Consider the following 57316-nt stretch of genomic DNA (forward strand, 5'->3'; position numbering starts at 1 on the left):
CGGACAACAAGGGCCATGCGCGTACTATTGGTTGAGGACGAGCGCGAGATGGCCGCCTGGCTTGAACGCGCGCTCGCCCAGAGCGGTTTCGTGCCCGAGCATGCCCCCGACGCACAGACGGCCGAACATCTGCTGTCCACATCCGACTACGACGCGGTCATCATGGATCTGCGCCTGCCCGACAAGCACGGGCTGGTTCTCCTGCGCGAAATGCGCAATCGGGGCGACGTGACGCCGGTGCTCATCCTGACCGCCCAGGGCGCCTTGCAGGACAGGGTGCGCGGCCTGAACCTGGGGGCCGACGATTTCGTGACCAAGCCTTTTGCGCTGGAAGAGCTCGAAGCCAGGCTGACGGCGCTCGTGCGCCGCAGCCGCGGCCGGCAGGCGCCCCGCATGCAGTGCGGCTCGCTGATCTACGACAGCGAAAGCCGCGCCTTCTCCCTGGACGGCGCCATATTGCACCTGACGCCGCGCGAACATGCGGCGCTGGCCGTGCTGGTCACACGCAGCGGCCTGCCGGTGGAAAAGAACCAGCTCTACAGCAGGGTGTTCGATCACGACAGCGAGGCAAGCCTGGATGCCATCGAGGTCGTGCTGCACCGCCTGCGCAAGAAGCTGGCCGGCAGCGACGTGCGCATCGTCACGGTGCGGGGCCTGGGCTATATGCTCGAAAGCATCAACGAAGATGGCTGACGCATGGTCTGGGTGACACAGAAACCGCGGGGCAGCATCCGCTTCTGGCTGCTTGCGCTGCTTATTCCGGGCATCATCACACTGCTGCTCATCGATAGCTGGAACGACTACGACGCCCTGAAGGCCGTCACTGAAGAGGTCTACGACAGCGCCTTGCTGGAACCGGCCAAGGTGCTGGAGACCAGCGTGGAGTTCAATCCCGACGGCACGCTGCGCATCGATCCCCCGTTCTATGCGCAGGTCATGCTGGAGTCGCGCGCCGGAAATCGGAAATACTTCAGGGTGGAAGAGGTCGCGCCCTTGGCGCTCAGCCTGGCCGGGGCGCCCGCCAGGCAGCTCAAGGGCAATACCCTGCTGGGCATGCATGGCCTGCCACGGCCCGAGGCGCTGGCCGACAATGAAGGCATGCCCGTGTTCTACAACGCCATGTACCGCAACGATGAGGTGCGTATGGTGGCGTTATGGCGCGACCTGCATTACGAGGGGGTGCATCGGCAGGTAATCGTGCTGGTGGGTGAAAGCATAGACATGCGCCTGCGCACCCAGCAGGAGGCCTGGCGGCTGGGCCTGTTCCGCGACGGGCGCATGCTGATCCTGGCCGTTCTGCTGGTGTGGTTCAGCGTCGAATGGGCCTTGCGGCCGCTCAGCGAATTGCGGCGCGAAATCAAGGCGCGGGCGGTGGACAACCTGATGCCGCTCGACGCCGACCAGGTTCCGCACGAAGTGGTGCCCCTGGTCAAGGCGGTCAATCATCACATCGACCTGTACCGGCGGGTGCTGGACAAGCAGGCGCAGTTCCTGGCCGATGCATCGCATCAGTTGCGCACGCCGCTGGCCATCATGCGGACTCAGGCGCAGTATGCCAAGCGCGAGCCGGACATCGACCGCATGCGGGAAACGCTGGGGGCCATCATCGCCCAGCTGGGCCGGACCTCCCGGCTGACCGAGCAGCTGCTGTCGCTGGCGCATGCCAGCCGCAACGATATGGCGCCGCAGGCCCGGGTGGATCTGAATGCCCTGGCGCGCGAAGTCGTGCTGCAGTACTTGCCCCTGGCGCGCGAAAGGCATCAGGACCTGGGATGGGTCGATGACGGCGGCGATGCCGACGGACAGGACGGCGCGCAGGCCTGGGTCCTGGGCAGCGATGCGGAACTCCACGAGTCCATCGCCAACCTGGTCCACAATGCGATCAATCATGCGGGGGAAGGCTGCACCATCACGGTGTCGGCGGGGGTTGCGCAAGATCAGGCCTGGGTCAGCGTCTGCGACAACGGGGTGGGGCTGGACCCGTCATTGCGCGAAAGCGTATTCATGCGCTTCGATCGCGGCGGGTCGGCCCGCAAGGGCATGCGCGGGGGCGGGTCGGGCCTGGGGCTGGCCATTGCCCTGGCCTATGCCGAACGCAATCGCGGCACCATCGTGCTTCAGGATGGCGACCCCTGTCCCGGCGGGGGGGTGGGCTTGTGCGCCACCCTGAAGCTGCCCAGGTATACGGGCTGAGCCGCGATCCCCGCTAGTCGCGCAGGCGCTTGATCAGGCTGGAGGTGTCCCAGCGATTGCCGCCCATTTTCTGGACATCGGCATAGAACTGATCGACCAGGGCCGTTACCGGCACGCGGGCGCCATTGCGGCGCGCCTCGGACAGGACCAGGCCCAGGTCCTTGCGCATCCAGTCGACGGCGAAGCCGAAATCGAACTTGTCGTCGACCATGGTGGCGCCGCGGTTTTCCATCTGCCAGCTTTGGGCCGCGCCCTTGCTGATCACATCCAGCACCTGCTTCATGTCCAGCTTGGCGGCCTGGCCGAAGGCAATGGCCTCGGACAGCCCCTGCACCAGGCCCGCGATGCAGATCTGGTTGACCATCTTGGCCAGTTGACCCGCTCCGGGCTCGCCCAGCAAAGTGACGGCTTGCGCGAAGTTGTAGGCCAGAGGCTGAATAGCGTCGAAATGCGCCTGCTCTCCACCGCACATGACGGTCAGCTTGCCGTTGACGGCGCCGGCCTGGCCGCCCGACACCGGTGCGTCGACGAAACCGACCCCTTTCTGTTTGGCCAGGCCGTAGAGCTCGCGTGCCACTTCAGCGGACGCCGTCGTGTGATCCACCAGCAGCGTGCCGGCCTCCATGCCCGCCAGCGCGCCGTTTTCCCCCAGCATCACGCTGCGCAGGTCCTCGTCGTTGCCGACGCAGCTGAAGACGATGCGCGCATTCTGGGCGGCTTCTTTGGGCGTGCGCGCCGCGGTGCCGCCGAATTCCTTGACCCAGGCCTCGGCCTTGGCGAAGGTCCGGTTGTAGACCGTGACTTTGTGTCCCGCCTTGGCCAGGTGGCCCGCCATGGGGTAGCCCATGACGCCCAGGCCCAGGAAGGCGACTTCGGTTGCGGACTGGGACTCGTAGGGCCTGGTATTGATGGATGACATCTCTTTATTCTCCGTTGGTTGGTGTTTGCGTGGTGCTCCGCCCATAAGATTACATCATTACGGAGCTTGCAAAAAAAGCCCCCACGCTGCGCCTTCGGCTTGCTGCCCCCCGAGGGGGCGCTTTTTGCCTTGGGGCGGCCCGGCGGAAAAAAAGCCCCCACGCTGCGCCGTCGGCTCGCTGTCCACCTCGCGGCTTGCATGCCCCTCGGATTCGCCAGGCACAGGATAGTCCATTGGGACTCTCCTGTGTCCGGGCTCATCCCCCGAGGGGGGCGCTTTTGCCTTGGGGCGGCCCGGCGAAAAAAAACCCACCGCGTAGCGGTGGGTTCTGTTTGCCTTTGAGGCGTCGTGGCAGCGAAGGATCAGCCTTCTTCGACGAATGCTTCTTCGCGCTTCTTCTTGATGGAGGGCAGCGCCACGATCACGACCAGAAGGGCCGCCGCGATCAGCAGGGACATGGACAGCGGCCGCGTCACGAAGGTGGTGTAGTCGCCGCGGGCCAGCAGCAGCGCGCGCCGGAAGTTCTCTTCCATCATGGGGCCCAGCACCAGGCCCAGCAGCAGCGGGGCGCCTTCGCACTTGAGCTTGGCCCAGATGTAGCCCACCAGGCCGAAGGCCGCCGTCATCCAGATGTCGAACACGTTGTAGTTCAGCGAGTACACACCGATGGTGCAGAACACCAGGATGGCCGGGAACAGGATGCGGTAGGGCACCTTCAGCAGCTTGATCCACAAGCCGACCAGCGGCAGGTTCAGCACGACCAGCATCAGGTTGCCGATCCACATGGAGACGATCAGGCCCCAGAACAGGTCCGGGTGGCTGGTCATGACCTGCGGTCCGGGCTGGATGTTGTGGATGGTCATCGCGCCGATCATCAGGGCCGTCACGGCGTTACCCGGGATGCCCAGGGTCAGCAGCGGGATGAAGGAGGTCTGCGCGGCGGCGTTGTTGGCCGATTCCGGGCCGGCCAGGCCGGCGGGGTGGCCCTTGCCGAAGCGCTCGGGGTTCTTGGACAGCTTCTTTTCCAGCGTATAGGACGCGAAGGAAGAAAGCGTTGCGCCGCCGCCGGGCAGGATGCCCAGCGATGAGCCCAGGGCGGTGCCGCGCACGCTGGCCGGCCAGGCTTCCTTGAACTCCTGCTTGTTGGGATACAGCGAACCCACCTTGCCGGTGATGTCCACGCGCTGGTCCTTCAGTTCCAGGTTGGTCATGATTTCGGCGAAGCCGAACACGCCCATGGCGACCACGGCAAAGTCGATGCCGTCCTGCAATTCGGGAATGCCGAAGTCGTAGCGGGCCACGCCCGAGTTCACGTCGGTGCCCACCATGCCCAGCAGCAGGCCCAGCAGGATCATGCAGATGGCCTTGGGCAGGGAGCCCGAAGCCAGCACGACGGCGCCGATCAGGCCCAATACCATCAGAGAGAAGTACTCGGCGGGACCGAACTTGAAGGCCACTTCGGCCAGGGGCGGCGCAAAGCCGGCCAGCAGAATCGTGGCGAAGCAGCCGGCAAAGAACGAGCCCATGGCGGCGATGGCCAGGGCCGCGCCGGCCCGGCCGTTGCGGGCCATCTGGTGTCCGTCCAGGACGGTCACCACAGCGGAGGTCTCGCCGGGCAGGGCCACCAGGATGGCGGTGGTCGAGCCGCCGTACTGGGCGCCGTAGTAGATGCCGGCCAGCATGATCAGGCCGGCCACGGGCGGCAGCACGTAGGTGATGGGCAGCAGCATGGCGATGGTGGGCACCGGCCCGATGCCCGGCAGCACGCCGATCAGGGTGCCAAGCAGACAGCCCAGCAGGCAGTACGCGACGTTCTCGACCGACAAGGCAACCGAGAAGCCCAATGCAAGGTGTTCAAACAATTCCATTTCCGGGTTTCCTTTAATTGCCTAGAAAGCTGGGCCACAGGGGGAAGATCAGTCCCAAGCCCTTAACGAATGCGAGCCAGGTGAAGAGAACCAGCGCTATGCCTGTAGCGGCGGCCACTCTCCAATCGAATATATGGCTGGCCATGCTGCTGATGAAGACCAGCAGGAAGACCGAGATGTACACGCCAAGGAAATCGAAAACGATGCCGCAGCCGACCACCGATCCGATGATGATGAGGGCGATCTTCCAGTCGAATTTTTCCATTTCGACTTCTTCGGCTTTTGACGACATGGCGCCAAGGGCGACAGTGGCTCCCAGGAGCGCAAGCAATACGCCCAGCCAGAATGGAAAGTAGCCTGGGCCCATGCGCGCGGCGGTGCCCATTGAGTAGTTGGTTGCGCCCAACGCAAATCCGACGCCCAGAGCGACGAACATAATACCGGACCAGAAGTCCTGTTTATTTCTGAGCTGCATGTTGACGAAATCTCCCTGACAGCATGATGGAACCGGTAATTGAAAGAGGCCATGAATGGCGTGGCGTAAGCCTGTCCAGCCATGGCATTTGCTTTATTACCAAAAGGTGAGGAATGGTAATGGACGAGGGATAAGCTGAAAACCCCGATTTCCCCTCAGTCGTCTAGGGTTTACCCGCGAACTATCCGTTTATTACATATTGCGGAGACATGACAGCGCGACGACGGGCCGGATTGAAAGAATACTGAAAGGAAATGGAAAGAGCGGTGAAAGGTTATCATCGCTTTTTACTTTCCCCTATCCACGTCATGGCTTGATGGTTTACGATAACGCCCATGTTGCAAGATCTCGACTCTCTCGCTGCCCGCATCGGGCAAATGGTGCAGTTCACTCGCCAGTTGCAAAGCGAGCGTACCGCGTTGCTGGCTCGCCTCAAGAACCTGGAGCAGGAACGCGACGCATTGCGCGACCAGGTGCAGCGCCGCGAAGCCGAATATTCATCCGCGGCCGAACGCGCAGCCGCCCACGAGGCGCAGATACATTCCTATCAGGCTGAAGCGCAGGCCGCCCAGGCCACCTTGCAAGTCGATGTGGCCCGCTACCGCGCCGAGTCGGAATCGTTCAAACAGCGCCTGGCCGCCAGCCAGGCCGACACGCTTCATCTGCGCCAGGTTGCCGACAAGGCCAAGGAGCAGATCGATTCAATATTAATGCGCCTGCCCGGCGCACCTCGGGAGTAGAACGACATGGAACGCGTCGACGTGTCCATCTTGGGACGCGATTATTCCCTGGCCTGCCTGCCCGCTGAAAGAGAATCCTTGCTTGCCGCCGTCCGCCACGTGGATCAGCGCATGCTTGGCGTCAAGGGGTCGGGAAAAGTTTCCAGCAATGAACGCATCGCCGTCATGGCCGCAATACAGATCGCCGCCGAGCTTCTTTCCCTGCGCGCGCCGGATGGTCCACTCAGCAATGTTGCGCTTGGCGATTTCAAGCGTAAAATTGATGACATGAACGATTTGCTTGATCAGGTCGTCGGGCCTGCCGCTCAAAACCAAAGGTAGGTGCATCAAACAGGTTTTCTGAATGCGCAATGCGCGCGTTCATCAGTTAGTCCCTGCCGTGTTCGTGACTTGGCCATACATTCCTTGAACCAATGCTTATGGCATACAGGTTGCTGGATTGACAAGTGGGTGTGATTTCCATTTATGGAAAACCCGAAGCTTGACTGAAGGCGACCACCTTGAACCCTCGGTTCCAGGATGCCGGCCTAGACGGCACAGGCGGGGCAATTTTAAAAAGCTCGTCCTCGGACGAGCTTTTCCTTTATGAGGATGAAATATGTATCTATCCAAGCAGAATGGTAAATGGTTGTTGGCGCTGACCTTGTGCGCCGCGTCGGCCGGCTTTGCCGCTACGGCGGGCGCGCATGACGCCGGCGGGGACCGGCATGAGGGGAAATGGCCGCAGGCGCAGCTTCAGGCCGAAGCCGTGGCCGAGGTCGCGCAGGACACGGTCACCATTACCCTGGCTTCCGAAATCAGCGACGACTCGCAAGCCGCCGTGGCCAGCGCCTTGAGCAAGACGCTCGACGAGGTCATGAAGCAGGCCAAAGGCCATGAGAACATCAAGGCGACCAGCGGCAACTATCGCATCTGGCCCATGAACGACAAGGACGGGAAAATTTCCAACTGGCGCGGCCGGGGCGAGATTTTCCTGGAGTCCACCGATTTCGCCGCGGCGTCGAAGCTTGCATCCAGCCTGAGCGATCGCATGCCCATCGCCAATCTCAGATTTTCAGTGTCGCCGGCCTTGCGGGCCAAGCAGGAAGAGGCCTTGCTGGAAAAGGCGGGCCAGGCATTCCGCGGTCGCGCCCAAGCACTGGCCGACGCGTTCGGCTATGCCGGCTACGACCTCAAGGAAATCAACCTGGGCGGCTCCGGAGCGCGCTACGAGGCGGCGCCGCGCATGATGGCCATGGCCGCCGACAAGTCCGCGCGCGTGCCGCTGGAGGCCGGCACGGAAATGGTCAGCGTGTCGATCCAGGGTTCGATCTTCTTGCGCTCCAGGAAAAAATAACCGCGCCGGCCAGGATCATGGGCAGCGACAAAAGCTGGCCCATCGATAAGCCGCCCGCGAGCAGGCCAAGGTAGTTGTCCGGCTCGCGGGTGAATTCGACCAGAAAGCGGAACGCGCCGTAACCCATCAGGAACACCGCGCTGACCTGGCCGCTGGGGCGCGGCTTGGCGGCAAACCACCACACCAGCGCGAACAGCACGAAACCTTCCAGGCCCATTTCATAGAGTTGCGACGGATGCCGCGCCAGGCCGTCGCCGGCCTGCGGAAACACCATGCCCCAGGGAACCGTCGTCGGGCGTCCCCATAGTTCGCCGTTTATGAAGTTGCCCAGCCGGCCGGCGGCCAGGCCCAGCGGGATCATGGGCGCGATGAAGTCCGCGATCTCGAACAGCGTCTTTCCGCGCTTGCGGGCGAACAGCAGCAGCACCGCAATAACGCCGATCAGGCCGCCATGGAAGGACATGCCGCCTTGCCAGAGGAAGAAGATTTCCAGCGGATTGGCCAGGTAATCCCCGGGCTTGTAGAACAGCACATAACCCAGCCGCCCGCCGATCACCACCCCGAGCACGCAATAGAAGATCAGGTCTTCCAGGTCGCGCATGGACAGATCGGTCTTGCCTTGCCGAATGCGCCAGCGGCCCAGCAGCCAGACAAGGCCGAAACCGATCAGGTACATCAGGCCGTACCAGTGGACGGCCACGGGCCCCAACTGTATGGCGACGGGGTCTATTTGCGGATACTGAAGCATGGATGATGTCGTGGTGATGGAATATCGTCGATAATACCCCGATACGCGCATCGGCAAACCGGTACCCAGGCCGCTGCTTTCTCATTTACATGCAGATCCGATTTATGTATTCAAGATTTCTTCCCGCCTTGTTCTGCCTGGCGGGCCTGTTGTGGACGTCGATGGCTTCCGGGCAAGTCGCGGGCGTCGATCTGGCCAAGGCCAACAACTGCCTGGCCTGTCATCAAGTCGACAAGAAGCGGGTCGGCCCGGCGTTCAATGTCATTGCCCAGCGTTTTACCGGGCAGGAAGGCGCCGAAGCCTATCTGGCCGGTGCCATACGCAATGGCGGGCGCGGCCGCTGGGGCGCTGTGCCCATGCCGGCGCAGCCGCAGGTCAGCTCCGCCGACGCCAGGCTGCTTGCGGCATGGATACTGTCCTTGGCCGGCGGCAAGCCCGCCGCCAATCAATAAGGAGTCAGCATGTCTGAAACGGCAATTCTAGGAGGCGGTTGTTTCTGGTGCACCGAATCGGTGTTCCAGTCCTTGCGCGGCGTTGCCAGCGTCGAGCCGGGATACAGCGGCGGCCATGTGGAAAATCCCAGCTACGAGCAGGTGTGCACCAAGACCACCGGCCATATCGAAGTCGTGCGCGTCCGGTTCGACCCGGAGGTCATCGATTTCGAAACCATTTTGCAGGTGTTCTTCGCCACCCACGATCCGACCACGCTCGATCGCCAGGGCGCCGATGTGGGCCCGCAATATGCGTCGGCCATTTTTTGCCAGGACGAGCGGCAGAAGGACATCGCCCAAAAAGTGATTGCCCAGTTCGAGGCGGAAACCGGCGAGCGCGTGGTCACCCGCCTGCTGGGCGCGGAGCGCTTCTGGCCGGCTGAAAGCTACCATCGCGATTATTATCTGCGCAACCCCAACCAAGGCTACTGCCAGGCGGTGATTTCGCCCAAGCTGGCGAAATTCCGCAAGCGCTACGCGGCTCTGCTTGCGGCATAGCCTTGGGCCGGCTTCGGTCTTTGGCGCCGATGGCCTCAGGGCGTCTGCCCGCTTGCGGCGACTGCGCGCCAGTCGCCGCGGTCGGTAAGCCTGGCCAGGATCGCCACGATGGTCAGCGTGATCGCCACGCGGCCGACCAGGATGATCCAGATGTCCGCGCCCAGCGCCAGCAGAATCAAGGTGTCTTCGATCAGCGAGTGCGACAACGACAGCCATGCCAGGGCCAGAAACCGGGTTCGCGCCGAGAAATTCTGTTTTTCCGCCTCCTCGATGATCAGCGCGCCGCCATAAGTCAGCCCAAGCAATACGCCCACGGTCGTGACCGGCGCCACTTGGGCATTGAGCCCCGATACTTTCAGCAACGGCGTCATCGCGGCCGTTATGCGCCGGGTGATGCCCAGGCGATCCATGCCGTCCAGAATCATGACCAGGCCGGCAATGATCAGGAAGGTCAGGAGCAGCGAAAACGCCGTGGCCTGTATCCAGCCCATATAGCCGGCCGTTTGCCCTTCGGGCAGGAAGGACGATCCGCGCAGCCATTCGAAGGACAAGGGTTCGGACAGCGTGCCCGTCAGATGGCAGGCCCAGGACACCGCGGCGCCGTATACGATGGCGGTTCCTATGCGCAGGGCGGCGGTCACGCCGAAGCCGGCTCCCGCGCGGCGGACGATGGATTGTTCGACGGGTATGGCATGCGCGATCAGCATCATGGCCGAGAGGGCGCTTAGCTGCGCCGTCGTCATGTCCAGCGCATGCGCCAGGCCGGCCAGGGTGGCAAGGCCGCCGTAGATGCCGACAAACAAGGTGGTGACCCAGATGATGCCGGCCTCGGGCGGCATATGCAGCAGCGCCATGGCGGGCGCGATCAGCCGCCCGATCAGGTCCACCAGCCCGAAGTACTCCGCCACTTGCACGGCAATCATGACCGGCAGCATGACTTTGGTCACGGTGGCGAACATTCGCCAGCTGCGCTTCAGTAGCGCAATAATGTACGCCTGCATCGATGTATTCCTTCCGCCGACCTGTTCCGGTGTGAAAGAAGGAATTCTATCTGTTTACGGGCCGTCTGTCGGTCAGGCGGCCCGTGGCGCCTTTATTCCACGCTTTTCAGCACCCCGCGGCGCATCTGGTCCAGCTCGATCGACTCGAACAAGGCCTTGAAGTTGCCTTCGCCGAAGCCTTCGTTTCCTTTGCGCTGGATGATCTCGAAGAAGATCGGCCCGATCTGGTTCTCGGTGAAAATCTGCAGCAGCAAGCCGCCTTCCGCCGCGCCGTCCAGCAGTATCTTGTTCTTCTGCAGCCTGTCCACGTCCTCGCCGTGGTTGGGCAAGCGGCGGTCGAGCAGCTCGTAATAGGTGTCGGGCGTGTCCAGGAATTGCAGGCCGGATGCGCGCAGCTGTTCGACCGTGCGGTAGATGTCGTCGGTGGCCAGCGCGATGTGCTGGATGCCTTCGCCGCGATACAGATCCAGATATTCCTGGATCTGGCCTTTTTCCTCGGTGCCTTCCTCGTTGATCGGAATGCGGATATTGCCGCAGGGCGACGTCATGGCCTTGGACTTCACGCCGGTGACCTTGCCTTCGATGTCGAAGTAGCGTACCTCGCGGAAGTTGAACAGGCGTTCGTAGAACTCGGCCCATTCCGCCATGCGGCCCTTGTGGACGTTATGGGTAAGGTGGTCGACGATGGCCAGGCCGGCGCCTTGGTGGTCCAGGTCGGCCTGGGCCGTCTCGGTATCGATAGGCTCGAAATCCACATCGTAGATGCTGATGTCGCCGATGCCGCCGTGGCCCGCCTTGCCGTGCCAGCGGTCCACCAGGTAAATCAGGGAATCGCCTATTCCCTTGATGGCGGGGATGTTCAGTTCCATGGGGCCGCTGCCCGAGTCGAAGCCCCAGGCGCCCAGTTCGATGGCGCGCTTGTAGGCCTTGGCGGCATCGTCCACCCGGAAGGCAATCGCACAGATCGACGGGCCGTGCAGCCGGGCAAAGCGCTGGGCGAAGGAATCCGGTTCCGCATTGATCAGGAAGTTGATGCCGCCCTGGCGGTAAAGGGTCACGTTCTTGTTGCGGTGGCGGGCAATGGCCTTGAAGCCCAGGGTCTCGAATACTTTGCCCAGCGCAACGGGATCGGGTGCGGTGTATTCAATGAATTCGAAGCCGGCGGTTCCCATGGGGTTGTCCCAGGGTTGGAAGGAGGTGCTCATGTCTTTGCTCCGGAGTTTCCTGATGTGAGTCAATATAGATGTCGATGCCGAAATTGTAGAAAATAAGTGCTGGCAGGCGATTGCGAATATGGCTTGAAATAACTGCTTCAAAGCAATTTAATACCCATATTCATGGAAATACGGGTGTTTTATGGCTCAAAATGATCTGGACAGGATAGACCGGCAAATATTGATGGAATTGCAGCGCAACGGGCGCCTGAGCAATCAGGAGCTGGCCGACCGCGTTTCGCTTTCGCCCAGCCCCTGTCTGCGGCGGGTTCGGCGCCTGGAGGACGAGGGCTATATCCAGAACTATGTCGCACTGGTCGATCCCGATAAAGTCGGGCTGAAGCTGCTGGCCTACGTGACCATACGGCTCAACAAGGTGTTCCGGGCCAGCCATTCGCCGGTGTCGGATTTCGCCCGCGACGTGCAGACCTGGCCCGAGGTGGTGGAATGCTATGCCATGTCGGGCGATATGGATTACTTGCTGCGGGTGCAGGTGACGGACCTGACCGAATTCTCGCGCTTCGCCATGGACAAGCTGATGCAGCATCCAGCGGTGGTCGATATGCGGTCCAGCTTTACCTTGCAGCATATCAAAGAGACGACGGTTATCTCGGTCTAGCCATTGCGGCGGGCTGGTTCGGCACTGTGGTGACCGACCGCCATGCATCCGCGGTGCTGCGGCCTGTCCTCCTTACCCGGGGCCGGACCGTGGAAGCAGTATGGCCAGGTCGGGGCGGCACTCCGCTTGGCCCGGGCCAGTGTATGGGCCGGCGGCCGCTGCTCTTGGGCTCAGTTCCCGGGCTTACATCCACTATATATATAGAGCAAGTTGCTTCGACGGCGGGCTTGAACGGTGGACGACCGTGAGCAAGCTGTGTATGGAAGAGGTTCCTCCTATAGAAAGAGGTCTCTCCTATATATAGAGAGTCTGGAGCGGATGTGTAGAGATAGAGCGGAATCGATATGCGGCGATCTATATAGAGATAAGGGTCTACAGATAGAGGGCCGCCAATTTGATGTGAAAGCACACCGGGCTTTGGACGCGCTGGCTTAGGGCTTATATGAATACGCCGTACCGATATGCGGCCAAGCGTGTGAATGCGCGTTTTTTCGTACGGAAGGCCAGGCGGAATCATTCTTTCGACGCTCGTGCTTCAAAAAGCAGGACGAAAACCGGTCTGCCGATATCCAATTCAGACTGTTGCCAGGCTTTTTCCGCAACAATTGCCCTGGTCGCCAAAATTATTTCCATTTTCTTAAAAAAAGATTGCACTGGTATTTCAAGGGCTTGGCGCAGGGGTGCGGGTGGGGGCGGGGATTTTGAGGGAATTTGGCCGGTTTCGATTTGCATGGGCTCAAAAAGCTGTGCTATAGTTCTGTTCTTCGCAGCACACGCACTAGGGTTTTCCCTAGCGACGCAGACGATCCAAGTCCTTGGAGTTACGGGCTTTTTTGTGGGCGGTGCGCGGCGAAGCGCAGGGATGCGGCGCATCGAACTGTGGTAAGCTTACGGGCTTGGCCGCAGTGACCCAAACGGGTTCGGAGGCGCGGCACGAGTGCGAGGCAGTAGCTGTCCCACGTGGCGGTTTGGCGGTTTAGGCTTTGAGGCCAACGCGACGAACCCCGACTTGACAAGCTTAAAAAACTGCTTCATAATCTCGTTTCTCTGCTGCTGACACAGCAACGCACCGGTCGCAAACACCGGGTGCGGTGCGGGTCAGGGTAGTACGGAATTTAGCGGTAACGGTCACCTGTCAATGGGCGGGGCCGGGCAGTAAACGCTCTTTAACAATTTAACAGCCGATAAGTGTGGGCGCTTGGCATGAGTGTGCAACCTTTCTCACGAAAGGCTCGCCAAATTTATATCAAGTGCTCGCACAATTGAAGAAGTAAGGTTTTAAGTAATTAAAATCTTGTCTTTTTCTTTGAGCGAAACGCGACGTATGACCACTTGCCCTTTGGGCAGGATGGAAATTACGATTTATACAGAGATTGAACTGAAGAGTTTGATCCTGGCTCAGATTGAACGCTAGCGGGATGCTTTACACATGCAAGTCGAACGGCAGCGCGGAACTTCGGTTCTGGCGGCGAGTGGCGAACGGGTGAGTAATATATCGGAACGTGCCCAGTAGCGGGGGATAACTACGCGAAAGCGTGGCTAATACCGCATACGCCCTACGGGGGAAAGGGGGGGATCGCAAGACCTCTCACTATTGGAGCGGCCGATATCAGATTAGCTAGTTGGTGGGGTAAAGGCCTACCAAGGCAACGATCTGTAGCTGGTTTGAGAGGACGACCAGCCACACTGGGACTGAGACACGGCCCAGACTCCTACGGGAGGCAGCAGTGGGGAATTTTGGACAATGGGGGCAACCCTGATCCAGCCATCCCGCGTGTGCGATGAAGGCCTTCGGGTTGTAAAGCACTTTTGGCAGGGAAGAAACGGCACCGGCTAATACCGGGTGTCACTGACGGTACCTGCAGAATAAGCACCGGCTAACTACGTGCCAGCAGCCGCGGTAATACGTAGGGTGCAAGCGTTAATCGGAATTACTGGGCGTAAAGCGTGCGCAGGCGGTTCGGAAAGAAAGATGTGAAATCCCAGAGCTTAACTTTGGAACTGCATTTTTAACTGCCGAGCTAGAGTATGTCAGAGGGGGGTAGAATTCCACGTGTAGCAGTGAAATGCGTAGAGATGTGGAGGAATACCGATGGCGAAGGCAGCCCCCTGGGATAATACTGACGCTCATGCACGAAAGCGTGGGGAGCAAACAGGATTAGATACCCTGGTAGTCCACGCCCTAAACGATGTCAACTAGCTGTTGGGGCCTTCGGGCCTTAGTAGCGCAGCTAACGCGTGAAGTTGACCGCCTGGGGAGTACGGTCGCAAGATTAAAACTCAAAGGAATTGACGGGGACCCGCACAAGCGGTGGATGATGTGGATTAATTCGATGCAACGCGAAAAACCTTACCTACCCTTGACATGTCTGGAATGCCGAAGAGATTTGGCAGTGCTCGCAAGAGAACCGGAACACAGGTGCTGCATGGCTGTCGTCAGCTCGTGTCGTGAGATGTTGGGTTAAGTCCCGCAACGAGCGCAACCCTTGTCATTAGTTGCTACGAAAGGGCACTCTAATGAGACTGCCGGTGACAAACCGGAGGAAGGTGGGGATGACGTCAAGTCCTCATGGCCCTTATGGGTAGGGCTTCACACGTCATACAATGGTCGGGACAGAGGGTCGCCAACCCGCGAGGGGGAGCCAATCCCAGAAACCCGATCGTAGTCCGGATTGCAGGCTGCAACTCGCCTGCATGAAGTCGGAATCGCTAGTAATCGCGGATCAGCATGTCGCGGTGAATACGTTCCCGGGTCTTGTACACACCGCCCGTCACACCATGGGAGTGGGTTTTACCAGAAGTAGTTAGCCTAACCGCAAGGAGGGCGATTACCACGGTAGGATTCATGACTGGGGTGAAGTCGTAACAAGGTAGCCGTATCGGAAGGTGCGGCTGGATCACCTCCTTTCAGAGCGACGCACACGAAGCGAAAGCGTCCACACTTATTGGCTGTTTGATTAGAAAGAGTAAGCCACGACAAGGTTACGTGCCAAGCCAGTTGCTTGGGGCGCACACTGGGTCAGTAGCTCAGTCGGTTAGAGCACCGTCTTGATAAGGCGGGGGTCGTTGGTTCGATTCCAACTTGACCCACCAGTACGATTTTATCGCTGCGGGGGATTAGCTCAGCTGGGAGAGCACCTGCTTTGCAAGCAGGGGGTCGTCGGTTCGATCCCGTCATCCTCCACCACCTTCTTGGGTGAAGGTAAGCGCGTGTGGGTAGTACGGTGTCAAGGTGGTGCAACGCACTTGTCGGCTGGGTAGTGGGGTTAACGAAGAGGGTTTTAGGCCAGTTCAAGGCTAAAGCACTGCTCGTTAAATCTACGGATTTAATGGTATTACTCGTTCTTTAACAATCTGGAAGAAGCACAACGAAGTAATTATGGTGTGCGTCTGCGCTATTAATTAGGCAGGCGACACGTAAGTACGGGTTGTGATTGCATTAACAATTTTGTTCAAATAGTTCTCAAAAATACGTATTCGAAAGGATACGGCCTTTGAAAATGATGAACGGCACAAACACGCATGCTCAAGTGTTTCTATAACCTATAACGTTATAGGATCAAGCGACTAAGTGCACATGGTGGATGCCTTGGCGATCACAGGCGATGAAGGACGTGGTAGCCTGCGAAATGCGGCGGGGAGCTGGCAAACAAGCTTTGATCCGCCGATGTCCGAATGGGGAAACCCACCCTCGCAAGAGGGTATCCCTGGCTGAATACATAGGCCAGTGGAAGCGAACCGGGTGAACTGAAACATCTCAGTAGCTCGAGGAAAAGAAATCAACCGAGATTCCGATAGTAGCGGCGAGCGAACTCGGAACAGCCTTGACGTTTTAGCCGTCTGGGTAGTCGAACGCGATGGAAAGCGCGGCCATAGCAGGTGATAGCCCTGTAGACGAAACCCAGGCGGTGGAACTAGGCGTCAGACAAGTAGGGCGGGACACGTGAAATCCTGTCTGAAGATGGGGGGACCATCCTCCAAGGCTAAATACTCGTGATCGACCGATAGTGAACCAGTACCGTGAGGGAAAGGCGAAAAGAACCCCGGAAGGGGAGTGAAATAGATCCTGAAACCGTGTGCATACAAACAGTAGGAGCGGGCTCGTCCCGTGACTGCGTACCTTTTGTATAATGGGTCAGCGACTTACATTCAGTGGCAAGCTTAACCGAATAGGGAAGGCGTAGCGAAAGCGAGTCCGAATAGGGCGATTCAGTCGCTGGGTGTAGACCCGAAACCAGGCGATCTATCCATGGCCAGGTTGAAGGCACGGTAACACGTGCTGGAGGACCGAACCCACTAATGTTGAAAAATTAGGGGATGAGCTGTGGATAGGGGTGAAAGGCTAAACAAGCCTGGAAATAGCTGGTTCTCTCCGAAAACTATTTAGGTAGTGCCTCACGTATTACTGCCGGGGGTAGAGCACTGTTATAGCTAGGGGGTCATGGCGACTTACCAACCTATGGCAAACTCCGAATACCGGCAAGTAGCAGCGTGGGAGACAGAGCACCGGGTGCTAACGTCCGGACTCAAGAGGGAAACAACCCAGACCGCCAGCTAAGGTCCCAAACTATGGCTAAGTGGGAAACGAAGTGGGAAGGCATAGACAGTCAGGAGGTTGGCTTAGAAGCAGCCATCCTTTAAAGAAAGCGTAATAGCTCACTGATCGAGTCGTCCTGCGCGGAAGATGTAACGGGGCTAAGCCATAGACCGAAGCTGCGGGTGTATATCGTTGATATACGCGGTAGGAGAGCGTTCTGTAAGCCTGTGAAGGCAGATTGTAAAGTCTGCTGGAGGTATCAGAAGTGCGAATGCTGACATGAGTAGCGATAAAGGGGGTGAAAAGCCCCCTCGCCGTAAGTCCAAGGTTTCCTGCGCAACGTTCATCGGCGCAGGGTGAGTCGGCCCCTAAGGCGAGGCAGAGATGCGTAGCTGATGGGAAGCTGGTTAATATTCCAGCACCGTCGTGAGATGCGATGGGGGGACGGATTGCTGCAAGGTCATCGGGGTGTTGGATGTCCCCGTTGCTGCATCATAGAAGGCGCTTAGGTAAATCCGGGCGCGTAATTCAAGGGTGTGGCTGAATAGGACTTCGGTCCTAAACTGATCGGAAGCAGTTCCAAGAAAAGCCTCTAAGCTTCAGTCTCACGAGACCGTACCGCAAACCGACACAGGTGGACGGGATGAATATTCCAAGGCGCTTGAGAGAACTCAGGAGAAGGAACTCGGCAAATTGATACCGTAACTTCGGGAGAAGGTATACCCTGGTAGTGTGAAGCGCCTGCGCGCCGAGCATGACGGGGTCACAGAGAATCGGTGGCTGCGACTGTTTATTAAAAACACAGCACTCTGCTAACACGAAAGTGGACGTATAGGGTGTGACGCCTGCCCGGTGCCGGAAGGTTAAGTGATGGGGTGCAAGCTCTTGATCGAAGCCCCGGTAAACGGCGGCCGTAACTATAACGGTCCTAAGGTAGCGAAATTCCTTGTCGGGTAAGTTCCGACCTGCACGAATGGCGTAACGATGGCCACACTGTCTCCTCCTGAGACTCAGCGAAGTTGAAGTGTTTGTGATGATGCAATCTACCCGCGGCTAGACGGAAAGACCCCATGAACCTTTACTGTAGCTTTGCATTGGACTGTGAACCGGCCTGTGTAGGATAGGTGGGAGGCGTTGAAGTAGGCTCGCCAGAGCTTATGGAGCCATCCTTGAAATACCACCCTGGTTTGTTTGCGGTTCTAACCTTGGCCCGTTATCCGGGTTGGGGACAGTGCATGGTGGGCAGTTTGACTGGGGCGGTCTCCTCCTAAAGTGTAACGGAGGAGTTCGAAGGTACGCTAGGTACGGTCGGAAATCGTGCTGATAGTGCAATGGCATAAGCGTGCTTGACTGTGAGACTGACACGTCGAACAGGTGCGAAAGCAGGACATAGTGATCCGGTGGTTCTGAATGGAAGGGCCATCGCTCAACGGATAAAAGGTACTCTGGGGATAACAGGCTGATACCGCCCAAGAGTTCATATCGACGGCGGTGTTTGGCACCTCGATGTCGGCTCATCTCATCCTGGGGCTGTAGCCGGTCCCAAGGGTATGGCTGTTCGCCATTTAAAGAGGTACGTGAGCTGGGTTTAAAACGTCGTGAGACAGTTTGGTCCCTATCTGCCGTGGGCGTTGGATACTTGACGGAGCCTGCTCCTAGTACGAGAGGACCGGAGTGGACGTACCGCTGGTGTATCGGTTGTCATGCCAATGGCATTGCCGAGTAGCTATGTACGGAAGAGATAACCGCTGAAGGCATCTAAGCGGGAAACTCGTCTGAAGATTAGGTATCCCGGGGGCTAGACCCCCCTGAAGGGTCGTTCGAGACCAGGACGTTGATAGGCTGGGTGTGGAAGCGCAGTAATGCGTGTAGCTAACCAGTACTAATTGCCCGTGCGGCTTGATCCTATAACCTTGTAGGTTGTACGTGTTCAAGTGCCGTTCAAACAAATGAAAAGTCGTACCGTGGGTTGACCGGTACGCAACCCCATCGCGGCCCGTACGCCGTGATCAACACCCTAATTACACCCCTAGGGCCCGGGCAACCGGACTGCCCCAAGGCGCGGTGCTTCTTCCCAGATTCGTCATTGCCGCCCCAACGCGGCGATGACACTCGGTTACGCTTGACGACCATAGCAAGGTGGTCCCACTCCTTCCCATCCCGAACAGGACCGTGAAACGCCTTCGCGCCGATGATAGTGGACGTACGTCTGTGAAAGTAGGTCATCGTCAGGCTCTTATTGCTCAAAACCCCTCGCCCCACAAAGCGAGGGGTTTTGTTTTTGGGGCGGCGAAAAACCCAGCGCCCACGTCACGCGCCGGTGCCGCCGCGGGCCGCCTGTGTACACCGGGCCCGTGCCCACGGGCCGGACGCCGGCGCGCGACTGGCCGGCGGCGGAAGACTCGGCGGCGGAATATAAAGGCTGCAAGTCGGGTAAAATGCCAAATTGGCAATTCGCCATCGGGCGATCCACCCTATTTTGGTATTTTCGGAGGTTTGTATGACCCAGGCGTATCCGCCGGAAGACGGCAAGGGCATGTCCACGCGCAACCTGACGCACCTCATCTATGGCTTGTTTTCCCTGGGCCTGCTCAGCGCCGGATTTTTCGGCGTGGCAACCATCGCCGCCGTGGTGCTGGCCTACCTGAAACGCGGGGATGCCGCCGGAACCGTCTATGCCAACCATTTCGACTGGGTCATCAAGACCTTCTGGTGGGGGCTGCTTTGGGTCGTTCTTAGCGCCCTGGCCACGTTCATCTTCATAGGCTGGCTTACCGGCCTGATCGCCCTGGTCTGGATCGTGTACCGCGTGATCAAGGGCTGGCTGGCACTGCTTTCCGGCCTGCCCCCGGTTGCTGAATATTAAGAAGCGCCATACACAAAAAAACGCTGCCTGGTTCTTGCCAGGCAGCGTTTTTTTGATCTTGCGGGCAAAGGCCCGGTAGCGATTTTTACTTCAGGTGGCCGCTGACGAGCTTGGTCAACTCGAACATGGAGACCTGGTCTTTTCCGAACAAGGGACGCAATTTGGCGTCGGCATTGATGTTGCGGCGGTTTTTCGGATCTTGCAGATCGTGTTTCTTGATGTAGTCCCAGATTTTCTTGGTGACTTCGGTGCGTGGGACTGCCTCGGGACCGATAATGGCAGCTAAGGTAGCGCTAGGGGTAAGTGGCTTCATGAACGCCGCATTGGGTTTACGGGCGGGTTTCTCGGTTGTTGCCATGAACAGGGCTCCTAACTGATAGTTGATAAAAACGCTTCCCTCGCAGCATAACGTGAGAAACCGGTAAAGACAAAGCAATTTGTGAACAAGAATATGTCCGAAAATCGGGGCTGAAGAAAAAAACGGTGGGCCGGGGCGCCTTATGGTAATGTTTTGGATCGAACAGCGCAGGCGCTGCTGCGGCCCTTAGCAGGAGTATTCAGTCGATGTACGCAAAGAGTGTGTTGGAGGCGATCAGCCGCTACCATGGCGAACTGACGGCATTCAGGCAGGACATCCATGCCCATCCGGAGCTGGGCTTTCAAGAAGTCCGGACGGCCGGCCTGGTGGCCAGTTCCCTGAGCGCCCTGGGGTATCAGGTACACCGCAACGTGGGCAAGACGGGTGTCGTGGGCGTGCTGGATGGCAAGCGCAACACCAGCGGGCGCTCCATAGGCTTGCGGGCCGACATGGACGCCCTGCCCATACTGGAGCAGGGCGAGGCCCCGTATGCGTCCACCAATGTCGGGGTCATGCACGCCTGCGGCCACGACGGCCACACCACGGTGCTGCTGGGCGCGGCGCGCTATCTGGCCGAGACGCGCAATTTCGACGGACGGGTGGTGCTGATATTCCAGCCCGCCGAAGAAGGCCTGGGGGGCTCCAAGGCCATGCTGGACGACGGCTTGTTCGAGCGCTTTCCCTGCGACGCCATCTATGCGCTGCATAACTGGCCCGGACTGCCTCCCGGAGTCATAGGGGTAAACCCCGGCCCCATGATGGCCGCCGCCGACCACTTCGAGATCCACATACAGGGCCGGGGCGGGCATGGGGCGCACGCCTACCAGACCAACGACCCGGTGGTGATCGCCGCGCAGCTGATCACGGCCTTGCAGACCATCGTCTCGCGCAATGTGCCCGCCCCTGAATCGGCGGTGGTGACCGTGGCCGCCGTGAACGCCGGCAACCTGCAGGCGATGAACGTCATTCCCAAGGACGCCCGCATGGTCGGCACGGTGCGCACCTTCAGCCCCGTGGTGCAAGAGCAGGTGATACAACGCATGGAAGAGGTCGTGGCGGGGATCGCCGCCGCCTTCAAGGCCACCATCGACTTCCGTTATCATCGCCTGTTTCCCGCCACGGTGAACACGCCCGAGCATGCCGAATTCGTGGCGGATGTGGCCACGGAGCTTTTCGGCGCCGATATGGTGGTGCCCAACCTGGTGCCTTCCATGGGGTCGGAAGACTTTTCCTTCATGCTGCAGCAGCGGCCGGGCGCCTATTTCCGGCTTGGACAAGGCGGAGCGGAGAAAGGCTGCGTATTGCATAATTCCGCTTTCGACTTCAACGACGCGGTCATACCGGCGGGCAGCGCCATGTTCTGCCGCCTGGTCGAGCGCGCCCTGCCGCTGGCCGAACAGCCCTGAGGCGCTACTTTCTATAAATTGGATGCAATGTTCAGCAACACCGATACCGTAACGATTACCCGCCCCGACGACTGGCACCTGCATTTGCGCGATGGCGCCGTGCTGGATTCCGTCGTGGGGGACACGGCCCGCCAGTTTGCGCGAGCCATCATCATGCCCAACCTCAAGCCGCCCGTGACCACGACCGGGCAGGCCCTGGCGTACCGCGACCGCATCCGCGCGGCGCTGGATCGCGCCGGCATCGAACAGGCGGCATTCACGCCTTTGATGACCCTGTATCTAACCGACAACACCAGCGCGCAGGAAGTCCTGAATGCCAGCGAATCCGGCGCGGTGCACGGCATCAAGCTTTATCCGGCCGGCGCCACCACGAATTCCGACGCCGGCGTGACCGACTTGCTGGGGCGTTGCGCGCCGGCCCTGGAGGCCATGCAGCGCGTGGGCATGCCGTTGCTGGTGCATGGCGAGGTCACCGATCCGGCGATCGACCTGTTCGATCGTGAAGCGGTATTCATCGATCGGGTCATGATCCCGCTGCGGCGGGATTTCCCCGAGCTGAAAGTGGTGTTCGAGCACCTGACCACGCGCGAGGGCGTCGACTACGTGCGCCAGGCATCGGGGCCGGTGGCGGCGACGATTACCGCCCACCATCTGCTGTACAACCGCAATGCCCTGTTCCTGGGCGGGATGCGGCCGCATTGGTACTGCCTGCCGGTGCTCAAGCGCGAGACGCATCGCCAGGCGCTGCTCGATGCCGCCACCGGCGAAAGCGAGCGCTTCTTTCTGGGGACCGACAGCGCGCCGCATCCGAAAGGCCTGAAGGAGCATGCTTGCGGCTGCGCGGGCTGCTATACGGCCTTGCACGCCATGGAACTGTACGCCACCGCATTCGAGTCGGTGGGCCGCCTGGACCGCCTCGAGGCCTTTGCCAGCCTCAACGGGCCGGCCTTCTATGGCTTGCCCGTCAATCAGGGCAAGCTGACCTTGGAACGCCGGCCTTATTCCATACCGGCGGAATTGCCCATGGCCGATTCATCCGTCGTACCCCTTGCGGCCGGCGAGTCACTGGGCTGGAAAGCCGTGGTTTGAAGCGCTTCGTCCAGGAAAAGCGCACGCTCCATTACGAGGCGTTGCGTTTTTCCTCCAGGGCCTCCCAGCGGGCGAACAGGGTGTTCAGCTGTTCTTCCATCTCGTGCAGCTGCGTGTTGATGATCTCGACCTGATCCGGCGCGTCGCGGTACAGGCTGCCGTCGGCCAGCTTGGCGGCTAGCTCGGCCTGCTTGGACTCCAGCTGGGCGATGGTGTCGGGGATGCCTTCCAGCTCGCGCAGTTCCCAGGAGGTGATGCGCGATACCTTGGCTTGCCGCGGTTTTTCAGGGACAGCGGCTTCCTTCTTGCGAGCCTTGCCTTCGTCCGTATCCGGCGCCGGCTGGCTGGGCCGCTGCGCCAGCCATTCATCGTAGCCGCCCACATATTCCCGCCACCGGCCATTGCCTTCGGCCGCTATGGTCTGGGTGACGACGTTGTTCAGGAACTCCCTGTCGTGGCTGACCAGCAGCACCGTGCCGGGATAATCCTGCAAGAGCTCTTCCAGCAACTCCAGCGTCTCGATGTCCAGGTCGTTGGTGGGCTCGTCCAGCACCAGCACGTTCGTCGGGCGGGCGAACATGCGGGCCAGCACCAGTCTTGCCCGCTCTCCGCCGGACAGGCTTTGCACGGGCGAATGAGCCCGCGCCGGGGGGAACAGGAAGTCCTCCAGATAGCTCATCACATGCTTGCGCTGGGTGCCGATTTCTATCCATTCGCTGCCTGGATTGATGGTGTCGGCCAGCGTGGCGTTCTCGTCCAGCTGTGAGCGCATCTGGTCGAAATAGCCCACCGTAAGATTGGTGCCCAGGCGCACCTGGCCGCTGTCGGGCTTGATCTCGCCCAGAATGATCTTGAGCAGCGTGGTCTTGCCCGCGCCGTTCGGCCCGATGAGACCGATGCGGTCCTTGCGCAAGATGATCGTGGACAGGTCGTCGATGACGGTCAGTTCCCCGTAGCTGTGCGATACATGCTTGAGCTCGGCGACCAGCTTGCCCGAGCGCTGGCCCTCGGCCACCGCCAGGTTGACATTGCCCTGGCGCTCGCGCCGCGATGAGCGTTCGCGGCGCAGCTGCTCCAGGCGCCGCACCCGTCCTTCGTTGCGCGTGCGGCGCGCCTCGATGCCTTTGCGTATCCATACTTCCTCTTGCGCGAGGACCTTGTCGAATTTGGCGTTCTGCTGGCGCTCGGCCTCCAGCCATTCCGCCTTGCGCTGCTGCCATTGCGTGAAATTGCCGGGAAAGCTGAACAGCTTGCCGCGATCGAGCTCGACGATGCGGGTGGACACCGCATCCAGAAAGCGGCGGTCGTGAGTAATGATGATCACGCTGCAGCGTGCATTGAGCAGCAGGTTCTCCAGCCATGCGATGCCCGTGAAATCCAGGTGGTTGGTGGGCTCGTCCAGCAGCAGCAGGTCGGGCTCCTCGGCCAGGGCGCGGGCCAGCGCGACGCGCTTGCGCATGCCTCCGGACAGGCCCGCAACGCGTGACTGCCCATCCAGGCCCAGTTGCTCGATCAGGGCGTTCACCCGGGAAGGGCGTTGCCAGTCTTCGCTTTCCGTGAGGTCGCCGCAGAGCGTGTCGAACACGCTCTGTTCGTCATCCAGGTCGGGTTCCTGCTCGACCGTGGCGGTCCGCAGGCCGCCCAGTCGCATGATCTCGCCGTCGTCGAGCACGGTCCTGCCGTCCAGCACGCGCAGCAGCGACGACTTGCCGGCGCCGTTGCGGCCGATGAGCCCGATGCGCTCGCCGGGCTGGATCGCCAGGTCGGCGTGATCCAGCAGGGGATGGTGCCCGTAAGCGAGCTGGGCATCGCTTAGGGTGATGAGGGTAGTCGCAGCCATATTAAATCCGGAGCCGGTTGTTGATCGGTAAAACCATCATTGTCGCAGGTTACAATACGGCGGTGAGGCGGGCTGGGCAATCGCGGTGCCGACGGCATCGAGGAAGGTCCGGACTCCACAGAGCAGGGTAGCGGCTAACGGCCGTCCGGCGAGGCGGTGCACGCGTTGCGCCGCCGAGCCGAGGAACAGGGCCACAGAGACGAGTCTGTGGCGCGGGCATGTTTCGCATGCACCGGCACGGCCATCTCCGTGCCGCGCGCCGGGAAACCGGTGCGGCGCCGCAGGGTGAAACGCGGCAACCTCTATCCGGAGCAACATCAAATAGGCATGCGCAGGCCTTGGCCGAAAGAGCGGCTCGCTCGAGCATGCGGGTAGATGGCCAGAGCGCGGCAGCAATGCCGCGCCCAGAGGAATGATTGCCCGCCGGGCTCGCCCGGCGTACAGAATCCGGCCTATAGGCCCGTCTCACACTTTTCTCTCCCGGCACCTTTGCGAAAGTGTCAGCAATTGCAAAGCATGAGCGCCGCCCGGCGTCGATGATCTGATAAACGACTTGCACTTGCTTCTCCAATTTCTTGATTTAAATACATATTTTTTTGCGACTTCCCTTTGGAAACGGCGCTAAGTGCTTGTTGTAATTGAAAAAATTGCAACTTTGCGCTTGACCTCTTGCAAGCCTTACCGTAGAGTGGGGAAAAGTAGGATTTTGTGCAAAAAAGTGGGGAAGGAAACGTGTTTCAGGGTAGCAGCGCTCTCACATTGGATGCCAAGGGTCGGATCTCGATTCCGACCCGGCATCGTGACGCGCTGATTTCCCAGGTAGAGGGTCGCCTGACCCTCACACGCCACCCCGATGGCTGCCTGCTGGTCTATCCCCGCCCGGTGTGGGAACAGAAGCGCCAGGAGGTCGCCAGGCTGCCCATGAAGGCCCGGCCCTTGCAGCGCTTGCTGCTGGGTAATGCCCAGGACGTCGAAATGGACGGATCGGGCCGGATCCTGGTCGCGCCCGAGTTGCGTGCCGCAGCCGGCCTCAGCCGTGAGGTCATGCTGCTGGGCATGGGCAATCACTTCGAGTTGTGGGACGTCGCCGCGTGGGCGAGCCGCGAAGAGGAAGACCTTGCCAAGGGCATGACCGAGGCCCTGGAAGAATTTACTTTCTGAACCTGACTATGGAGTTCTCTCATCGATCCGTGCTGCTGGAGCCTGCGGTCAACGCTCTCGTTGATCCCGATTTCGGAGCCAAGGGCAAGCGCGGCAAGTCGGCAACGGGGTCGTTGGAGCAGGCGCACGGTGTGTTCGTCGATGGCACTTTCGGGCGTGGCGGGCATAGCCGCTTGTTGTTGTCCCGTCTGTCGCCGCAGTCCAGGCTGGTGGTTTTCGACAAGGACCCGGAGGCCATTGCCGTAGCGCACGCCCTGCAGCGTGAAGACGACCGTGTGGTCGTGGTGCACGGGGGGTTTGCGGCGATGCCGGAGAAACTGGCGGAGCTGGGTTTCGAGAAGGTCGATGGCGTGATGCTGGATCTGGGAATTTCATCCCCTCAGATCGACGACGCCAGCCGGGGGTTTTCGTTCATGCGGGAAGGCCCGCTGGACATGCGGATGGATACCAGCAGCGGTCCCACCGCTGAGCAATGGCTGGCACAGGCCGGCCTCGAGGAATTAAAGGAGGTCATAGCTAAATATGGCGAAGAACGGTTTGCTTTCCAGATTGCAAAGGCGATTATTGCTCGCCGCGAATCCAGGCCGCTGCGCACAACGCTCGACCTCGCCGAGCTCGTCGCCAGTGTCGTCCGTACGCGCGAAAAGGGCCAGCATCCGGCCACTCGCACCTTTCAGGCTATACGGATTTACCTCAATCAAGAACTCCAGGAGCTCGCGCTCGCCCTCGCGGCAATCCTGAAGATTCTGGCACCGGGAGGGCGTTTGGCGGTGATCAGTTTCCATTCTCTTGAAGACCGCATGGTCAAGCAGTGCATCGCGTCGGCCGCCAGGCCGGCCGCGGCGCATGCGCGCCTGCCTATTTTCGAGAAGGACATGCCGCAGCCCATACTCAATTCGCTCGGACGTGTCCTGCCCAGCGACGAAGAGGCCAAAGAGAACGTGCGCGCCAGGTCCGCCGTGTTGCGCGTGGCCGAACGCACGTCGACGCCGCTGCCGGCCGACCAGGGGGCATCCTTCGTCAAGGCCATGAACCTGACGGCGCCGCCGGCGCACTCCAGGAAGGGGCGCTGATCATGGGTCGACTGAGCCTGCTGTTTGCCTGCCTGCTGATGATTTCAGCCCTGTCGCTGGTCACGGCCCGATTCCAGTCCCGTCAACTGTTCGTGCAGGCCGACAGGCTCGAGGACAAGGCGCGCGAGCTCGACACCGACTGGCGCCGGCTGCAGCTGGAGCGCGCCGAGCTGGCGCGCAATGCGCGGATCGACGCCACGGCGCGCAAAGAACTGGAAATGGTGTCCGCCACCCCCGACAGGACCTTGTACATCAAAGGCCAGGCGCCCGCCGCCCCAGTTCCAGGCGAAGGGGGCCGGCCATGAAGCGCGTACGCTTTTACGACAGCCCGGTGCTGAATGTGCAGATGCCTTTGTGGCGTTCCCGGCTGGTGTTGATTCTGCTGATGCTGGGGTTCTCGGCCCTGGGCGTCAAAGCCTTGTATTTGCAGGGCCTGTCCACGGAGTTCCTGCAGCAGCAGGGCGAGCGGCGCTACGAGCGCACTTTGGTGCTGCCGGCGACGCGCGGAAAGATATTCGATCGCAGCGGCTCGGTGGTGCTGGCCTCCAGCGTGCCGGCCCGCGCGATCTGGGCCATACCCGAAGATGCGAAGAATGCGAGCGATGCGCAGCTTTCCAGGCTGGGCAAGCTGCTGGGCATGTCCGTCAAGGACATCAAGAGCCGCCTGGTCGACGAGGACAAGAATTTCGTCTACATCAAGCGCCAGGTGTCGGTGGAGCTGGCGGACGAAATCAAGCATATGAAAGTGCCGGGATTCCATCAGCAGGCCGAGATGCGCCGCTTTTATCCGGAAGGCGATATCACCGCCCACGTGATCGGCTTTACCAATATCGAGGACAAGGGCATCGAGGGCGTCGAACTGGCCTTCAATTCCGAGCTGTCCGGCCGGCCGGGCTCGCGCCGGGTGATCAAGGACAGGCTGGGCCGCGTGGTCGAAGACGTGCAGGCCATCGTTCCGCCGGTCGATGGGCAGGACCTGATGCTGTCCATCGACGCCGGCCTGCAATTCGACACCTTCACGGCCCTGAAGAAGGCGCTGGAAGAGCACAAGGCCAAGGCCGGCGCCGGCATCGTCATCGACGTGCGCACGGGCGAGATACTGGCGCTGGTGAACCTGCCCACCTACGATCCCAACGACCGCGATGACCGCAAAGGTCCGGCGCTGCGCAACAGGGCCATTACCGACACCTTCGAGCCCGGTTCCATCATGAAGCCGTTCACGGCCGCGCTGGCGCTGGATATCAAGCGTATCACCACATCCACGCTGTTCGACACGGGCAACGGCCACTACCGTTACCAGGGATCCACCATTTCCGATGTCAGCCGCAACGGCATGCTGAACGTCGCGGGCATACTGCGGCGCTCCAGCAATATCGGCATGACCATGATTTCCGAGCGCCTGACGTCCCAGGAAATGTGGAACAAGTTCACCGAGCTGGGTTTCGGCCGCGCGCCGCAGGCCAATTTTCCCGGCGTGGCGTCCGGCCGGCTGCGCCCCTGGGAGCGCTGGCGTCCGATCGAGCGCGCCACCATGGCCTATGGCTACGGCCTGTCGGTCTCGCTGCTGCAGATGGCGCACGCCTATACGGCGTTTGCGCGCAACGGCGACATGGTTTCCCTGACGCTGCTCAAGCGCGAAGGCAAGCCGACCAGTGTGCAGGTCTATACACCCCAGGTGACGACGCAGATCCGCGCCATGCTGGAAGCGGCGGCCGGACCCGACGGCGCCAAGCTGGCGCAGGTGCAGGGCTATCGGGTCGCGGGCAAGAGCGGCACGGCCAGGCAGATCGTCAACGGCAAGTACAGCACCTCGCTCTATCGCGGGTCGTTCGTGGGCTTTGCCCCGGTTTCCAATCCGCGCATCGTTGTCGCCATCACGATAGACGAGCCGCATTCCAATGGCTACTACGGAGGCCGGGTTGCCGCGCCCGTGTTCGCCGACGTCGTGGCCAGCAGCTTGCGCCGCCTGGGCGTGCAGCCGGACGCGCCGATCGAGTCGCTGGTGGCCATCGGCCCGAACGGGGAGGCGCCGCAATGAGCGTGCAAGAGATCATTTCCTGGCTGAACCGGCACGTTGCCCACGGGGCGCATTTGTGCCTGGATACGCGCCAGCTTCGGGCTGGCGATGTGTTTTTTGCCTGCCCGGGACTGGCCAGCGACGGGCGGCTTTATATTCAGCGGGCAATGGAATTGGGCGCCGCGGCGATCGTCATGCAGGGCGACGGCGCCGCCGCGCCGGCAGCGTCGATTCCCGTGCTGGCGGTGGATGGGCTTGCGTCGCAACTGGGCGAAGTGGCTCACCTATGGTACGGCGAACCCTCCAAGGCTTTGTCCGTCGTGGCCGTCACGGGCACCAACGGCAAGACCAGTTGCGTCCAGTGGCTGGCGGCGGCCCTGAATGCGGAAGGCGTTCCCTGCGGCACGGTGGGGACCCTGGGTGTGTCGCTGCCCGGCGGCGAAAACCTGGGCGGCGCGCTGACCACGCCCGACGTCCTGACCATGCACCGCAGCCTGGCCGCCATGCGCGATGCCGGCGCCGCGGTCGTCGCCCTGGAGGCCTCCTCCATCGGCCTGGAGCAGGGGCGCCTGGACCATGTGCGGATCGACATCGCCGCCTTCACGAATCTGACGCGCGACCATCTCGACTATCACCACACCCTGGAAAACTACAAGCAGGCGAAGTTTGCGCTGTTCGCCTGGCCCGGCTTGCGTCGCGCGGTCGTCAACGCCGACGATCCGGCGGGGGCCGAGCTGCTGCTGGGCCTGAATCCGGCAATGGCGGTTTCCTGCTCCATGCAGCCGGGATCGGGCGCCGACGTCCGGGCCGAAGACATCCATACAGGCCCCTACGGACTGGTTTTCAATCTGCTCACGCATGACGGCGCGGCTCAGTTGCTGACCCGTCTGGTCGGCGAACACAATATCTCGAATCTGTTGCTGGTCTCGGCGGTGCTGCAGGAACTGGGCTGGGACCTGCCCAGGATTGCGCGGGTGCTGGCCACCCTGCGCTCGGTTCCGGGCCGCTTGCAGCTCGTCGAGCCGCTTGCGCGCGAGGGCGCCGTTCGTGCCGTTGCGCTGGTGGTGGTCGATTACGCGCACACGCCCGATGCGCTGGAGCGCGCCTTGTGCGCCCTGCGCGATGTGGCGGCGGTGCGAGGCGGAAAACTGATCTGCGTATTCGGCTGCGGCGGCAGCCGCGACAGCGGCAAGCGCCCCGTCATGGGCCGCATCGCGGCCGAGCGCGCCGACGTCGTGATATTGACCAACGACAATCCGCGCGCCGAGGCTCCCGGCGACATCATCGAGCAGATCATCGCGGGCATGCCGCTGGCTCCCCGCGTCGAACAGGACAGGGCGCTGGCCATCCTGTCGGCCATCTGGGGCGCGGGGCCGGACGATGTCGTGCTTCTGGCCGGCAAGGGGCATGAAACCTATCAGGAATTCCAGGGCGTGCGCGCTCCCTTCGACGACAGGGAATGGGCGCGCTTCGCCCTGACTTTCCAGCAGGATTCCCGGTTGTCGTCCGATACGCGCACCCTGTCGGCGGGCCAGGTGTTTCTGGCCTTGAAGGGCGACGCCTTCGATGGGCACGATTACATGGCCACGGCGCTCGATGCGGGCGCCTGCGCGGCCATCGTGGAGCGGCGCGATGCGTCCGTCGAGCTGCCCCAGTTCGTTCTGGGCGATACGCGCCAGGCCCTGCTGCGCATCGCCACGGCCTGGCGGCGCCTGTTCCAGCTGCCGGTCATCGCCGTGACGGGCAGCAACGGCAAGACCACGACCAAGGAAATGATCGCATCGATACTGCGGCAGGCCCTTGGCGAAGAGGGCAGCCTGGCCACGCGCGGCAACCTGAACAACGACATAGGCGTGCCGCTGACCGTACTGCGATTGAATCGCGGCCATCTGGCCGCCGTTTTCGAACTGGGCATGAATCATCCCGGAGAAATCGCCTTGCTGGCCGGGGTGGCGCAGGCCACCGTGGCGCTGGTGAACAATGCCCAGCGCGAGCACCAGGAATTCATGCATACGGTCGAGGCGGTGGCGCTGGAAAACGGATCGGTGCTGACGGCGCTGCCCGAGGGCGGCATGGCCGTCTTCCCGGGCGATGACGATTATGCGGATTTGTGGACGCGGATGGCGGGCGGGCGCCGGGTGCTGCGCTTCGGCTTCGATGCGCGCTTCGAGGTTTATGCCGACCAGATCCACGCGGAGCCGACGCGAACGCTATGCCAGATACATACTCCTGTAGGCAACGCGGGCCTGGTCCTGTCCGCCCCGGGCGTGCACAATCTGCGCAATGCGCTTGCCGCCGCGGCTTGCGCTTTGTGCGCGGGCGTGCAGCTGCCGGCCATCCTGCGGGGCCTGGAGGCCTTCAATCCGGTGGCGGGCCGCATGCAGCCGCGCAAGCTGGCCGGCGGGTTCCAGCTCATCGATGACACCTACAACGCGAATCCGGACTCGGTACGCGCCGCCATCGACGTGCTCGCTCAATTGGCGGGCAAGAAAATACTGGTGCTGGGCGACATGGGCGAGGTCGGCGAGAACGGTCCGGCCATGCATGCCGAAGTGGGTGCCTACGCCCGCGAACGCGGCATCGACATCCTGCTGGCATTTGGGCCGGCCAGCGTCAATGCCGCCCAGGCGTTTGGATCGAATGCGCGCGCCTTCGATTCCATGGAAAGCCTGAACCCTCATCTGTTTACGCTGCTTCCGGCGCATATCCTGGTCAAGGGATCGCGCAGCACCCGGATGGAGCGTGTCGTGCGGGCACTGGAAGAATATTCAATAAACCACGAAGAAGGGGTTCGCCATGCTACTTGAACTGGCGCGCTGGCTGTCCGATTCACACATACGCGCGTTCGGCGTGTTCGAGTACATCACTTTCCGCGCTGTGCTGGCTTGCGGCACCGCGCTCTTGATCGGCCTGTTTGCGGGACCTTGGGTGATCCGCAAGCTGACGGAACTGAAGATCGGTCAGGCGGTGCGCGCCTATGGCCCCGAATCCCATTTGCAGAAGAACGGGACGCCCACCATGGGCGGCGCGCTCATCCTGATTGCGATCGGCGTAAGCACGCTGATGTGGGCCGACTGGACCAACCGCTTCGTCTGGGTGGTGCTGCTGGTGACCTTCGGCTTTGGCTGGATAGGCTGGGCGGACGATTACAAGAAGGTCGTCAACCATGATCCGGAAGGCATGTCTTCGCGCCGCAAGTTCTTCTGGCAGGCGCTGATCGGCATCGTCGCCTCGATCTATCTCAGCTTCGCGGTATCGGCGCCCGCCAATGCCGAGTTGTGGCCTTTGTTCAGGGACTGGGTGCTGAGCGGCTTCACCATGCCCCTGCCCACCCGCGCCGACCTGATCGTGCCTTTCTTCAAGAGCGTCAGCTATCCGCTGGGCGTGTTCGGCTTCGTGGCGCTGACATGGCTGGTGATCGTCGGGTCCAGCAATGCCGTGAACCTGACCGACGGCCTGGACGGCCTGGCCATCATGCCCACCGTCATGGTAGGCAGCGCGCTGGGGATCTTCGCCTACGTGGTGGGCCGCGTCGATTATTCCAAATACCTGCTGTTTCCCTACATACCCGGCGCCTCCGAGCTCATGGTCCTGTGTGCGGCCATTGCCGGGGCGGGCCTGGCCTTCCTGTGGTTCAACGCCTATCCGGCCCAGGTGTTCATGGGCGACGTCGGGGCCCTGGCCTTGGGCGGCGCGCTGGGCACCATCGCCGTGATCGTGCGCCAGGAGATCGTGCTGTTCATCATGGGCGGCGTGTTCGTGGTGGAGACGCTTTCGGTGATGCTGCAGGTGGCCTGGTTCAAGTACACGAAAAAACGATACGGCGAGGGCCGGCGGATCTTCCGCATGGCCCCGCTGCATCATCACTTCGAGGTCAGCGGCTGGAAAGAAACCCAGGTGGTGGTGCGTTTCTGGATCATCAGCATGATGCTGGTGCTTATCGGTTTGGCAAGTTTGAAATTGCGATGAATACAATGTCCTTCCCCTCCGTGCGCGTCGACGGCCTGACCCTGATCCTGGGGCTGGGCGAGACGGGCGTGGCCGCGGCGCTGTGGTGCGCCCGCCACGGCGCGCGCCTGCGGGTACTGGACACCCGGGCCGAGCCGGGCGGGCTGGCCGGCCTGCGTTCGGAGCTCGATCCATCCAGCGTCGATTTCCGGCTGGGCGGCGATGCGTTCACCGAGGACGCCTTGCAGGATGTGCATACCATCGTCCTGAGTCCGGGCCTGTCGCCCCTGCAGGAGCCCGTCCTATCCTTCCTGGCGCTGGCCCGGGCAAGGCAGGTGGAGGTGCTGGGCGAAATCGAACTGTTCGCCCGTGCGCTGGCGGATATGTCCGGGCAGGGCTACACCCCGAAGGTGCTGGCGGTTACCGGCACCAATGGCAAGACCACGGTCACCGCCATGGCGCGCCAGCTGGTCCAGGCCTGCGGCTTGTCGGCCCGGGCGGCCGGGAACATCAGCCCGGCTGCGCTGGCGGCGCTGCGCGAGGCGCTGGATACGGATCAACTGCCCGAGGTATGGGTGCTGGAATTGTCGAGCTTCCAGATCGAGGGCACGCATACACTGGTGCCGGACGCCGCGGTGGTGCTGAACGTCACCCAGGATCATCTGGACTGGCATGGAAGCATGCAGGCCTATGCGGCCGCCAAGGCCAGGCTGCTGCAATGCTCGCGCGTAGCCATCATCAATCGCGACGATCCCCTGGTGGCCGCAATGGTCGCTGCGGCCGGCTCGCCCGCGGTGCGCAGCTTCGGACGTGGCGGCCCCGAGCTGGAAGGAGACCTGGGCCTGGAGGGCGATAATGGCATGTTGTGGCTGACGGCGGCGGATGCCGCCGACTTCGACCTGCCGGCTCCCACGTCCAGGCGCAAGAAAAACCAGGAAGCGCCGCAACGGCCGGCCGGCCGGACGACCCGGCTGATGCCGGTGGATGCGTTGCGTGTGCGCGGCCTGCATAATTCGCTGAATGCGCTGGCCGCGCTGGCGCTGGTCCGCAGCCTGGGTCTGGGCTGGGCCAATATGCTGCATGCCTTGCGCGACTATGCCGGCGAGCCGCATCGGACCGAGTACGTGCGTACCGTGGGCGGCGTGGATTTCGTCGACGACAGCAAGGGCACGAACGTCGGCGCGACCGTGGCCGCGCTGGACGGCATGGAGTCGCCGGCCATACTGATCGCCGGCGGCCTGGGCAAGGGCCAGGACTTCACGCCCATGATACGGGTGGTGCGCGAACATGCGCGCGCCGTGGTGCTCATTGGGCGGGATGCCGCCGCCATCGAGCAAGCTCTGGCGCCTTCGGGTGTGCCGGTCCGGCATGCCGCCACGATGGCCGATGCGGTAAGAAGCGGCTTCGACCTGGCGCAGCCGGGCGACACCGTGCTCCTGTCGCCGGCATGCGCAAGCATGGACATGTTCAAGAACTACGGCCATCGCGGACGCTGCTTCGTCGAAGAGGTCCAGGAGCTGGCCCTGGACAGGGGGGAGGTCGCATGAGCCTGTTCGCCGACCTGAACTCCGGCGTGAACGCCGTGCGGCCCGGACGCACGACCATGCCCAGCTTCGATGTGTCCATGCTGATCGTGGCCTCCACCCTGGTGCTGTTCGGCCTGCTGATGGTGTATTCCGCCTCTATCGCGCTGGCCGACGGACCGCGCTACGAAAGCTACGGCCGTTTCTACTTCGTGCTCCGCCATGGCGTGTTCATCCTGATCGGCCTGTTCTGCGCGCTATGCGCCGTCAGCATTCCCATGTCGGTCTGGCAGAAATTCGCCGTTCCCCTTTTCCTGGCCTGCCTGCTCTTGCTGCTGGTCGTCCTGATCCCCGGCGTGGGACGAGAGGTCAACGGCGCCCGCCGCTGGCTGCCCCTGGGCCCCATCAACTTCCAGCCTTCGGAGCTCATGAAGGTGGCCGTGCTGCTTTACGCGGCCGACTACACCGTGCGCAAGCAGGAGCATATGCAGAACTTCCTGCGCGGCTTCCTGCCCATGGCCTGCGCGCTGGCCGTGGTCGGCATGGTGCTGCTGCTGGAGCCCGACCTGGGCGCCTTCATGGTCATCGTCGCCATTGCCGTGGGCATACTGTTCATCGGCGGCATCAACGGAAGGCTGTTCTCGACCTTGCTGTTCATACTGATAAGCAGCTTCCTGCTGCTTATCTGGCTTTCGCCGTGGCGGCGCGAGCGCCTGTTCGTGTACCTGGATCCCTGGAATCCGGAAAACGCCTATGGCAGCGCTTATCAGCTCTCGCACTCCCTGATCGCGCTGGGGCGCGGCGAGTGGTTCGGCGTGGGACTGGGCGCCAGCATCGAGAAACTGCATTACCTGCCCGAGGCGCATACCGATTTCATCGTGGCCGTCATCGGCGAGGAACTGGGTTTTGCGGGCATCGTTTTTCTGATCGGACTGTTCGGCTTCCTGGTCTGGCGCAGTTTCGAGATCGGGCGGCAGGCCATCGCCATGGAGCGCATCTTCAACGGCCTGGTCGCGCAAGGCGTGGCCCTGTGGTTCGGCGTGCAGTGCTTCATCAACATCGGGGTGTGCCTGGGGCTGCTGCCGACCAAGGGCCTGACCTTGCCCATGGTGAGCTATGGCGGCACCGGCATCGTCATGAACCTGGTGGCGATGGCCCTGCTGATGCGTGTCGATTTCGAGAATCGCAATCTTATGCGGGGCAAACGGACATGAGCGCGAACACCTTGCTCATCATGGCGGGCGGCACGGGGGGGCACATCATGCCCGGACTGGCGGTGGCCCATGAAATGAAGGCGCGCGGCTGGAATGTGGTGTGGATGGGCCATCCCGAACGCATGGAAGGCCGCCTCGTGCCGCCCCAAGGGTTCGAGCTCCTTCCCGTCCGCTTCTCGGGCTTGCGGGGCAAGGGCCCCCTGGCCCTGTTGAAACTGCCATTCACGCTTGCCAGGGCCTGCGTTCAGGCGCGGCGCCATTTGGCGCGGGTCAAGCCCGACGTGGTGCTGGGCATGGGCGGCTATGTCGCCGTTCCCGGAGGCCTCATGGCGGCCTTGAGCCGCATACCGCTGGTGATCCACGAGCAGAACGCCGTGGCCGGCACCGCCAACCGTTGGCTGGCCAGGCTGGCCGGCAAGGTGCTGGTCGGGTTCCCGGGGGCCCTGCCCGGCGCGGTCATGGTGGGCAACCCGGTCAGGCAGGAATTGTCGCAGGCGGCGCCGGCGGCGCAGCGCTATGCGGCGCGGCAAGGACCCTTGCGCGTGCTGGTGGTGGGGGGCAGCCTGGGGGCGTCCGCCCTGAACCAGGCCGTTCCCCTGGCGCTGGCGCAATTGCCCGCCGCGGAGCGGCCGCTGGTCACGCACCAGGCGGGCGAACAGCATCTCGCGGCCTTGCGGGCCAGCTACGAAAAAGTGGGCGTGCAGGCGGTATGCCATGCCTTCATCGACGATATGGCGGCCGCGCTGTCGGACGCCGACGTGGTCATTTGCCGTGCCGGCGCCATGACGGTGGCCGAGGTGGCCGCCGTGGGGGTCGCCGCCTTGTTCGTGCCGCTGCCCCACGCCATCGACGATCATCAAACCGCCAATGCCCGCTACCTGAGCGATTGCCAGGGCGGCTGGCTGCGGGAACAGTCGAGCCTCAGCGCGCAATGGCTGGCCGGCTGGCTGGGCGACATCAGCCGCGCGGAGCTTGCAAAAGTGGCCGAACATGCCCACGAGCATGCCTGGCTGAATGCGACCGGGCAAATCGCCGACGCGTGCGAACAGATTGCCAGGAGGCAGGCGTGAAACATCGAATTCAAAGCATACATTTCGTGGGGATAGGCGGTTCCGGGATGAGCGGCATCGCCGAAGTCCTGCTCAACCTGGGCTACTCCATCAGCGGTTCCGATATCCAGGATACGGTGGTCACACGGCGGCTGGCGGGACTGGGCGCCCGCATCGTCATCGGGCACGGCGCGGACAACATCAAGGGCGCGGGCGCTATCGTCACGTCTACGGCCGTCTCGGCGGACAATCCCGAAGTCCTGGCCGCCCGCGCGGCGCGCATACCGGTCGTGCCGCGCGCCTTGATGCTGGCGGAGCTGATGCGCCTGAAACGCGGCATCGCCGTGGCGGGCACGCATGGCAAGACCACCACCACCAGCCTGGTGGCCAGCGTGCTGGCCGCCGGCGAGCTGGATCCCACCTTCGTGATCGGCGGCAGGCTGAATTCGGCCGGCGCCAACGCGCGGCTTGGCCAGGGCGAATTCATCGTGGTCGAGGCCGACGAGTCGGATGCCTCCTTTCTGAACCTGCTGCCCGTCATGGCAGTCATCACCAATATCGACGTCGATCATATGGACACCTACGGCCACGACGTCGCGCGCCTGAAAAGCGCCTTCATCGAGTTCACGCAGCGGCTGCCTTTCTATGGTTCGGCGGTGTTGTGCGGCGACGATGCCAACGTGCGCGAAATCATTCCCTTCGTGTCCCGCCCCGTGACGACCTACGGCATCGAGACCGAGGCGCAGGTTCGCGCGGTGAACGTCCGGGCCGAGGGCACCGTCATGCGCTTCGACGTGGAGCGGCAGGGGGCCACCGGAATGCTTCCGCCTTTGTCGGTCGCGCTGAATCTCCCGGGCCACCATAACGTGCTGAACGCGCTGGCGGCGATCGCGGTCGCCACCGAGCTGGGCGTTCCCGACCCGGCGATCGCCAGGGCCCTGGCGGATTTCAACGGCGTGGGCCGGCGCTTCACGCAAGTGGGCGACTTCGAGGTGTCACCGCAACGGGGCGGGGGCCGCTACACGGTCATCGACGACTACGGGCACCATCCGGTGGAAATGGCCGCCACGCTGGCCGCCGCGCGCGGAGCCTGGCCGGACCGCAGGATCGTGCTGGCATTCCAGCCGCACCGCTATACCCGCACACGCGATTGCTTCGAGGATTTCGTTCGTGTGTTGGGGCAGGCCGATGCCGTCCTGCTGACCGACGTATACCCGGCGGGCGAGCCGCCCCTGGTGGCCGCCGATGGCCGGGCGCTGGCGCGCGCGCTGCGGGTCGCCGGCAGGGTGGAGCCGGTTTTCATTGAAGACATCGTCGACCTGCCGCAGGCGATCCGCGAATTTGCGCGGGATGGCGACGTCGTTGTTGTAATGGGTGCGGGGTCCATCAGCCGCGTGCCCGGGCAGATTGGGGAGCGGGCATGAGCGGGCAGTTCGGACGAGTGGGTGTTCTGTACGGCGGACGATCCGCCGAGCGCGAGGTGTCGCTGATGTCCGGGCAGGGCGTGCATGACGCCCTGCGCAGCGCCGGCGTGGATGCGCATCTGTTCGATACCGGCCGCTATACGCTGGTCGATCTGATCAACGCCGGCTTCGATCGGGTCTTCATTGCCTTGCACGGCCGGCACGGCGAGGACGGAACCTTGCAGGGCGCGCTGGAGCTTTTGCATCTGCCTTATACCGGCAGCGGCCCGATGGCTTCATCCCTGGCCATGGACAAGATCATGACCAAGAAGGTGTGGCTCGAGCAAGGCCTGCCGACGCCGGACTACGCGGTGCTGACCTCCGGCTCCGGCCTGGACCGCGTCGCGGCCGGCCTGGGCCTGCCGCTGATCGTCAAGCCGCCGCACGAGGGCTCGACGCTGGGCGTGACCCGCGTCGACGGGCTGGACGAGCTGCGCAAGGCATACGAGCTTGCCGCCCTGTATGACAGCGAGGTGCTGGCCGAGCAGTTCATCGAGGGCCGCGAACTGACCGTGCCGATACTGGGCAAGGGCGGCACGGCGCGGGCGCTGCCCGTTATCGAAATCGTGGCGCCCGATGGCAACTACGACTACGAGCACAAATACATTTCCAACGATACCCAGTATGTATGCCCGGCATCGCTGGATCCGGCGCTGACCGAGTCCATACAGCGCATTGCCGTGCAGTCCTATACCGCCCTGAAGTGCGAAGGCTGGGGCCGCGCCGATTTCATGCTGGATGCGTCCGGCAAGCCGTGGCTGCTGGAGATGAATACGTCGCCCGGCATGACCACGCATTCGCTGGTTCCCATGGGCGCCAAGGCGGCGGGCATGAGCTACGCCGACCTGTGCCTGGAAATTCTGTCCACCGCGTGCTGCAAAGTGCAGGCGCCGCCCGCCGCCTGACCAGGAGATATCGTGTTTTCCGACGCCCGACTGATCAATTTCGTTGCAAACATGCTGGCCCTGCTGGCCGTGCTTGCATTGATCGTGGGCGTCGTGGTCTGGATTGCGCAGCGGCCCTATTTCGCCATTGCCACGATACAGATCGAGCCGATGCAGTCCGAATCCCTGAACTATGTGTCCGCCGCCAGCGTCAGGGCCACCATCGCGGGGCGGGTCACCGGCAACTTCTTCTCGGTCGATCTGGACAACACGCGCGACCTGATCGAAACCGTGCCCTGGGTTCGCCACGCGCGCATCCGCCGCGTCTGGCCCAATGCCCTGCGCATCCAGATCGAAGAGCAGCAGCCGCTGGCGCTCTGGAATGAAAACCAGATGATCAACAGCTGGGGCGAGGCGTTTTCCGCCAATCAGGGCGAATTGCCCGACGATGCGGATCTTCCTCAGCTGAACGGACCGGAAAGCTCCGAACGGCTGGTGGTGCAGCGCTATGCCGAGCTCGCGCGCTGGTTTGCGCCCCTCAGCCTGCGCGTGCAGGAAGTCACGCTCAGTCCCCGGTATGCCTGGGAAGTCGAACTTTCCGACGGCGTGCGCCTGAGCCTGGGCCGGGATCCCGCCGCCGATGTGGCGGACCCGCATGGCCGCTCCGGCGCGCTGCCGTTCGCGGCCCGCATAGAGCGCTTCGTCCAGGCATGGCCGAAGCTGGCCGAGCGGTTGGACGGCCGCGCCATCAGCAGTGCCGATTTACGTTATGCCAATGGTTTTGCAATTACCCTGGCCCCTGTTTCCAATACCTCTGCGAAGTAAAAGACTATGACCCGTGACATCAAGGACCTGATCGTTGCACTCGATATCGGCACCAGCAAAGTGGTGGCCGTGGTGGCCGAGATTCTCCCCGAAGGGCGTTTCGAAGTCCTGGGCCTGGGTCAGCATGAATCCCAGGGCATGCGCAAGGGCGTGGTGGTCAATATCGAGTCGACCGTCAATTCCATACAGCGCGCGCTGGAAGAGGCCGAACTGATGGCCGACTGCAAGATCCGCGAAGTCTACACGGGCATTGCGGGCAGCCACATCACCAGCTTCAACTCCAGCGGGATGGTCGCCGTCAAGGACAAGGAAGTGACGGCCACCGACGTGGCGCGGGTGATCGAGACGGCCAAGGCGGTGAACATCCCCACCGATCAGCAGGTGCTGCATGTACTGACCCAGGAGTTCATCGTGGATTCGCAGGAAGACATCCGCGAACCCATAGGCATGAGCGGATTGCGCCTGGAGGTCCGCGTGCACATCGTCACGGGCGCCGTCAGCGCCGCCCAGAATATCGTCAAGTGCGTGCGCCGCTGCGGGCTGGAGGTGCAGGACCTGATACTTCAGCCGCTGGCATCCAGCCTGGCCTGCCTGACGTCCGATGAAAAGGAGCTGGGCGTGGTGCTGGTCGACGTGGGCGGCGGCACGACGGACGTGGCCATCTTCACCGGCGGCGCCATCCGGCATACCGCGGTCGTGCCGATCGCGGGCGACCAGATCACCAGCGACATTGCGGCGATGCTGCGCACGCCCACGCCGGATGCGGAAGAGATCAAGCTGCGCTTCGGCATCGCCAAGCAGGTGCTGGCCAGCCCGGAAGAGCATATCGAGGTTCCCGGCCTGGGCGACCGGCCCAACCGCCAGGTCAAGCGCCAGGCGCTGGGCGCCGTGATCGAGCCCCGCATCGAGGAGCTGTTCACCTTCGTGCAGCAGATCGTGCGCGAATCGGGCTACGAGGACCTGCTGGCTTCCGGCGTGGTGCTGACCGGCGGCACGGCGTTGATGCCGGGCATCGTCGAACTGGCCGAGGACGTATTCCTGAAACCGGTGCGCGTGGCGGTCCCCGCCTACGAAGGCAGTCTGGCCGACGTCATGCACAATCCGCGTTTTTCCACCGTGATGGGCTTGCTGTCCGAAGCCCGCTTGCAGCGCGCCCGGGGCCGCAAGGTCGCCCAGCAGAAGGGCAGCTTCAGGACTTTGCTGGCGCGCATGAAGGAGTGGTTCATGAATTAGGGCGCAAGCCTTGATGGGCAGGTGGCATAAGCCTGTTCACGGAGAAGCTTCAAATCAGGTGCGAGCAAAACAGGCTGGCAATTCCTTTGAAGCGATTCCGACAATAAGCAGTACTGGGGAACTTTGTATTTGTCGCTTTTTTGGTTATGTGAGGGAGTCAATCATGATGAATTTCGAAATGCTGGATACCAGCGCGAATGGTACCGTTATTAAAGTAGTGGGAGTGGGCGGCGCGGGAGGCAATGCCGTTGCCCATATGATCCGTTCCGGTGTGAACGGCGTGGATTTCATTTGCGCCAACACCGACGCCCAGGCGCTCGCCGCCAGCGAGGCGCCCGTCCAGATCCGCCTGGGCCGCACCGGCCTCGGAGCGGGCGCGCGCCCCGAGCAGGGACGTGCCGCGGCCGAAACCGCCCGCGAGGAAATCCGCGCGGCGCTGACCGGTGCGAACATGGTGTTCATCACCGCGGGCATGGGCGGCGGCACCGGCACCGGTGCCGGCCCCGTCGTGGCTGAAGTGGCCAAGGAACTGGGCATCCTGACCGTGGGCGTGGTGACCAAGCCCTTCGGTTTCGAAGGGGGCAAGCGCATGAAGATGGCGGAGGAGGGCATCTCCGAACTGTCCAAGCATGTGCACTCGCTGATCGTCGTGCTCAATGAAAACCTGTACGATCTGATGGACGAGGACGCCACGCAGGAGGATTGCTTCAAGTCGGCCGACGACGTGCTGCACAATGCCTGCGCCGGGATTGCCGAGATCATCAATGTCGAAGGCAACGTCAACGTCGACTTCGAAGACGTCAAGACCATCATGGGCGAGCAGGGCCAGGCCATGATGGGCACGTCGATCGCGGCCGGCACGGACCGGGCTCGCGTGGCCGCCGAGCGCGCCATTGCATGCCCGCTGCTCGAAGGCGTCGATCTGCATGGCGCCCGCGGCATGCTGGTCAACATCACGGCCAGCCGCACGCTGAAAATGCGTGAAACCCGTGAAATCATGGACACCATCCGCAGCTATGCCGCCGACGATGCCACCATCGTGTTCGGCACGGCCTACGACGAGTCCATGGGCGAGAACCTGCGCGTCACCGTCGTGGCGACGGGCCTGGGCCGTCCCGCGGCCGCACGCCCCCAGCTGGTGCAGAATGTGGCTGAAAACCTGCGTACGGGCACCGACAACATGGCCATGATGAGCGGCCATGATTTCGGCGGCTCGGATGTTCCCGCCGTCATCCGCAACCCGCGCAGCCAGGCTTCGGCCCAGGTGCGCGCCCTGGAAACCGCCGGCATGGATCATTTCGATATCCCCGCCTTCCTGCGCAAGCAGGCGGACTAAGGGTTCAGCGCAGCGATACGTCTCTCACATGTCTGCCGTGCGGGCCTACGCCGAAGCAGACCCGGCAGCGCGGCTCCTCCTTCCCCGGGGAGCTGCGCCGTCGTGTTTTATCGTCCGTTTCCACGGGCAGCCTGAAGTCGCTTGAAACAGATATGGTTAGTGGTTAACCCTTGATTCGGTTACACTACGATGTCGCTCATGCTTCCGGGCGAATCCCGGCATGATTCAGCTTAATCAGAATATGTTACGTCAACGCACCATACAGAAAACCATCAGTACCAAAGGGGTCGGCCTGCACTCGGGCCGGCGGGTCGAGATCACCCTGCGTCCGGCCGCGCCCAACACCGGTATTGTGTTTCATCGCGTTGATCTTCCCGAAATCGTCGACCTCCCCGCACAGGCGGATCAGGTCGGCAACACCCGCATGGCCTCGGTGCTTCAACAGGGAAATGTGCGCGTGTCCACGGTCGAGCACCTGATGTCGGCGCTGGCCGGCCTGGGCATCGACAACCTGCACGTCGACCTGACCGCCGAAGAAGTTCCCATCATGGATGGCAGCGCGGGCACCTTCGTGTACCTGTTGCGTTCGGCCGGCCTGCAGGAGCAGGCGGTGCCCAAGCAATTCCTGCGCGTCCTGAAAACGGTCGAAGTGCGCGAAGGCGAGGGCGACGACCTGAAATGGGCGCGCCTGGAACCCTACGACGGCTTCGCCCTGTCGTTCGCCATCGATTTTCGCCATCCCGCCATCGACTCCACGGCCAATTTCGCCGAAGTCGATTTCGAAAAGGACTCCTACGTCAAGACCATCGCGCGCGCCCGCACCTTCGGTTTCGCCAGCGAGGTCGAGGCCTTGCGCGCCGCGGGGCTGGCCCGGGGCGGCAGCCTGGACAACGCCATCGTCATGGACGAGTACCGTGTGCTCAATTCCGACGGGCTGCGCTACGACGACGAATTCGTCAAGCACAAGATACTGGACGCCATCGGCGACCTTTACCTGATAGGCAAGCCGCTGGTTGCGCGCTACGTCGCGTGCAAGTCCGGGCACGGCCTGAACAATCAGCTGGCGCGGGCCCTGCTTGCCCGGCAGGATAGCTGGGAACTCGTCACCTACGAGTCCACGGCCACCGCGCCCAAGGCCTTTACGCACGACTGGAAGTTTGCGTAAAGGCTAAGCCCTGGCCGCCCTTAGCGGCGATGATGATCAAGCAGCCGTTTCACGGCATCGGCGAGCGGACCAGGCCGCAATGCGCCGCGCAGTTCGTCGAAAGCGTCCAGCGCCGCGTCGTCCAGCGGGATCACCTCTTTGTCTGACTTTTTTGTCTGGCTTTGTAACAGGCCGGCTTGAACCCTGACCTTGATTTCGTTAAGGTTCCAACCGCCGAAGGCAAGCGCCTGCACGACGCTGGGGGCCAGTTGCCGCAGCCTTGCGGCATAGGCTGCGCTGGGAACCGCCAGCGTCATTTGCTGTCTTTCTATACGTGCCACCTTGCACACCAGGGCCAGGGCGGGCGGCAAGGCATTTTTTGCCGCCTGCTCCGCCGCCAGCAGCCTGCGCGCCGTCTCCAGAACCTGTGCGCCCTGCCGGTCGTCGCCCAGCCAGCTCAGCGCCAGGGTGGCGGCTTGCGCATTGTCGTGGTGTCGTCCTGCGGATCGTGGCATGCCTGTATCGATGAAAAATTGAATTGAAGTGAGATTAAGTCAAATGCGGAACAGCTTTGTTGATTCTAACGCCAGAGTACTGCGGGTGGCCTTTGTGACGCTGATCGCGGCGGCGGCCATGGGCGCATCGGCGGCGGCCGGCGCCTGGGTCCAGTCGCAGATGCAGAAGCGCCCGGCCCTGACGGCGGACCAGGAGCGCGCCATTACAGAGCAGGCATCCCGGGATTCCGCTTATGTGCGTGAGAACGTCAACCTGCTGGCTTCCAAGGTGGGCGACCTGCAGGCCAAGCTGATTGCCATGGACGCCCTGAGCAAGCGGGTGGCCGATGCCGCGGGCGTATCGTATACCGATCCCGAAGTGCATGCGAGCCTGGAGCAGGGCGATGCGCCGCCGGTCATGGACTACATCACCGCCGAACATGGCGCCTCCTGGTCGGCCGAGGGCCTGGGCCGCCAGCTGGATGCATTGGCGCAGCAGCTGTCCGATAAAAAGAGCGGCTTCGAAATGCTGGACCTGGTCCTGACCCGGCGCAGCGGCGTCGAGGCCGGGCTGCCCACGCTCAATCCGGTCAACTATCCCTATCTGAGCTCCTCCTTCGGCTGGCGGCGCAATCCGGTGACCGGCCGGCATTCCATGCACGAGGGCCTGGATTTCGCCGCGCCCAAGGGCACGCCCATCCATGCGGCCTCGGGCGGCGTGGTGACCGAGGCGCGCTATGCGCCGGGCTACGGCAAGCTGGTCGAGATCAACCACGGCAACGGCCTGATCACCCGCTATGCCCACGCGTCGTCCATCAACGTGAAAATGGGCGACCTGGTCGAGAAAGGGCAAATGATCGCGCGGGTGGGTTCCACCGGCCGGTCCACGGGATCCCACCTGCATTTCGAGGTGCGCATGGCGGGGCATCCCCTTGATCCCACACTGTTTTTGGCCCGCCAGGACCCGGCGGAACAGCTTGTGGCCGACGCCTCGCCGCAGGCGGAAGCCGTCGCGCCGCAGGTGCGTTAAACTGTATCGTTTTCCTGCGGAAAAATCCGCCAACCCCAACAGACAGGCATGGGAATTTGCGCCGTGCACGGCAAGTTCGCATCGACGACACAAGAATGGTTTCTCTGCTAAAAAAGCTCATCGGCAGTCGCAACGACCGCATACTTAAGCAGTATCGCAAGCAAGTGGCGCAAATCAATGCGCTCGAATCCGGCATGGCGGCCCTGAGCGATCAGGAACTGGCCGCAAAAACCACAGAGTTTCGTCAGCGCAATGCCCAGGGCGCATCGCTGGACGATCTGTTGCCGGAAGCGTTTGCCGTCGTGCGCGAAGGCAGCAAGCGGGTATTCGGAATGCGGCATTTCGATGTGCAGCTGCTGGGCGCCATCGCCCTGCACAATGGCAAGATCGCCGAAATGCGCACGGGCGAGGGCAAGACCCTGATGGCCACCCTGGCGGTCTACTTGAACGCGCTTGCGGGCAAGGGCGTCCATGTCGTGACCGTCAACGATTACCTGGCGCGGCGCGATGCGGAATGGATGGGGCGCTTGTACGCCTTCCTGGGCATGACCGTCGGCGTGGTCGTGCCCCAGCAGGAGAACGACGAGAAAAAGGCCGCCTACCAGGCCGACATCACCTACGGCACGAACAACGAGTACGGCTTCGACTACCTGCGCGACAACATGGAGTATCGCGCCGAAGACCGCCGCCAGCGTCCGCTGTTCTATGCGATCGTCGACGAGGTCGATTCCATTCTTATCGACGAGGCGCGCACGCCGCTGATCATTTCCGGCCAGGCCGAAGACAATACCGAACTGTATGTCCGGATGAACGCCGTGCCGCCGATGCTGACCCGCATGGCTTCCGAGCCCAAGCCCCAGGAGCCCGAACCCGAGGGCGACTTCTGGGTCGACGAGAAGGGCCAGCAGGTGCACCTGTCGGAAGCGGGGCAGATCAAGTCCGAGCAGATGCTCGTTAAGATCGGCCTTCTGCCCGAAGGCGAGTCGCTGTACGATCCGCGCAATATCTCGCTGGTGCATCACCTGATGGTCGCATTGCGGGCGCACAACCTGTTCTTCCGCGACCAGCAGTATGTCGTCCAGAACGATGAAATCGTCATCGTCGACGAATTCACCGGCCGCCTCATGGTGGGACGCCGCTGGTCGGACGGCCTGCACCAGGCCGTCGAAGCCAAGGAAGGCGTGAAGATCCAGAACGAGAACCAGACTCTGGCGTCCATCACCTTCCAGAACTATTTCCGCATGTACGCCAAGCTGGCGGGCATGACCGGCACGGCCGACACCGAAGCTTACGAGTTCCAGGAGATCTATTCGCTGGAAACCGTGATCATTCCCACCAACCGGCCCATGGCGCGCGCGGACCAGAACGATCAGGTCTTCAAGACCGACGCCGAAAAATACAATGCCATCCTGGCCGACATCCAGGACTGCCACGAGCGCGGCCAGCCGGTGCTGGTCGGCACGACCAGCATCGAGAATTCGGAATTGCTGTCGGGCATGCTGACCAAGGCGAAGATGCCGCACGAAGTGCTTAACGCAAAGCAGCACGCGCGCGAAGCCGAGATCGTGGCCGAGGCCGGCAAGCCGGGCCACATCACCATCGCCACCAATATGGCCGGCCGCGGCACCGATATCGTGCTGGGCGGCAGCGTCGAGAAGCAGATCGACCTGGTCCGCGCCGACGCCTCGCTGACGCCGGAACAGAAAGAAGAACGCATCGCCGTCATCAAGGCCGAGTGGGCCCCCGCCAACGCGGCGGTCAAAGAGGCCGGCGGCCTGCGCATCATCGGCACCGAGCGCCACGAGTCGCGCCGCATCGACAATCAGCTGCGCGGCCGGGCCGGCCGCCAGGGCGACCCCGGTTCCTCGCGCTTCTACCTGTCGCTCGAAGACTCGCTGATGCGCATCTTCGCGGGCGATCGCGTGCGCGCCATCATGGAACGCCTGCGTCTGCCCGAAGGCGAGCCCATCGAAGCCAAGATGGTGTCGCGCTCCATCGAGTCGGCGCAGCGCAAGGTGGAAGGCCGCAACTTCGACATACGCAAGCAACTGCTCGAATACGACGACGTGGCCAATGATCAGCGCAAGGTGCTGTACGCGCAGCGCAACGAGGTGCTCGAATCCGAGGACGTCTCGGAAACCATCGCCAGCCTGCGCGACGCCGCCATCACCGAACAGTTCAGGGCCTACATACCGGCCGAGTCGGTGGAAGACCAGTGGGACGTGCCGGGGCTGGAAACGGCCATCGATGCGGAATGGCAGCTTTCCATGCCGCTGGTCGACATGCTTGAAAAAGAGCCCAGCCTGACCGACGACGACCTGCTCGAACGGATACTGGCCGAGGCCGCCCGCCTGTACCAGGCCAAGGTGGATCTGGTCGGCAAGGAAGGCTGGTCGCCCTTCGAGCGTTCCATGCTGCTGCAATCGATCGACACGCACTGGCGCAACCACTTGTCGGCGCTGGATCACCTGCGCCAGGGCATCCATTTGCGCGGCTATGCGCAGAAGGACCCCAAGCAGGAGTACAAGCGCGAGGCCTTCGAGCTGTTCTCCGACATGCTGGACCGCATACGCAATGAGGTCGTGCGAGTCCTGATGACGGTCAAGATACAGTCGCGCGAGCAGGTCGAGGTCGAGGAAACCGAACCGGCGCTGGACAACGTCACCTACCACCATTCCGATTACGACGCCGCGCTCAGCGGCACGGATCCCGGCCTGGATCAGAATCCCGCGCGTCAGGGCGGACTGCCGGCGGGCATGCCCAAGGTGGGGCGCAACGATCCCTGCCCTTGCGGCAGCGGCAAGAAGTTCAAGCACTGCCACGGGAAGCTGGCCTGAGACGTTTGACCCCGGACGCCCCGCCTTTGACGGGGCGTCCGGTTTTTGTCCCGCCGCGTTTGCGCGCCGCAGGCCTTGCCGGCAGGCAGGCAGCGTTCAGGGGCTAGAGCAGGAACAGCGTAGCCAGGCCCAGGAAAACAAAAAAGCCCAGCGAATCGGTCGCGAAGGTGAGCAGCACCGAGGATCCCATCGCGGGATCCTTGCCGAAGCGGTCGCGCAGCATGGGGATGAGCACACCCAGCGCCGCGCCGATCAGCATATTGCAGATCATCGCCGCCATCATCACGGCGGCGATGGCGATGGAGCCCGAGATGGCCCAGGCGAAACAGGCCGCCACCACGCTTCCGCAGGCGCCCACCATGAGGGTTACCGTGAGTTCGCGCTTGACCAGCTGCCAGGCATTGGAGCCGCTGACCCGGCCCACGGCCAGGGCCCGTATGATCATGGTCATGGTCTGATTGCCCGAGTTGCCGCCTATGCCCGCCACGATGGACATCAGGAAGGCCAGGATCACGATGTGGCTCACGGTGTCTTCGAAACGCGACGCCACCAGCGAGGCGATGGACGCCGTGCACAGATTGACGAACAGCCAGGGCGCGCGGTTACGCAACGCGTCCAGCACGGGCGCGAAAATATCCTCTTCCTGCAGGCCGGCGCGCGACAGGGCCTGCTCCTGGGAGTCTTCCTGAATGACGTCGACCACTTCGGCAATGGTGACTCGCCCGATAAGGCGGCCCTGGTCGTCGATGACGGGCGCCGATACCAGGTCGTAGCGTTCGAACGCGCCCGCCGCGTCGGCGTCGGAGTCCAGCGGGTTCAGGGTCAGGTAGTCGGTCACCATGACGTCGGACACCAGGTTCTCGGGCTCGCGGACCAGCAGGGTCGAGAGGTAGAGCGTGCCTTGCAGCCTGTCCTGGCGGTCGACCACGAAAATCTGGTCGGTATGGTCGGGCAGCTCGTGCAGCCGGCGCAAATAGCGCAACACCACTTCGAGCGAAACATCTTCGCGCACGCGGACCATTTCGAAGTCCATGATGGCGCCCACCGTGTCTTCGGGGTAGCCCATGGCCTCGATCAGCTGTGCGCGCTCTTCGTCGGTCAGCCCTTTCTGCACTTCGGCGATGACGTCGGCGGGCAGATCGGCGGCCAGGTCGGCGATCTCGTCGGCGTCCATGGTGCCGGTCGCGGCGATCAGGTCCTGGTGATCCATGGACTCGATCAGGGATTCGCGCGCCCAGTCGTCGACTTCCAGCAGCACGTCGGCGTCGTGCTCGGCGCTGACCAGCTGCCAGACCGCCTGGCGTTCGTTTACCGGCAGCGATTCCAGGATGAAGGCGATGTCGGCCGGATGCAGGTCGTTGACGATGGCCTTTATTTCGCTTTCGTGCTGCCGGTGCAGCAGGCCTTCGAGCAGGTTGGATTTGTCGTCGTCCTCGTACTGGCGGTGCGCCAGGGCCTCCACCACTTCCTGCCGCTTGAGGATGGCTTGCAACTGCTGCAGGGCAAGCTGCGCGTCTTCGGGGTCGAGGCGGCGCGGAATCACGATCGCCGCGCTTTCAGCCTGGACTGGGGTATCCGACATAGGCAAACCTTGCGTTCAAACGGGTGGAAGAGGGCGGCGCTTGCGCTGGTCGTCGGTGGCGACGTAGGTGAGGATGGCTTCGGTGACTTTGACCACTTCGAGCTCCAGCCGCTGGCGCTCGGCATAGACTTCCACTGAAATGGTGATGGAGGTGTTGCCCACCTTGACGATCTCGGCATAGAAGCTGAGCAGGTCGCCGACGAACACCGGCTGCTTGAAGGTGAAGGAATTGACCGCGACGGTGGCCACGCGGCCGGCTGCGCGCCGGGTGGCGGGAATGGAGCCGGCGATGTCGACCTGCGCCATGATCCAGCCGCCGAATACGTCGCCATGGATATTGGCGTCGGAGGGTTGCGGCATGACGCGTAAGACGGCGTGGCGCTCTGGAGGGGGCAAGACGGTTTGGATGTTGTTGATGCTCAAGGCTGCTGCTCCAGATATCGATCACGCCTGCCAGGCGGGGGCCGGACCAGGCGTGCAGGGGGACCATGCATTGTAGAGTACCGGCGCGCGCCGGGGGCGTTGCGTCCGCTATTTTAATGGCAAGCTTTGGTCCGGCCGTTAAACATTTGTTAAATGGCCGGCCGCCATGCGCCGCCTAGCCGTTCTGGCTTGCCAGCCATTGGCGGGCGAGTTCGACCCAGTAGGTTGCGCCCAGCGGGATGAGTTCGTCGTTGAAGTCGTAGCTGCCGTTATGGAGCATGCACGGCCCCGTTCCGTGCCCCTGGTCGCGGTGGCCGCCCTGGCCGTTGCCTATCCAGACGTAGCATCCCGGCTTCTCCTTCAGCATGAAGGCGAAATCTTCGGCGCCCATCGAAGGCTGTACGGACTGGTCGACGTGCCCGGCGCCGACGATGCCTTCCAGAACTTTCGCGCAGAAAGCGGCTTCCGTGGCATGGTTGATGGTGGGCGGATACTTGCGGTGGAAGGCGAAATCGGACGTGCAGTTCAGGGCCCGGCTGGTGTGCTCGGTAACCTGGGCCATGCGTTGTTCGATCAGGTCCAGGGCCTGGTCGGAAAACGTGCGCACGGTGCCCCGGAGCGTGGCCTCGTTGGGGATGACGTTGTCGGCCGATCCGCTGTGGATCTGGGTAATGCTGAGCACGGCCGGATCCAGGGGATTGCGGTCGCGCGTAACGATGGTCTGCAGGCTTTGCGCCAGTTGCACGGCGGCCATCACGGGATCGACCCCCAGATGCGGCATGGCGCCGTGCGCGCCCTTGCCCTCGAGACGGATTTCAAAGGTGTTGCTGGACGCCATGATGGGCCCGGCGACCACGCCGAAGGTTCCGGCTTCCATGCCCGGCCAGTTGTGCATGCCGAATACGGCATCCATGGGGAACAGGCTGAACAGGCCGTCGTCGATCATGGCTTTCGCGCCGCTGAACCCTTCCTCGGCGGGCTGGAAGATCACATACACCGTGCCGGGGAAGTCGCGATGCTGGGACAGGTAGCGTGCCGCGCCCAGCAGCATGGCGGTGTGGCCGTCGTGGCCGCAGGCGTGCATTTTGCCGGGATGCTTGCTGGCATGATCGAAGGTATTGGCCTCTTGCATGGGCAGGGCGTCCATATCGGCCCGCAGGCCCACGGCCCGTTCGCCTTCGATGCCGCCCTTGATGATGCCCACGACGCCGGTTATGCCCAGGCCGCGGTGCACCGGTATGCCCCAGGACTCGAGCTTGCCCGCAACCAGATCGGCCGTCCGAACTTCCTCGTACGCCAGTTCAGGGTGCGCATGGATGTCGCGGCGGATCGCCGCGATTTCGGATTTCCATTCGACGATGGGTTCGGCCAGCTTCATGGTTGCGATCCTGTAGTGTTCGTTGATTGGAACTTTATACGCCAGTGCCGGCGTATCGGCAAATCATGATCGTGCGGACGTGGACGAACCCGGGGGAGGGCCGCTAGCTTTTCTTCAGATGCGGCTGGATCATGGCGTCCAGCGCCGGCGCGGTGTGCGCATTGCCCGCATAGACATAGCCTTTGATGGGCCAGGGATCACGGCGATGGATGTCTTCGCAGATGCCGCCGGCTTCGCGCACGATGAGCGTGCCCGCCGCGACGTCCCAGGGGGCCAGGCCCATTTCCCAGTACCCGTCGTAGCGGCCGCAGGCCACCCAGGCCAGGTCGAGCGCCGCCGCCCCCAGGCGACGGACCCCCCGCGTCGTGTTGATGGCGTGATGCAGCGTGGGCATGTACTGGTCGGCGAAGGAGAAGTCGCGGAAGGGAAAGCCGGTGGCCACGACCGATTCGGCCAGGTCCTCGGTGGGCGAGCAGTTGATGCGGTGCTCGTTCAGCCAGGCACCGACGCCGTGCATGGCGGTGAAAAGCTCTTCGCGGCAGGGGTCGTAGACCACGCCGATGATCGGCGTGTCGTGCTCCAGCGGAGTATCGTCGCAGGCCAGGGCGCCGGCATGGGCGATAAGCCCGATGGACACGGCATAGTGCGGTATGCCGTGAAGAAAATTGGTGGTGCCGTCCAGGGGGTCTATATACCAGGTGGCGGATCCGGAAGTGAAGCCGCCGCTTTCCTCGGCCACGATGCCCAATTCGGGCGTGCGTTCGCGCAGGATTTCGATGATGGCCTGCTCCGCTTCGCGGTCGGCCTGCGAGACCAGGTCGTTGCGGGTTTTCTTGTCGATGACCAGTTCGGCCCGATTGTGGGCGTATGCTTGCAATATGGCCGCGGCGGCGCGGGCGGCGGTAACGGCGGTGTCCAGATAGTCGCTAAGGGGAAGTCGGTTCGATTGCATACGGTAAAGGCCTCGCCAGCAGGAGCATCATGCTCGATCACGTATCATTGTACGTGATGGGTATTTGATTTTCGCCACGGGAAGCATGTCCAGCCATTACGAACCACTAGTCCCCGCAAGGCTCGCCTTCGACCCGCGCGGCATTCCCATGAATCCGGATTTCGGGGATATCTACCATCCCGAGGCGGGAGCCCTGGAGCAGGCCGAAGGCGTTTTCCTGCAGGGCAACGGCCTGCCTCGGCGGTGGCGCGGCAAGCGGGCGTTCACGGTATGCGAAACCGGGTTCGGACTGGGCCATAATTTCCTGGCCCTGTGGCGAAGCTGGCGATCCGACGCGCAGCGATCCGCGCGCCTGCATTTCATCTCTTTCGAGGCGCATCCATTTTCCAGACAAGACCTGGCTCGATTGCTGGCCCGTCTGCCCGCGGCCGAGAAGGCGCTGGCCATCCAGCTTGTCGACGCCTGGCCGCCTTTGCTGCCCGGCATGCACCGCCTGGAGTTCGAGAAGGGCGCGCTGACCCTGACGCTGGCATTCGGATCCGTCCTGCGCCTGGCCAGACAGGTGTCGGCCGGCGTCGATGCATTCTTCCTTGACGGCTTTGCGCCGCGTGTGAACCCCGACATGTGGTCGCGTCCCCTCTTCGGCCAACTGGCGCGGCTGGCCAATCCGGATGCGACCGCCGCCACCTGGTGCTGCGCCGGCGAAATGCGCCGCGCCTTGCGCGACGCGGGCTTCCTGGTGTCCAAAGTGCGGGGCTTTGGCAGCAAGCGGGAAATGACGGTCGCCAGCCTGCGTGCGGGCATGGGCCGCAAGGCGCCTCCCCGGGGCGCCGACGATTCCGTGCTGGTGGTGGGCGGCGGGCTGGCCGGAGCCGGCGTGGCGCAGGCCCTGGCGCTGCGCGGCCGTACGGTCACCGTCCTGGATCCGGTGTTCCAGGACGGGCTGGGAGGCAGCCATCGCGGGCATCTGGCCGCCGGTTTGAGTCCCGTCATCAGTCCGGACGACGACATACGGGCGCGGCTGAGCCGGGCCGGCGTCCTGCGCGCCTTGCAGCGCTGGCAAGGATTGCAGGGCGATGCGCGGCCCCGGCCTTGCGGCACGCTGGAGCGGGCCGGCGATCCGGAGGATGCGGCCCGGCGGCGGCTGGCGCTCGATGCGCTTCGCTTCCCCGAAGATTGGGTGCGTTGGCTGGATGCTGCCCAGGCATCGGAACGGGTGGGCCTGCCTCTGCCTTCCGGAGGGCTGTGGTTCGAACAGGGCCAGCTCGTGCAGCCGGTGCCTCTGCTGGAGGCATTGCTGAGCCTGCCGGGGGTATACTGCAAGGCGCGGTCCGCGGCATCTTTGCGCCGAAATGATTCGGGGCCATGGGCCGCATTCGACGTCCACGGGCGGGAAATCGCCAGCGCGGACAACATCGTGCTCGCCAACGCCGCGCAAGCAGCCATGTTGCTGGCGGGAATTCCCGATCTTTCCTTGCTGAACAAGCTGGCCTCCATGCATCGCCTGGCCGGCCAGGTGGCTTATTTTTCCGGCGGGGCCGCGGCGGATGCGCGGGCCATCGTGTCGGGCGACGGCTATTGGCTGCCGGCTGTGCGTGGACAATGCACCGGCGGCAGCACCTATGTGCCTGGCGTCGCGGCCAGCACGGTGACGGAGCAGGGACGCCGCGAAGTGGCGGGCAAGCTATCCGGCTTATTGAACCTGGCGCCGGAGCAACTGGGCGCGCCGCCCCGGCCGGATGCGGGCTGGGCCGGATGGCGCGCCGCCGTCAGCGACCGTTTGCCGGTCATCGGTTCTATTGACGGCGTTCCCGGTTTGTGGCTAGCTTGCGCCTATGGTTCCCGAGGACTCAGTTGGTCGGCTCTGGCAGGCGATATCATTGCTGCCCGCCTGTGCGACGAACCCATTCCCCTGGAGCGTGAATTGCTGCGCAAAATCGGCCCGCGATAAGGGATTCCGGCTTTTCAAGAGGTATATAAACTCGTGCGATTTTATTTTATGGCTCAAATCCGTCAAAATAATGACTTTTGAATGCTTTTTGGGCGTAAGCCCCGAGGATTGCGCTGTGCCGCCCAAATCCGATCTTGCTCACGTGACGCAACTTGCAACTCTGGATTTCCTGACGTCGAAATCCACGCGCGCCGATTTTGTCTTTGACGATGCCGGCTTGCTGTTTCAGGTCGAGGCGCATGCCCCGGGCGTCTACCGCCTGCGTTGCGGAAAAGCCGAAATCCTGCAAAACGACAAGCCCAGTTCGCGCGCGAAAGCGCATGCCGAAATGCTGCTGGCGCGCCAGGACGCGGTAGGCGAACTGGCCATCAGCTCGATTGCAGAGCCGGCGCAATACGGCTGGAGGCTGGAGCAGGGCGACATCGCGATGGAAATCCTGCGGTCGCCCTTCCAGATTTCAGTGTATCGCGGCGAGCACTGTATTTTCAGCAGCCAGGCCGACGCCACGCTGTCGCGGGGCGAGCGGGCCGACGTGGCGGTATGGCGCTTTGGCGCCGAACTCGATGGCGACGACAGCCTGCATGGCGGCGGCGAGACCACCGCCGAATTCGATCGGCGCGGATCGCTTTTCGTTTCGGACCAGCCCCGATCCAGGGCGCTGCCCCTGATCTGGAGCACCAAGGGCTGGGGGCTTTATTTCAATACGCTGGCGCGGGTCGAGCATGACCTCGAACAGTCCGAGGCCGGCCTCTATCAGGCCATCCTGCACGATGCCGTCTTCGATCTGTTCGTCTTTGTCGGCGAGCCCGCCGAGATACTCAATCAGTACACCGCCCTGACCGGGCGCGCGGGGCAGCCGGGCCTGTGGCCCATGGGGGTCTGGCTGGATCAGGCGCCCGGGCAGCCGGTGGACGAAACCCTGGCCATCGTATCGGAGTTCCGCGACAATCAATGGGGGCTGGACGCCGTCAATCTGTCGGCTCCGGCGCCTTTCGGGTTTCAGCCCGACAAGCCGGTTTTCGCCTGGGATGCGGCGCGCATCGCCGACGCCCGCGATGTGCTGGCACGCGGCCAGGCGCTCAATGTGCAGTTTGCCGCGCCGACCTTTCCGGGTGTATTGCGCGGCACCGAGCTGTTTGCCGAATGGGAAGACCGCGGCTGGCTGCTCATCGACGACGATGGCAATGCCTACGCCTTTCCCGGCAACGATGTCACCGGCGGCCAGGCCTTCGGCCTGCTGGACCTGACCAACAAGGATGTCTTCAAGCTCTGGTCCGAGCGTTTGCGCCAGTTGTTCGACGAGGGCCTGGGCGCCGCGGCCTGCGATGCCCAGTTCGACATTCCCGACGGCATCACCGCGAGGGGCGGCGAATCCGCCGCCGTGTTGCGCACGGTGTATCCGCTGCTGGCTCGCCAGGCATTGTTCGATGCCGTGGCCGGCCACAAGACGCCGCAGGAAGGCGTGGCCTGCAGCAGCGATCTGTTTCCCGGCGCCCAGCGCTTCGCCTGGCAGACCGGGCCGCGCACAGGCAACGACTGGCCCGCGCTCGAGCATACCCTGCGTACCGCCCTGTCGCTGGGCGACAGCGGCATTCCGGTACAGACCCACGCGCTGGGATCGGCCCTGCATCCCGCGGCTTCCATGACGCCCGAGCTCTACATACGCTGGCTGGCCATGTGCGTGTTCTCGGGGAATTTCAGCTTCCAGTCCCTGCCGTCGCTGCTGCCCGGCGCATTCGACGCCGGCACGCGCGAACTGGTCCGTCACTGGCTGCAATGGCGGTATCGCCTGATTCCCTACGTGCTGGGCATCATCGAAGACGCCGTGCGGACCGGACTCCCCGTCCAGCGTTCGATGGCGCTGGCCTTTCCCGCCGACCCCGTGGCCCATGCCTGGGACACCCAGTACCTGCTGGGGCCGGCCCTGCTCGTCGCTCCGGCGCTCAAGTCCGGCACGCAGGTGCAGGTCTACCTGCCTGAAGGCGATGCCTGGTGGGACCTGAACACCGGATGGCGCTACGAAGGCGGCACCACCTTGACCGTCGAAGCGGGGCTGGACACCTTGCCTTTATTCGGCAGAGAGGGCCATATGCTGTGCTTGGGCCCGACAGCGCAGCATTCCGGCGATTTCAATTCGGCCCGCATCCTGGAAGAGGTCTGGATGTTCGGCATGCCCGAGCATAGTCCCGTGGTCATGCGCAACAAGATCCGTGTCATGCAGATGCAGGGTTCGAGCTACATCAAGGGCCTCGAAGGCCTGCGCATTCTTCCGTCCGAAGGGCTGGAAGTGAAGCGCCGCGGCGCCGAGGTGCGCATATCGCGCGCGCGCTAGGCGGCTAGGCTCCGTCCGTGTCGGTGAAGCAAAAAAGGGGCGTTTGCCCCTTTTTTGCTTTCCGGCGACTCCGGTTCATTCGCAAGGCGGGAACGCGGCGCGGTGGGGCGGCATCTAATGCGGTAACAAACATACTCATTCCGGGTTTCATCATGCCTTTAGCTCTTGTCAAGCCTGCCGGCGCAGGTGATTCGGATACCCAACTGGCGCAGCAGCTTGCACAGGGCAACCGGGACGCGCTGCGGCGCCTTATGCGCCGCTACAACCAGCGGCTGTATCGAGTGGCACGCAGCATCCTGCGCAACGAAGCCGACGCCGAAGAGGCGGTCCAGGAGGCTTTCTACAAGGCCTACTCTTCCATAGGCTCGTTTCGTGGCGATTCCTCGCTATCCACATGGTTGGTGAGCATCGTCGTCAACGAATCGAAACAGCGTCTGCGCAAGATCAATCGCTTGTCCACCTGGCTGGAATTCAGCAGCGACCTGAGGCATAACGACGCAAGTTTAGAGACGACCATGGACGAATCGCCTTTCGACCAACCCGAACGCGAAGTAATGCGAGCCCAGACGCGGCATTTGCTGGAGGCGCGTATCGACCGATTGCCCGACACCTTCCGTTCGGTCTTCGTGCTGCGTGCCGTCGAGGAGCTTTCCGTGGAGGAAACCGCCGTCTGCCTGGGCATACCGGCCGCAACCGTGCGCAGTCGGTATTTCCGCGCGCGCGGACTGCTGCGCAAATCGCTCAAGCAGGAGGCGATCGAAGGCCTGCCAACGGCATTCGCTTTCGCCGGCGAGCGCTGCGACCGCATCGTTGCCGGCGTCATGGCGCGCTTGGAGCGCGATGGCGAAGCCTAGAGTTTTCAAGTGCTGTTCCTTCAGGAGAAGTACCATGTCGTTCTTAAGTTTTGTTCGTAATCCCAGTATCGATATGCGCGACGCCCGCCGCGTCTTTCTTGGCCAATCGGGGCTGCTTCTATCCGGCGCCGCCGTGGCATTGATGGCCGGGCGCGATGCGCTTGCCAAGGGCAAAGAAGGGGGCGCTTCCGATGTGCGCATCCTGAATACGGCATTGGGCGCCGAACTGGAAGCTATTGCCGCCTACCAGGTGGGCGCCGAAAGCGGTTTGTTGAAGAAGCCCGCGCTGGACCTGGCGATCGTGTTTCAGGGACACCATAAGGAACATGCCAGCCTGCTGTCCAAGACCATAACGACCTTGGGCGGGAAGCCGGTTTCCGCAAAAAGCGAATACACCTTTCCCGTCGACAAGCTG

47 protein-coding genes, 2 tRNA genes, 3 rRNA genes and 2 other RNA genes (2 of these 54 running past the window's edge) are annotated in these 57316 nt (G+C 62.6%); 40 read left to right on the forward strand and 14 right to left on the reverse strand.

Going from position 1 to position 57316, the window contains the following annotated elements:
* The 3 genes in view from OEG81_RS03780 to OEG81_RS03790 are tightly spaced (at most 12 nt apart) and all read left to right on the forward strand, a layout consistent with a single transcriptional unit that may run on beyond the window.
* A protein-coding gene (locus OEG81_RS03780) for an RNA pyrophosphohydrolase (RefSeq protein ID WP_264131401.1) crosses the window boundary here: on the forward strand, positions 1-35 show its end. 535 nt of this gene lie to the left of the window's left edge; only the last 35 of its 570 coding nucleotides appear in the window; its start codon lies off the left edge, out of view; the stop codon is at positions 33-35.
* The gene (locus OEG81_RS03785; RefSeq protein WP_264131402.1) at positions 16-693 is read left to right on the forward strand and encodes a response regulator; all 678 of its coding nucleotides are present in this window, start codon (positions 16-18) and stop codon (positions 691-693) included. The genes OEG81_RS03780 and OEG81_RS03785 overlap by 20 nt, the downstream gene beginning before the upstream one ends.
* A 12-nt stretch (positions 694-705) precedes the next feature.
* On the forward strand, positions 706-2193 hold the full coding sequence (locus OEG81_RS03790; protein ID WP_264131403.1) for a sensor histidine kinase: 1488 nt from the start codon (positions 706-708) through the stop codon (positions 2191-2193).
* Between the two features lie 13 nt (positions 2194-2206).
* On the opposite strand, the gene OEG81_RS03795 is transcribed toward OEG81_RS03790, so the two are convergent.
* The 3 genes from OEG81_RS03795 to OEG81_RS03805 all read right to left on the reverse strand — a co-directional run bounded on the left by OEG81_RS03795 (position 2207) and on the right by OEG81_RS03805 (position 5455).
* Entirely contained in the window at positions 2207-3112 is a 906-nt protein-coding gene (locus OEG81_RS03795) for an NAD(P)-dependent oxidoreductase (RefSeq protein WP_264131404.1), read from the reverse strand.
* Between the two features lie 362 nt (positions 3113-3474).
* The gene (locus OEG81_RS03800) at positions 3475-4980 is read right to left on the reverse strand and encodes a tripartite tricarboxylate transporter permease (protein ID WP_264131405.1); all 1506 of its coding nucleotides are present in this window, start codon (positions 4978-4980) and stop codon (positions 3475-3477) included.
* A gap of 13 nt (positions 4981-4993) precedes the next feature.
* Positions 4994-5455: a tripartite tricarboxylate transporter TctB family protein gene (locus OEG81_RS03805; protein ID WP_264131406.1), complete on the reverse strand. Its 462-nt coding sequence runs from the start codon at positions 5453-5455 to the stop codon at positions 4994-4996.
* Positions 5456-5790: 335 nt separating this feature from the next.
* On the opposite strand from OEG81_RS03805, the gene OEG81_RS03810 reads away from it, so the two are divergent.
* The 4 genes from OEG81_RS03810 to OEG81_RS03825 all read left to right on the forward strand — a co-directional run bounded on the left by OEG81_RS03810 (position 5791) and on the right by OEG81_RS03825 (position 7531).
* Positions 5791-6195, forward strand: coding sequence for a hypothetical protein (locus OEG81_RS03810; protein ID WP_264131407.1), 405 nt, complete (start codon positions 5791-5793; stop codon positions 6193-6195).
* 6 nt (positions 6196-6201) lie between these two features.
* On the forward strand, positions 6202-6516 hold the full coding sequence (locus tag OEG81_RS03815; RefSeq protein ID WP_264131408.1) for a cell division protein ZapA: 315 nt from the start codon (positions 6202-6204) through the stop codon (positions 6514-6516).
* Positions 6517-6563: 47 nt separating this feature from the next.
* Positions 6564-6746, forward strand: a non-coding RNA gene (gene ssrS / locus OEG81_RS03820) — 6S RNA.
* A gap of 47 nt (positions 6747-6793) precedes the next feature.
* On the forward strand, positions 6794-7531 hold the full coding sequence (locus tag OEG81_RS03825) for an SIMPL domain-containing protein (RefSeq protein ID WP_264131409.1): 738 nt from the start codon (positions 6794-6796) through the stop codon (positions 7529-7531).
* On the opposite strand, the gene lgt is transcribed toward OEG81_RS03825, so the two are convergent.
* Positions 7482-8279 carry a prolipoprotein diacylglyceryl transferase gene (lgt, locus tag OEG81_RS03830; protein ID WP_264131410.1) on the reverse strand — a complete coding sequence of 266 codons (798 nt, stop codon included), beginning with the start codon at positions 8277-8279 and terminating at the stop codon, positions 7482-7484. The two genes, OEG81_RS03825 and lgt, sit on opposite strands and share 50 nt — an antisense overlap.
* A gap of 104 nt (positions 8280-8383) precedes the next feature.
* On the opposite strand from lgt, the gene OEG81_RS03835 reads away from it, so the two are divergent.
* Together OEG81_RS03835 and msrA are read left to right on the forward strand one after the other, a co-directional pair.
* Positions 8384-8731, forward strand: coding sequence for a c-type cytochrome (locus tag OEG81_RS03835; RefSeq protein WP_412034100.1), 348 nt, complete (start codon positions 8384-8386; stop codon positions 8729-8731).
* Positions 8732-8740: 9 nt separating this feature from the next.
* A complete protein-coding gene (gene msrA, locus OEG81_RS03840) occupies positions 8741-9268 on the forward strand; it encodes a peptide-methionine (S)-S-oxide reductase MsrA (RefSeq protein ID WP_264131411.1) in 528 nt (175 codons plus the stop codon).
* 35 nt (positions 9269-9303) lie between these two features.
* On the opposite strand, the gene OEG81_RS03845 is transcribed toward msrA, so the two are convergent.
* Together OEG81_RS03845 and hppD are read right to left on the reverse strand one after the other, a co-directional pair.
* Positions 9304-10269, reverse strand: a complete 966-nt coding sequence (locus OEG81_RS03845) for a nucleoside recognition domain-containing protein (protein ID WP_264131412.1) — start codon at positions 10267-10269, stop codon at positions 9304-9306.
* 92 nt (positions 10270-10361) lie between these two features.
* A complete protein-coding gene (hppD, locus tag OEG81_RS03850) occupies positions 10362-11474 on the reverse strand; it encodes a 4-hydroxyphenylpyruvate dioxygenase (RefSeq protein WP_264131413.1) in 1113 nt (370 codons plus the stop codon).
* A 151-nt stretch (positions 11475-11625) separates the two neighbouring features.
* On the opposite strand from hppD, the gene OEG81_RS03855 reads away from it, so the two are divergent.
* Positions 11626-12102, forward strand: a complete 477-nt coding sequence (locus OEG81_RS03855; protein WP_264131414.1) for an Lrp/AsnC family transcriptional regulator — start codon at positions 11626-11628, stop codon at positions 12100-12102.
* Positions 12103-12615: 513 nt separating this feature from the next.
* Here OEG81_RS03855 and OEG81_RS03860 read toward each other — a convergent pair.
* Positions 12616-12834 carry a hypothetical protein gene (locus tag OEG81_RS03860; RefSeq protein WP_264131415.1) on the reverse strand — a complete coding sequence of 73 codons (219 nt, stop codon included), beginning with the start codon at positions 12832-12834 and terminating at the stop codon, positions 12616-12618.
* Positions 12835-13477: 643 nt separating this feature from the next.
* On the opposite strand from OEG81_RS03860, the gene OEG81_RS03865 reads away from it, so the two are divergent.
* From OEG81_RS03865 to OEG81_RS03890, 6 genes are all read left to right on the forward strand, one after another.
* A 16S ribosomal RNA gene (locus OEG81_RS03865) occupies positions 13478-15010 on the forward strand.
* 108 nt (positions 15011-15118) lie between these two features.
* Positions 15119-15195 (forward strand) — tRNA-Ile (locus tag OEG81_RS03870).
* Between the two features lie 18 nt (positions 15196-15213).
* Positions 15214-15289: transfer RNA gene (locus OEG81_RS03875), tRNA-Ala, on the forward strand.
* Between the two features lie 370 nt (positions 15290-15659).
* A 23S ribosomal RNA gene (locus OEG81_RS03880) occupies positions 15660-18546 on the forward strand.
* A 214-nt stretch (positions 18547-18760) separates the two neighbouring features.
* Positions 18761-18873, forward strand: a 5S ribosomal RNA gene (gene rrf / locus OEG81_RS03885).
* The 16S, 23S and 5S rRNA genes sit together here with 2 tRNA genes alongside, the layout of an rRNA operon.
* 266 nt (positions 18874-19139) lie before the next feature.
* Positions 19140-19505 (forward strand): DUF4870 family protein, encoded by a 366-nt coding sequence (locus tag OEG81_RS03890; protein WP_264131416.1) that lies wholly within the window; start codon positions 19140-19142, stop codon positions 19503-19505.
* Between the two features lie 85 nt (positions 19506-19590).
* Here OEG81_RS03890 and OEG81_RS03895 read toward each other — a convergent pair whose 3' ends face one another.
* Entirely contained in the window at positions 19591-19863 is a 273-nt protein-coding gene (locus tag OEG81_RS03895; protein ID WP_264131417.1) for an SWIB/MDM2 domain-containing protein, read from the reverse strand.
* A gap of 206 nt (positions 19864-20069) precedes the next feature.
* Here OEG81_RS03895 and OEG81_RS03900 point away from each other — a divergent pair, with 206 nt between their 5' ends.
* Together OEG81_RS03900 and pyrC are read left to right on the forward strand one after the other, a co-directional pair.
* Positions 20070-21269, forward strand: coding sequence for a M20 aminoacylase family protein (locus OEG81_RS03900; protein ID WP_264131418.1), 1200 nt, complete (start codon positions 20070-20072; stop codon positions 21267-21269).
* Positions 21270-21296: 27 nt separating this feature from the next.
* Positions 21297-22358 carry a dihydroorotase gene (pyrC, locus tag OEG81_RS03905; protein WP_264131419.1) on the forward strand — a complete coding sequence of 354 codons (1062 nt, stop codon included), beginning with the start codon at positions 21297-21299 and terminating at the stop codon, positions 22356-22358.
* A 31-nt stretch (positions 22359-22389) separates the two neighbouring features.
* Here pyrC and OEG81_RS03910 read toward each other — a convergent pair whose 3' ends face one another.
* On the reverse strand, positions 22390-24198 hold the full coding sequence (locus OEG81_RS03910; protein ID WP_264131420.1) for an ATP-binding cassette domain-containing protein: 1809 nt from the start codon (positions 24196-24198) through the stop codon (positions 22390-22392).
* A 64-nt stretch (positions 24199-24262) separates the two neighbouring features.
* Between OEG81_RS03910 and rnpB the strand changes: the two genes are divergently transcribed.
* The 16 genes from rnpB (at position 24263) to lpxC (ending at position 43089) form a co-directional block, all read left to right on the forward strand.
* An RNA gene (gene rnpB / locus OEG81_RS03915) (RNase P RNA component class A) lies at positions 24263-24669 on the forward strand.
* A 261-nt stretch (positions 24670-24930) separates the two neighbouring features.
* Entirely contained in the window at positions 24931-25359 is a 429-nt protein-coding gene (gene mraZ, locus OEG81_RS03920; protein ID WP_264131421.1) for a division/cell wall cluster transcriptional repressor MraZ, read from the forward strand.
* An 8-nt stretch (positions 25360-25367) separates the two neighbouring features.
* Complete coding sequence (rsmH, locus tag OEG81_RS03925; RefSeq protein ID WP_264131422.1) at positions 25368-26432, forward strand: 16S rRNA (cytosine(1402)-N(4))-methyltransferase RsmH; 1065 nt, start codon at positions 25368-25370, stop codon at positions 26430-26432.
* A gap of 2 nt (positions 26433-26434) precedes the next feature.
* Positions 26435-26737: a cell division protein FtsL gene (gene ftsL / locus OEG81_RS03930; RefSeq protein WP_264131423.1), complete on the forward strand. Its 303-nt coding sequence runs from the start codon at positions 26435-26437 to the stop codon at positions 26735-26737.
* Positions 26734-28470, forward strand: a complete 1737-nt coding sequence (locus tag OEG81_RS03935) for a peptidoglycan D,D-transpeptidase FtsI family protein (RefSeq protein WP_264131424.1) — start codon at positions 26734-26736, stop codon at positions 28468-28470. The genes ftsL and OEG81_RS03935 overlap by 4 nt, the downstream gene beginning before the upstream one ends.
* Complete coding sequence (gene murF / locus OEG81_RS03940) at positions 28467-31256, forward strand: bifunctional UDP-N-acetylmuramoyl-L-alanyl-D-glutamate--2,6-diaminopimelate ligase MurE/UDP-N-acetylmuramoyl-tripeptide--D-alanyl-D-alanine ligase MurF (protein WP_264131425.1); 2790 nt, start codon at positions 28467-28469, stop codon at positions 31254-31256. Before OEG81_RS03935 ends, murF begins: the two co-directional genes overlap by 4 nt.
* Positions 31246-32418, forward strand: a complete 1173-nt coding sequence (gene mraY, locus OEG81_RS03945) for a phospho-N-acetylmuramoyl-pentapeptide-transferase (RefSeq protein ID WP_264131426.1) — start codon at positions 31246-31248, stop codon at positions 32416-32418. The genes murF and mraY overlap by 11 nt, the downstream gene beginning before the upstream one ends.
* The gene (gene murD / locus OEG81_RS03950; RefSeq protein ID WP_264131427.1) at positions 32415-33944 is read left to right on the forward strand and encodes a UDP-N-acetylmuramoyl-L-alanine--D-glutamate ligase; all 1530 of its coding nucleotides are present in this window, start codon (positions 32415-32417) and stop codon (positions 33942-33944) included. The genes mraY and murD overlap by 4 nt, the downstream gene beginning before the upstream one ends.
* Positions 33941-35134 (forward strand): putative lipid II flippase FtsW, encoded by a 1194-nt coding sequence (gene ftsW, locus OEG81_RS03955; protein WP_264131428.1) that lies wholly within the window; start codon positions 33941-33943, stop codon positions 35132-35134. The genes murD and ftsW overlap by 4 nt, the downstream gene beginning before the upstream one ends.
* A complete protein-coding gene (murG, locus tag OEG81_RS03960) occupies positions 35131-36204 on the forward strand; it encodes an undecaprenyldiphospho-muramoylpentapeptide beta-N-acetylglucosaminyltransferase (RefSeq protein ID WP_264131429.1) in 1074 nt (357 codons plus the stop codon). The genes ftsW and murG overlap by 4 nt, the downstream gene beginning before the upstream one ends.
* Complete coding sequence (gene murC, locus OEG81_RS03965; protein ID WP_264131430.1) at positions 36201-37607, forward strand: UDP-N-acetylmuramate--L-alanine ligase; 1407 nt, start codon at positions 36201-36203, stop codon at positions 37605-37607. Before murG ends, murC begins: the two co-directional genes overlap by 4 nt.
* Positions 37604-38551: a D-alanine--D-alanine ligase gene (locus OEG81_RS03970; RefSeq protein ID WP_264131431.1), complete on the forward strand. Its 948-nt coding sequence runs from the start codon at positions 37604-37606 to the stop codon at positions 38549-38551. Before murC ends, OEG81_RS03970 begins: the two co-directional genes overlap by 4 nt.
* Positions 38552-38563: 12 nt before the next feature.
* Positions 38564-39355 (forward strand): cell division protein FtsQ/DivIB, encoded by a 792-nt coding sequence (locus tag OEG81_RS03975; protein WP_264131432.1) that lies wholly within the window; start codon positions 38564-38566, stop codon positions 39353-39355.
* Between the two features lie 6 nt (positions 39356-39361).
* The gene (gene ftsA / locus OEG81_RS03980; protein WP_264131433.1) at positions 39362-40588 is read left to right on the forward strand and encodes a cell division protein FtsA; all 1227 of its coding nucleotides are present in this window, start codon (positions 39362-39364) and stop codon (positions 40586-40588) included.
* Between the two features lie 163 nt (positions 40589-40751).
* On the forward strand, positions 40752-41924 hold the full coding sequence (gene ftsZ / locus OEG81_RS03985) for a cell division protein FtsZ (protein WP_264131434.1): 1173 nt from the start codon (positions 40752-40754) through the stop codon (positions 41922-41924).
* Positions 41925-42165: 241 nt separating this feature from the next.
* Positions 42166-43089 (forward strand): UDP-3-O-acyl-N-acetylglucosamine deacetylase, encoded by a 924-nt coding sequence (gene lpxC, locus OEG81_RS03990; RefSeq protein WP_264132455.1) that lies wholly within the window; start codon positions 42166-42168, stop codon positions 43087-43089.
* A gap of 20 nt (positions 43090-43109) precedes the next feature.
* On the opposite strand, the gene OEG81_RS03995 is transcribed toward lpxC, so the two are convergent.
* Positions 43110-43583, reverse strand: a complete 474-nt coding sequence (locus OEG81_RS03995; protein WP_264131435.1) for a DUF721 domain-containing protein — start codon at positions 43581-43583, stop codon at positions 43110-43112.
* A 43-nt stretch (positions 43584-43626) separates the two neighbouring features.
* Between OEG81_RS03995 and OEG81_RS04000 the strand changes: the two genes are divergently transcribed.
* Together OEG81_RS04000 and secA are read left to right on the forward strand one after the other, a co-directional pair.
* Positions 43627-44592: a M23 family metallopeptidase gene (locus tag OEG81_RS04000; RefSeq protein ID WP_412034101.1), complete on the forward strand. Its 966-nt coding sequence runs from the start codon at positions 43627-43629 to the stop codon at positions 44590-44592.
* Positions 44593-44687: 95 nt separating this feature from the next.
* Positions 44688-47429 carry a preprotein translocase subunit SecA gene (gene secA / locus OEG81_RS04005; protein WP_264131436.1) on the forward strand — a complete coding sequence of 914 codons (2742 nt, stop codon included), beginning with the start codon at positions 44688-44690 and terminating at the stop codon, positions 47427-47429.
* Between the two features lie 103 nt (positions 47430-47532).
* On the opposite strand, the gene mgtE is transcribed toward secA, so the two are convergent.
* The 4 genes from mgtE to OEG81_RS04025 all read right to left on the reverse strand — a co-directional run bounded on the left by mgtE (position 47533) and on the right by OEG81_RS04025 (position 51764).
* Positions 47533-49011, reverse strand: a complete 1479-nt coding sequence (gene mgtE / locus OEG81_RS04010; RefSeq protein ID WP_264131437.1) for a magnesium transporter — start codon at positions 49009-49011, stop codon at positions 47533-47535.
* Between the two features lie 15 nt (positions 49012-49026).
* Positions 49027-49371, reverse strand: coding sequence for an acyl-CoA thioesterase (locus tag OEG81_RS04015; RefSeq protein ID WP_264132457.1), 345 nt, complete (start codon positions 49369-49371; stop codon positions 49027-49029).
* Between the two features lie 238 nt (positions 49372-49609).
* Entirely contained in the window at positions 49610-50812 is a 1203-nt protein-coding gene (locus OEG81_RS04020; protein ID WP_264131438.1) for a M20 aminoacylase family protein, read from the reverse strand.
* 103 nt (positions 50813-50915) lie between these two features.
* The gene (locus OEG81_RS04025; RefSeq protein ID WP_264131439.1) at positions 50916-51764 is read right to left on the reverse strand and encodes an inositol monophosphatase family protein; all 849 of its coding nucleotides are present in this window, start codon (positions 51762-51764) and stop codon (positions 50916-50918) included.
* Positions 51765-51849: 85 nt separating this feature from the next.
* Here OEG81_RS04025 and mnmC point away from each other — a divergent pair, with 85 nt between their 5' ends.
* The 4 genes from mnmC to OEG81_RS04045 all read left to right on the forward strand — a co-directional run.
* A complete protein-coding gene (gene mnmC / locus OEG81_RS04030) occupies positions 51850-53715 on the forward strand; it encodes an FAD-dependent 5-carboxymethylaminomethyl-2-thiouridine(34) oxidoreductase MnmC (protein ID WP_264131440.1) in 1866 nt (621 codons plus the stop codon).
* A 115-nt stretch (positions 53716-53830) separates the two neighbouring features.
* Entirely contained in the window at positions 53831-56047 is a 2217-nt protein-coding gene (locus OEG81_RS04035) for a glycoside hydrolase family 31 protein (protein WP_264131441.1), read from the forward strand.
* A 152-nt stretch (positions 56048-56199) separates the two neighbouring features.
* A complete protein-coding gene (locus tag OEG81_RS04040; protein ID WP_264131442.1) occupies positions 56200-56901 on the forward strand; it encodes an RNA polymerase sigma factor in 702 nt (233 codons plus the stop codon).
* Between the two features lie 34 nt (positions 56902-56935).
* Positions 56936-57316, forward strand: partial view of a ferritin-like domain-containing protein gene (locus OEG81_RS04045; RefSeq protein ID WP_264131443.1) — the 5' portion only. 201 nt of this gene lie beyond the right edge of the window; the window shows 381 of its 582 coding nt (coding positions 1-381); its start codon is at positions 56936-56938; its stop codon lies beyond the right edge, outside the window.

The organism is Pollutimonas sp. M17, from assembly GCF_025836975.1.
GTDB lineage: Bacteria > Pseudomonadota > Gammaproteobacteria > Burkholderiales > Burkholderiaceae_B.

Coding starts and splice junctions, on each gene's coding strand:
- murD (WP_264131427.1), top strand. CDS start 32,415: ATGAATACAATGTCCTTCCCCTCCGTGCGCGTCGACGGCCTGACCCTG.
- OEG81_RS03995 (WP_264131435.1), bottom strand. CDS start 43,583: ATGCCACGATCCGCAGGACGACACCACGACAATGCGCAAGCCGCCACC.
- ftsZ (WP_264131434.1), top strand. CDS start 40,752: ATGATGAATTTCGAAATGCTGGATACCAGCGCGAATGGTACCGTTATT.
- OEG81_RS04020 (WP_264131438.1), bottom strand. CDS start 50,812: ATGAAGCTGGCCGAACCCATCGTCGAATGGAAATCCGAAATCGCGGCG.
- murG (WP_264131429.1), top strand. CDS start 35,131: ATGAGCGCGAACACCTTGCTCATCATGGCGGGCGGCACGGGGGGGCAC.
- OEG81_RS03810 (WP_264131407.1), top strand. CDS start 5,791: ATGTTGCAAGATCTCGACTCTCTCGCTGCCCGCATCGGGCAAATGGTG.
- OEG81_RS03910 (WP_264131420.1), bottom strand. CDS start 24,198: ATGGCTGCGACTACCCTCATCACCCTAAGCGATGCCCAGCTCGCTTAC.
- mgtE (WP_264131437.1), bottom strand. CDS start 49,011: ATGTCGGATACCCCAGTCCAGGCTGAAAGCGCGGCGATCGTGATTCCG.
- OEG81_RS04040 (WP_264131442.1), top strand. CDS start 56,200: ATGCCTTTAGCTCTTGTCAAGCCTGCCGGCGCAGGTGATTCGGATACC.
- mraY (WP_264131426.1), top strand. CDS start 31,246: ATGCTACTTGAACTGGCGCGCTGGCTGTCCGATTCACACATACGCGCG.
- OEG81_RS04025 (WP_264131439.1), bottom strand. CDS start 51,764: ATGCAATCGAACCGACTTCCCCTTAGCGACTATCTGGACACCGCCGTT.
- ftsW (WP_264131428.1), top strand. CDS start 33,941: ATGAGCCTGTTCGCCGACCTGAACTCCGGCGTGAACGCCGTGCGGCCC.
- ftsA (WP_264131433.1), top strand. CDS start 39,362: ATGACCCGTGACATCAAGGACCTGATCGTTGCACTCGATATCGGCACC.
- OEG81_RS03785 (WP_264131402.1), top strand. CDS start 16: ATGCGCGTACTATTGGTTGAGGACGAGCGCGAGATGGCCGCCTGGCTT.
- lgt (WP_264131410.1), bottom strand. CDS start 8,279: ATGCTTCAGTATCCGCAAATAGACCCCGTCGCCATACAGTTGGGGCCC.
- OEG81_RS04015 (WP_264132457.1), bottom strand. CDS start 49,371: ATGCCGCAACCCTCCGACGCCAATATCCATGGCGACGTATTCGGCGGC.
- OEG81_RS03890 (WP_264131416.1), top strand. CDS start 19,140: ATGACCCAGGCGTATCCGCCGGAAGACGGCAAGGGCATGTCCACGCGC.
- OEG81_RS03815 (WP_264131408.1), top strand. CDS start 6,202: ATGGAACGCGTCGACGTGTCCATCTTGGGACGCGATTATTCCCTGGCC.
- OEG81_RS03970 (WP_264131431.1), top strand. CDS start 37,604: ATGAGCGGGCAGTTCGGACGAGTGGGTGTTCTGTACGGCGGACGATCC.
- rsmH (WP_264131422.1), top strand. CDS start 25,368: ATGGAGTTCTCTCATCGATCCGTGCTGCTGGAGCCTGCGGTCAACGCT.
- mnmC (WP_264131440.1), top strand. CDS start 51,850: ATGTCCAGCCATTACGAACCACTAGTCCCCGCAAGGCTCGCCTTCGAC.
- OEG81_RS03835 (WP_412034100.1), top strand. CDS start 8,384: ATGTATTCAAGATTTCTTCCCGCCTTGTTCTGCCTGGCGGGCCTGTTG.
- OEG81_RS03845 (WP_264131412.1), bottom strand. CDS start 10,269: ATGCAGGCGTACATTATTGCGCTACTGAAGCGCAGCTGGCGAATGTTC.
- OEG81_RS03805 (WP_264131406.1), bottom strand. CDS start 5,455: ATGCAGCTCAGAAATAAACAGGACTTCTGGTCCGGTATTATGTTCGTC.
- OEG81_RS03935 (WP_264131424.1), top strand. CDS start 26,734: ATGAAGCGCGTACGCTTTTACGACAGCCCGGTGCTGAATGTGCAGATG.
- OEG81_RS03860 (WP_264131415.1), bottom strand. CDS start 12,834: ATGCAAATCGAAACCGGCCAAATTCCCTCAAAATCCCCGCCCCCACCC.
- lpxC (WP_264132455.1), top strand. CDS start 42,166: ATGTTACGTCAACGCACCATACAGAAAACCATCAGTACCAAAGGGGTC.
- secA (WP_264131436.1), top strand. CDS start 44,688: ATGGTTTCTCTGCTAAAAAAGCTCATCGGCAGTCGCAACGACCGCATA.
- pyrC (WP_264131419.1), top strand. CDS start 21,297: ATGTTCAGCAACACCGATACCGTAACGATTACCCGCCCCGACGACTGG.
- OEG81_RS03800 (WP_264131405.1), bottom strand. CDS start 4,980: ATGGAATTGTTTGAACACCTTGCATTGGGCTTCTCGGTTGCCTTGTCG.
- murF (WP_264131425.1), top strand. CDS start 28,467: ATGAGCGTGCAAGAGATCATTTCCTGGCTGAACCGGCACGTTGCCCAC.
- OEG81_RS04000 (WP_412034101.1), top strand. CDS start 43,627: ATGCGGAACAGCTTTGTTGATTCTAACGCCAGAGTACTGCGGGTGGCC.
- msrA (WP_264131411.1), top strand. CDS start 8,741: ATGTCTGAAACGGCAATTCTAGGAGGCGGTTGTTTCTGGTGCACCGAA.
- OEG81_RS03795 (WP_264131404.1), bottom strand. CDS start 3,112: ATGTCATCCATCAATACCAGGCCCTACGAGTCCCAGTCCGCAACCGAA.
- OEG81_RS03895 (WP_264131417.1), bottom strand. CDS start 19,863: ATGGCAACAACCGAGAAACCCGCCCGTAAACCCAATGCGGCGTTCATG.
- hppD (WP_264131413.1), bottom strand. CDS start 11,474: ATGAGCACCTCCTTCCAACCCTGGGACAACCCCATGGGAACCGCCGGC.
- OEG81_RS03855 (WP_264131414.1), top strand. CDS start 11,626: ATGGCTCAAAATGATCTGGACAGGATAGACCGGCAAATATTGATGGAA.
- ftsL (WP_264131423.1), top strand. CDS start 26,435: ATGGGTCGACTGAGCCTGCTGTTTGCCTGCCTGCTGATGATTTCAGCC.
- OEG81_RS03900 (WP_264131418.1), top strand. CDS start 20,070: ATGTACGCAAAGAGTGTGTTGGAGGCGATCAGCCGCTACCATGGCGAA.
- OEG81_RS03825 (WP_264131409.1), top strand. CDS start 6,794: ATGTATCTATCCAAGCAGAATGGTAAATGGTTGTTGGCGCTGACCTTG.